At 38.4% G+C, this 57,110-nt stretch carries 66 protein-coding genes, 3 rRNA genes and 1 other annotated feature (1 of these 70 only partly in view); of the genes, 4 read left to right on the top strand and 65 right to left on the bottom strand.

The window, feature by feature from the left end; all coding sequences use genetic code 11:
• Window positions 1–96: 96 nt before the first annotated feature.
• From NQ499_RS03445 to NQ499_RS03240, 42 genes are all read right to left on the bottom strand, one after another.
• Window positions 97–975: a PHP domain-containing protein gene (locus tag NQ499_RS03445; protein WP_006505659.1), complete on the bottom strand. Its 879-nt coding sequence runs from the start codon at window positions 973–975 to the stop codon at window positions 97–99.
• Complete coding sequence (gene truA / locus NQ499_RS03440) at window positions 959–1,696, bottom strand: tRNA pseudouridine(38-40) synthase TruA (protein WP_006505658.1); 738 nt, start codon at window positions 1,694–1,696, stop codon at window positions 959–961. Before truA ends, NQ499_RS03445 begins: the two co-directional genes overlap by 17 nt.
• Window positions 1,693–2,493 (bottom strand): energy-coupling factor transporter transmembrane component T family protein, encoded by an 801-nt coding sequence (locus NQ499_RS03435; RefSeq protein ID WP_006505657.1) that lies wholly within the window; start codon window positions 2,491–2,493, stop codon window positions 1,693–1,695. Before NQ499_RS03435 ends, truA begins: the two co-directional genes overlap by 4 nt.
• Window positions 2,486–3,337, bottom strand: coding sequence for an energy-coupling factor transporter ATPase (locus NQ499_RS03430; RefSeq protein ID WP_006505656.1), 852 nt, complete (start codon window positions 3,335–3,337; stop codon window positions 2,486–2,488). The genes NQ499_RS03435 and NQ499_RS03430 overlap by 8 nt, the downstream gene beginning before the upstream one ends.
• Entirely contained in the window at window positions 3,313–4,143 is an 831-nt protein-coding gene (locus NQ499_RS03425; protein WP_006505655.1) for an energy-coupling factor transporter ATPase, read from the bottom strand. The genes NQ499_RS03430 and NQ499_RS03425 overlap by 25 nt, the downstream gene beginning before the upstream one ends.
• A 40-nt stretch (window positions 4,144–4,183) precedes the next feature.
• Window positions 4,184–5,062, bottom strand: coding sequence for a MurR/RpiR family transcriptional regulator (locus tag NQ499_RS03420; RefSeq protein ID WP_006505654.1), 879 nt, complete (start codon window positions 5,060–5,062; stop codon window positions 4,184–4,186).
• Between the two features lie 62 nt (window positions 5,063–5,124).
• Window positions 5,125–5,649 carry a hypothetical protein gene (locus tag NQ499_RS03415; RefSeq protein WP_006505653.1) on the bottom strand — a complete coding sequence of 175 codons (525 nt, stop codon included), beginning with the start codon at window positions 5,647–5,649 and terminating at the stop codon, window positions 5,125–5,127.
• A 167-nt stretch (window positions 5,650–5,816) separates the two neighbouring features.
• Window positions 5,817–6,161: a hypothetical protein gene (locus NQ499_RS03410; RefSeq protein WP_040389862.1), complete on the bottom strand. Its 345-nt coding sequence runs from the start codon at window positions 6,159–6,161 to the stop codon at window positions 5,817–5,819.
• 14 nt (window positions 6,162–6,175) lie between these two features.
• Window positions 6,176–6,526, bottom strand: a complete 351-nt coding sequence (locus NQ499_RS03405) for a hypothetical protein (protein WP_006505651.1) — start codon at window positions 6,524–6,526, stop codon at window positions 6,176–6,178.
• A gap of 183 nt (window positions 6,527–6,709) precedes the next feature.
• A complete protein-coding gene (rplQ, locus tag NQ499_RS03400) occupies window positions 6,710–7,072 on the bottom strand; it encodes a 50S ribosomal protein L17 (protein WP_006505650.1) in 363 nt (120 codons plus the stop codon).
• Between the two features lie 21 nt (window positions 7,073–7,093).
• Window positions 7,094–8,038, bottom strand: a complete 945-nt coding sequence (locus NQ499_RS03395) for a DNA-directed RNA polymerase subunit alpha (protein ID WP_006505649.1) — start codon at window positions 8,036–8,038, stop codon at window positions 7,094–7,096.
• Between the two features lie 53 nt (window positions 8,039–8,091).
• Window positions 8,092–8,481 carry a 30S ribosomal protein S11 gene (gene rpsK / locus NQ499_RS03390; protein ID WP_006505648.1) on the bottom strand — a complete coding sequence of 130 codons (390 nt, stop codon included), beginning with the start codon at window positions 8,479–8,481 and terminating at the stop codon, window positions 8,092–8,094.
• Between the two features lie 15 nt (window positions 8,482–8,496).
• Window positions 8,497–8,862, bottom strand: a complete 366-nt coding sequence (gene rpsM, locus NQ499_RS03385; RefSeq protein WP_006505647.1) for a 30S ribosomal protein S13 — start codon at window positions 8,860–8,862, stop codon at window positions 8,497–8,499.
• Window positions 8,863–8,887: 25 nt separating this feature from the next.
• A complete protein-coding gene (gene rpmJ / locus NQ499_RS03380; protein ID WP_006505646.1) occupies window positions 8,888–9,001 on the bottom strand; it encodes a 50S ribosomal protein L36 in 114 nt (37 codons plus the stop codon).
• A 26-nt stretch (window positions 9,002–9,027) separates the two neighbouring features.
• The gene (infA, locus tag NQ499_RS03375; RefSeq protein WP_006505645.1) at window positions 9,028–9,252 is read right to left on the bottom strand and encodes a translation initiation factor IF-1; all 225 of its coding nucleotides are present in this window, start codon (window positions 9,250–9,252) and stop codon (window positions 9,028–9,030) included.
• Window positions 9,233–10,015, bottom strand: coding sequence for a type I methionyl aminopeptidase (gene map / locus NQ499_RS03370; RefSeq protein ID WP_006505644.1), 783 nt, complete (start codon window positions 10,013–10,015; stop codon window positions 9,233–9,235). The genes infA and map overlap by 20 nt, the downstream gene beginning before the upstream one ends.
• Window positions 10,015–10,668 carry an adenylate kinase gene (locus NQ499_RS03365; protein ID WP_040389861.1) on the bottom strand — a complete coding sequence of 218 codons (654 nt, stop codon included), beginning with the start codon at window positions 10,666–10,668 and terminating at the stop codon, window positions 10,015–10,017. Before NQ499_RS03365 ends, map begins: the two co-directional genes overlap by 1 nt.
• 22 nt (window positions 10,669–10,690) lie before the next feature.
• The gene (secY, locus tag NQ499_RS03360; RefSeq protein WP_006505642.1) at window positions 10,691–11,989 is read right to left on the bottom strand and encodes a preprotein translocase subunit SecY; all 1,299 of its coding nucleotides are present in this window, start codon (window positions 11,987–11,989) and stop codon (window positions 10,691–10,693) included.
• A 1-nt stretch (window position 11,990) separates the two neighbouring features.
• Complete coding sequence (gene rplO / locus NQ499_RS03355; RefSeq protein WP_006505641.1) at window positions 11,991–12,431, bottom strand: 50S ribosomal protein L15; 441 nt, start codon at window positions 12,429–12,431, stop codon at window positions 11,991–11,993.
• A 12-nt stretch (window positions 12,432–12,443) separates the two neighbouring features.
• Window positions 12,444–12,632 carry a 50S ribosomal protein L30 gene (rpmD, locus tag NQ499_RS03350; protein WP_040389860.1) on the bottom strand — a complete coding sequence of 63 codons (189 nt, stop codon included), beginning with the start codon at window positions 12,630–12,632 and terminating at the stop codon, window positions 12,444–12,446.
• Window positions 12,633–12,645: 13 nt separating this feature from the next.
• A complete protein-coding gene (rpsE, locus tag NQ499_RS03345; RefSeq protein ID WP_006505639.1) occupies window positions 12,646–13,221 on the bottom strand; it encodes a 30S ribosomal protein S5 in 576 nt (191 codons plus the stop codon).
• A gap of 15 nt (window positions 13,222–13,236) precedes the next feature.
• Window positions 13,237–13,593: a 50S ribosomal protein L18 gene (rplR, locus tag NQ499_RS03340; RefSeq protein WP_006505638.1), complete on the bottom strand. Its 357-nt coding sequence runs from the start codon at window positions 13,591–13,593 to the stop codon at window positions 13,237–13,239.
• Between the two features lie 27 nt (window positions 13,594–13,620).
• Window positions 13,621–14,166, bottom strand: coding sequence for a 50S ribosomal protein L6 (rplF, locus tag NQ499_RS03335; protein WP_006505637.1), 546 nt, complete (start codon window positions 14,164–14,166; stop codon window positions 13,621–13,623).
• Window positions 14,167–14,190: 24 nt separating this feature from the next.
• Window positions 14,191–14,586, bottom strand: a complete 396-nt coding sequence (gene rpsH / locus NQ499_RS03330) for a 30S ribosomal protein S8 (protein ID WP_006505636.1) — start codon at window positions 14,584–14,586, stop codon at window positions 14,191–14,193.
• A 33-nt stretch (window positions 14,587–14,619) separates the two neighbouring features.
• Entirely contained in the window at window positions 14,620–14,805 is a 186-nt protein-coding gene (locus tag NQ499_RS03325) for a type Z 30S ribosomal protein S14 (RefSeq protein WP_003536834.1), read from the bottom strand.
• A 16-nt stretch (window positions 14,806–14,821) separates the two neighbouring features.
• On the bottom strand, window positions 14,822–15,361 hold the full coding sequence (rplE, locus tag NQ499_RS03320) for a 50S ribosomal protein L5 (RefSeq protein WP_006505635.1): 540 nt from the start codon (window positions 15,359–15,361) through the stop codon (window positions 14,822–14,824).
• Window positions 15,362–15,379: 18 nt separating this feature from the next.
• On the bottom strand, window positions 15,380–15,694 hold the full coding sequence (gene rplX / locus NQ499_RS03315; protein ID WP_006505634.1) for a 50S ribosomal protein L24: 315 nt from the start codon (window positions 15,692–15,694) through the stop codon (window positions 15,380–15,382).
• 14 nt (window positions 15,695–15,708) lie between these two features.
• Window positions 15,709–16,077 carry a 50S ribosomal protein L14 gene (gene rplN / locus NQ499_RS03310; protein WP_006505633.1) on the bottom strand — a complete coding sequence of 123 codons (369 nt, stop codon included), beginning with the start codon at window positions 16,075–16,077 and terminating at the stop codon, window positions 15,709–15,711.
• 25 nt (window positions 16,078–16,102) lie between these two features.
• On the bottom strand, window positions 16,103–16,363 hold the full coding sequence (gene rpsQ, locus NQ499_RS03305; RefSeq protein ID WP_006505632.1) for a 30S ribosomal protein S17: 261 nt from the start codon (window positions 16,361–16,363) through the stop codon (window positions 16,103–16,105).
• 10 nt (window positions 16,364–16,373) lie between these two features.
• Window positions 16,374–16,568, bottom strand: coding sequence for a 50S ribosomal protein L29 (gene rpmC, locus NQ499_RS03300; RefSeq protein WP_006505631.1), 195 nt, complete (start codon window positions 16,566–16,568; stop codon window positions 16,374–16,376).
• Window positions 16,569–16,571: 3 nt separating this feature from the next.
• Window positions 16,572–16,982, bottom strand: coding sequence for a 50S ribosomal protein L16 (gene rplP / locus NQ499_RS03295; protein ID WP_006505630.1), 411 nt, complete (start codon window positions 16,980–16,982; stop codon window positions 16,572–16,574).
• Window positions 16,983–16,984: 2 nt separating this feature from the next.
• A complete protein-coding gene (rpsC, locus tag NQ499_RS03290) occupies window positions 16,985–17,638 on the bottom strand; it encodes a 30S ribosomal protein S3 (RefSeq protein ID WP_006505629.1) in 654 nt (217 codons plus the stop codon).
• Between the two features lie 11 nt (window positions 17,639–17,649).
• On the bottom strand, window positions 17,650–17,982 hold the full coding sequence (gene rplV, locus NQ499_RS03285) for a 50S ribosomal protein L22 (protein ID WP_006505628.1): 333 nt from the start codon (window positions 17,980–17,982) through the stop codon (window positions 17,650–17,652).
• Between the two features lie 19 nt (window positions 17,983–18,001).
• Window positions 18,002–18,274, bottom strand: coding sequence for a 30S ribosomal protein S19 (gene rpsS, locus NQ499_RS03280; protein ID WP_006505627.1), 273 nt, complete (start codon window positions 18,272–18,274; stop codon window positions 18,002–18,004).
• An 18-nt stretch (window positions 18,275–18,292) separates the two neighbouring features.
• The gene (rplB, locus tag NQ499_RS03275) at window positions 18,293–19,126 is read right to left on the bottom strand and encodes a 50S ribosomal protein L2 (protein WP_006505626.1); all 834 of its coding nucleotides are present in this window, start codon (window positions 19,124–19,126) and stop codon (window positions 18,293–18,295) included.
• A 62-nt stretch (window positions 19,127–19,188) separates the two neighbouring features.
• On the bottom strand, window positions 19,189–19,482 hold the full coding sequence (gene rplW / locus NQ499_RS03270) for a 50S ribosomal protein L23 (protein WP_006505625.1): 294 nt from the start codon (window positions 19,480–19,482) through the stop codon (window positions 19,189–19,191).
• Window positions 19,482–20,105 carry a 50S ribosomal protein L4 gene (gene rplD / locus NQ499_RS03265; protein WP_040389859.1) on the bottom strand — a complete coding sequence of 208 codons (624 nt, stop codon included), beginning with the start codon at window positions 20,103–20,105 and terminating at the stop codon, window positions 19,482–19,484. Before rplD ends, rplW begins: the two co-directional genes overlap by 1 nt.
• Window positions 20,106–20,128: 23 nt before the next feature.
• The gene (gene rplC, locus NQ499_RS03260; protein ID WP_006505623.1) at window positions 20,129–20,812 is read right to left on the bottom strand and encodes a 50S ribosomal protein L3; all 684 of its coding nucleotides are present in this window, start codon (window positions 20,810–20,812) and stop codon (window positions 20,129–20,131) included.
• 21 nt (window positions 20,813–20,833) lie between these two features.
• Complete coding sequence (gene rpsJ / locus NQ499_RS03255; RefSeq protein WP_006505622.1) at window positions 20,834–21,142, bottom strand: 30S ribosomal protein S10; 309 nt, start codon at window positions 21,140–21,142, stop codon at window positions 20,834–20,836.
• A 562-nt stretch (window positions 21,143–21,704) separates the two neighbouring features.
• Window positions 21,705–21,813: ribosomal RNA gene (gene rrf, locus NQ499_RS03250) — 5S ribosomal RNA — on the bottom strand.
• 61 nt (window positions 21,814–21,874) lie between these two features.
• Window positions 21,875–24,752, bottom strand: a 23S ribosomal RNA gene (locus NQ499_RS03245).
• A gap of 234 nt (window positions 24,753–24,986) precedes the next feature.
• A 16S ribosomal RNA gene (locus tag NQ499_RS03240) occupies window positions 24,987–26,513 on the bottom strand.
• Together the 16S, 23S and 5S rRNA genes form the textbook arrangement of a ribosomal RNA operon.
• A 404-nt stretch (window positions 26,514–26,917) precedes the next feature.
• On the opposite strand from NQ499_RS03240, the gene NQ499_RS03235 reads away from it, so the two are divergent.
• From NQ499_RS03235 to NQ499_RS03220, 4 genes are read left to right on the top strand one after another with little or no spacing between them, the layout of a single operon-like run.
• Window positions 26,918–27,814, top strand: coding sequence for a hypothetical protein (locus NQ499_RS03235; RefSeq protein WP_259848600.1), 897 nt, complete (start codon window positions 26,918–26,920; stop codon window positions 27,812–27,814).
• A complete protein-coding gene (locus tag NQ499_RS03230) occupies window positions 27,805–28,857 on the top strand; it encodes an IS3 family transposase (RefSeq protein WP_326924434.1) in 1,053 nt (350 codons plus the stop codon). The genes NQ499_RS03235 and NQ499_RS03230 overlap by 10 nt, the downstream gene beginning before the upstream one ends.
• A complete protein-coding gene (locus NQ499_RS03225; RefSeq protein ID WP_006507209.1) occupies window positions 28,796–29,272 on the top strand; it encodes a hypothetical protein in 477 nt (158 codons plus the stop codon). Before NQ499_RS03230 ends, NQ499_RS03225 begins: the two co-directional genes overlap by 62 nt.
• A 17-nt stretch (window positions 29,273–29,289) precedes the next feature.
• Complete coding sequence (locus NQ499_RS03220; RefSeq protein WP_259848599.1) at window positions 29,290–30,603, top strand: IS3 family transposase; 1,314 nt, start codon at window positions 29,290–29,292, stop codon at window positions 30,601–30,603.
• 194 nt (window positions 30,604–30,797) lie between these two features.
• Here the strand turns inward: NQ499_RS03220 and NQ499_RS03215 are convergent, their stop codons facing one another.
• From NQ499_RS03215 to NQ499_RS03105, 23 genes are all read right to left on the bottom strand, one after another.
• Window positions 30,798–31,106: a PTS lactose/cellobiose transporter subunit IIA gene (locus NQ499_RS03215; protein WP_006505715.1), complete on the bottom strand. Its 309-nt coding sequence runs from the start codon at window positions 31,104–31,106 to the stop codon at window positions 30,798–30,800.
• Window positions 31,107–31,203: 97 nt separating this feature from the next.
• A complete protein-coding gene (locus NQ499_RS03210) occupies window positions 31,204–32,001 on the bottom strand; it encodes a Cof-type HAD-IIB family hydrolase (protein ID WP_040389878.1) in 798 nt (265 codons plus the stop codon).
• Window positions 32,002–32,128: 127 nt separating this feature from the next.
• A complete protein-coding gene (locus tag NQ499_RS03205; protein WP_006505717.1) occupies window positions 32,129–34,510 on the bottom strand; it encodes a YhgE/Pip domain-containing protein in 2,382 nt (793 codons plus the stop codon).
• Between the two features lie 181 nt (window positions 34,511–34,691).
• The gene (tuf, locus tag NQ499_RS03200) at window positions 34,692–35,876 is read right to left on the bottom strand and encodes an elongation factor Tu (RefSeq protein WP_006505718.1); all 1,185 of its coding nucleotides are present in this window, start codon (window positions 35,874–35,876) and stop codon (window positions 34,692–34,694) included.
• An 89-nt stretch (window positions 35,877–35,965) separates the two neighbouring features.
• Window positions 35,966–38,038, bottom strand: a complete 2,073-nt coding sequence (gene fusA / locus NQ499_RS03195) for an elongation factor G (protein WP_006505719.1) — start codon at window positions 38,036–38,038, stop codon at window positions 35,966–35,968.
• A 51-nt stretch (window positions 38,039–38,089) separates the two neighbouring features.
• Window positions 38,090–38,560 carry a 30S ribosomal protein S7 gene (rpsG, locus tag NQ499_RS03190; RefSeq protein ID WP_006505720.1) on the bottom strand — a complete coding sequence of 157 codons (471 nt, stop codon included), beginning with the start codon at window positions 38,558–38,560 and terminating at the stop codon, window positions 38,090–38,092.
• A 39-nt stretch (window positions 38,561–38,599) separates the two neighbouring features.
• Window positions 38,600–39,013, bottom strand: coding sequence for a 30S ribosomal protein S12 (rpsL, locus tag NQ499_RS03185; RefSeq protein ID WP_040389879.1), 414 nt, complete (start codon window positions 39,011–39,013; stop codon window positions 38,600–38,602).
• Window positions 39,014–39,159: 146 nt separating this feature from the next.
• On the bottom strand, window positions 39,160–39,852 hold the full coding sequence (locus NQ499_RS03180; RefSeq protein WP_006505722.1) for an SDR family oxidoreductase: 693 nt from the start codon (window positions 39,850–39,852) through the stop codon (window positions 39,160–39,162).
• Window positions 39,853–39,928: 76 nt separating this feature from the next.
• Window positions 39,929–43,642 carry a DNA-directed RNA polymerase subunit beta' gene (gene rpoC / locus NQ499_RS03175; protein WP_006505723.1) on the bottom strand — a complete coding sequence of 1,238 codons (3,714 nt, stop codon included), beginning with the start codon at window positions 43,640–43,642 and terminating at the stop codon, window positions 39,929–39,931.
• Window positions 43,642–47,421, bottom strand: a complete 3,780-nt coding sequence (gene rpoB, locus NQ499_RS03170) for a DNA-directed RNA polymerase subunit beta (protein ID WP_050772172.1) — start codon at window positions 47,419–47,421, stop codon at window positions 43,642–43,644. The genes rpoC and rpoB overlap by 1 nt, the downstream gene beginning before the upstream one ends.
• Before the next feature lie 155 nt (window positions 47,422–47,576).
• The gene (locus NQ499_RS03165; protein WP_040389880.1) at window positions 47,577–48,164 is read right to left on the bottom strand and encodes a class I SAM-dependent methyltransferase; all 588 of its coding nucleotides are present in this window, start codon (window positions 48,162–48,164) and stop codon (window positions 47,577–47,579) included.
• Between the two features lie 61 nt (window positions 48,165–48,225).
• Window positions 48,226–48,591, bottom strand: a complete 366-nt coding sequence (gene rplL, locus NQ499_RS03160) for a 50S ribosomal protein L7/L12 (protein WP_006505726.1) — start codon at window positions 48,589–48,591, stop codon at window positions 48,226–48,228.
• Between the two features lie 25 nt (window positions 48,592–48,616).
• The gene (gene rplJ, locus NQ499_RS03155; protein ID WP_006505727.1) at window positions 48,617–49,159 is read right to left on the bottom strand and encodes a 50S ribosomal protein L10; all 543 of its coding nucleotides are present in this window, start codon (window positions 49,157–49,159) and stop codon (window positions 48,617–48,619) included.
• Window positions 49,160–49,196: 37 nt separating this feature from the next.
• Window positions 49,197–49,315, bottom strand: a sequence feature (ribosomal protein L10 leader region).
• Window positions 49,316–49,320: 5 nt separating this feature from the next.
• Window positions 49,321–50,001, bottom strand: coding sequence for a 50S ribosomal protein L1 (rplA, locus tag NQ499_RS03150; protein ID WP_006505728.1), 681 nt, complete (start codon window positions 49,999–50,001; stop codon window positions 49,321–49,323).
• Between the two features lie 81 nt (window positions 50,002–50,082).
• A complete protein-coding gene (rplK, locus tag NQ499_RS03145; protein WP_040389881.1) occupies window positions 50,083–50,526 on the bottom strand; it encodes a 50S ribosomal protein L11 in 444 nt (147 codons plus the stop codon).
• A gap of 128 nt (window positions 50,527–50,654) precedes the next feature.
• Window positions 50,655–53,699 carry an FtsX-like permease family protein gene (locus tag NQ499_RS03140; RefSeq protein ID WP_006505730.1) on the bottom strand — a complete coding sequence of 1,015 codons (3,045 nt, stop codon included), beginning with the start codon at window positions 53,697–53,699 and terminating at the stop codon, window positions 50,655–50,657.
• Window positions 53,693–54,397: an ABC transporter ATP-binding protein gene (locus NQ499_RS03135; RefSeq protein ID WP_006505731.1), complete on the bottom strand. Its 705-nt coding sequence runs from the start codon at window positions 54,395–54,397 to the stop codon at window positions 53,693–53,695. Before NQ499_RS03135 ends, NQ499_RS03140 begins: the two co-directional genes overlap by 7 nt.
• A gap of 80 nt (window positions 54,398–54,477) precedes the next feature.
• Complete coding sequence (gene nusG / locus NQ499_RS03130; protein ID WP_006505732.1) at window positions 54,478–55,077, bottom strand: transcription termination/antitermination protein NusG; 600 nt, start codon at window positions 55,075–55,077, stop codon at window positions 54,478–54,480.
• 1 nt (window position 55,078) lies between these two features.
• Window positions 55,079–55,381, bottom strand: coding sequence for a preprotein translocase subunit SecE (secE, locus tag NQ499_RS03125; protein WP_006505733.1), 303 nt, complete (start codon window positions 55,379–55,381; stop codon window positions 55,079–55,081).
• A 13-nt stretch (window positions 55,382–55,394) separates the two neighbouring features.
• Window positions 55,395–55,544, bottom strand: coding sequence for a 50S ribosomal protein L33 (gene rpmG, locus NQ499_RS03120; RefSeq protein WP_006505734.1), 150 nt, complete (start codon window positions 55,542–55,544; stop codon window positions 55,395–55,397).
• A gap of 48 nt (window positions 55,545–55,592) precedes the next feature.
• Window positions 55,593–56,219, bottom strand: a complete 627-nt coding sequence (locus NQ499_RS03115; RefSeq protein ID WP_006505735.1) for a sigma-70 family RNA polymerase sigma factor — start codon at window positions 56,217–56,219, stop codon at window positions 55,593–55,595.
• Between the two features lie 14 nt (window positions 56,220–56,233).
• Entirely contained in the window at window positions 56,234–56,959 is a 726-nt protein-coding gene (gene rlmB, locus NQ499_RS03110) for a 23S rRNA (guanosine(2251)-2'-O)-methyltransferase RlmB (RefSeq protein ID WP_006505736.1), read from the bottom strand.
• On the bottom strand, window positions 56,956–57,110 hold the 3' end of the coding sequence (locus NQ499_RS03105) for a Mini-ribonuclease 3 (RefSeq protein ID WP_006505737.1). Its footprint extends 244 nt past the window's final position; only the last 155 of its 399 coding nucleotides appear in the window; its start codon lies beyond the right edge, outside the window; it ends in the stop codon at window positions 56,956–56,958. Before NQ499_RS03105 ends, rlmB begins: the two co-directional genes overlap by 4 nt.

Here is a 57,110-nt window from a genome sequence, read left to right as displayed (position 1 = left end):
TGTATCAAGGTATAATACCCCTTGAACAGAACAATCTTATTATAGCAACACACGCACTTTTGTCAATGATTAAAAGAAAAATTCTCTTGAATTTTTCTATTGTTTTCCTTTCTTGAATTCAATGTGATTAAGAACGTGAAGATGATATTCTTCAGCCAACTTTTCTAGATAATGATACATCTCGTAGCTGAGCTGATCTGGTGAATGAGCATCTAATCCAAGAATAATATCATTGCCTATCATTGAGGCAATCTGGAAGAAATAGGCATTGGCATAAGGATAGACGTCCTTCCCATTCATCTTCACTTTACCCTTACGTACGCCTCCTGCATTAAGTTCTAGAGGTGTGTTAGTTGCTTTGGCCTTCTTACATATACGTAAGATGACTTCTTTGCTGACATCATCTATTTTTCCATATCCCATTAAAAAGAGATCTGGATGTGCTACATAGGAAAAAAGTCCTGTATCCATTGCTTTTTCTAATTCTTCAGCATAATGCAGCAGATCTTTCTTCTTAAGATTCTTTCTACCATAGTAACAGTCATGAATACTATGCTTATGAAAATGATGTCCTAGAATTAAATAATCGACTTCTCCGGAGTCTAATAGACTCTGATAATAATCTAGATAGTCTTCAAAGTATTCCGCCTCAAATCCCTTATATATCTTTATATAATGGAAATGCTTCTGACAGTAATCAAGTGCATTTAGATAATCTTGTTTTTCATTATAAGGCATACGCATCTTAGGACCATTTCTTAAGAAGGCACCTATACATGATTTTAATCCCTGTAATGAACGAATAGAAGTCAGTGAATGAAGAAGATGAGAACGGTAATGAGGTAAAGCAATATGACAACTCATTCCTAATTCCTGATAACCTTCATGCAGTGCCGCTTCTACCATTTCATATTCATTACCTAATGCATGTCCACAGCGATATGTATGGGTATGATAGTTAATCATTTTCTTCATAATAAACTTCCTGTAAATAAAGGCCTTCTGGCTTTGCCTTAAATAAACATTTCTTCTTTCCCTTTGAGTTAAGCAGGTCTTCTACAAATTCCTTTGTACGCCAGTGGGATCCTACTTGTATAAGTGCGCCTGTTATAAGACGTACCATGTAACGACGGAATCCATTCCCAATAAATCGCATTGTTACAATACCGTCTTTTTCTTGTATATCAATTGTTTCTATAACACGGATTGTATCTCCTAAACCATTAAAGACACAAAATGAGGCAAAATCATGTTCTCCTAAAAAGATCTTTGCACACTCCCTCATAGCTTCTATATCTAATGAACGATTGTGCTGATAGACATAGAGTCTCTCTATTGGATTATAAGGTTTTGTAGAAACAAGATAACGATATTCTTTCTTCTTTGCACTATAGCGTGCATGAAAAGATTCATCAACTATGAATGAATCCTTGATATAGATATCATCAGGGAGGAAATTGTTTAAAGCACGGATCCATTGTTTTTCAGGTATTTCTTTATTGATATCAAAATGGAATACCTGGCCTACAGCATGGACACCTGCATCTGTTCTTCCTGATGAATGAATTGTGACTTCTTCATGAGTGATCTTATAAATGGCTTTTTGTATTTCTTCCTGTACTGTCCGTTTATCTGGCTGAATCTGCCAGCCATAGAAGTGTGTGCCATCATAAGTCACAATACATTTTATTCTCATAGTATAAAACTCAAAGCTATAACACTCGAAATGACAACAAGTGAGAAAACAAGAGAAAGTGTATCACCTAAATTCCACTTCACCTGATGGTAACGTGTTCTTGTTGCTTCTGGGTTATAGTTTCTACTTTCCATAGCGTTTGCGAGATCATCTGCACGCATAAATGCAGAGATGAATAATGGAATAATTAAAGAGACAATGGCTGATACCTTCTCTTTAAATGTACCTTCCTGGAAATCAACACCTCTAGAGGCCTGTGCTTTCATGATTCTTTGTGTTTCTTCTAATAGTGTAGGAATGAAACGTAAAGCGATAGAAATCATCATTGCGATTTCATGAGTTGGAAAACCAACCTTCTTGAGTGGACCAAAGAGTTTTTCTAAACCAAGTGTTAAGTCTAATGGCTTTGTACAGGCTGTTAGAAGAGTTGTCATAGAGATAATCAAGACTAGACGAATCAGAATGTAGGCAGTCTGCTTTAAGGCGCCAGAATAGATTTTAACGGGTCCTAGAGTACATACAACAGAACCTGTATTCAAGAATAAGAGATTGAATAGGGCAAGGAATAACATCATAACAATCATTGGTTTCATTGCCTTCATAACATCCTTAAATGAAATTTTAGAAAGAATCAGGCAGAGAATGACATAAGCAGCTAAGATACCGTAGCCGATAAAGCCTGCATCAAAGAAAACAGCTATTAAGAATAATAAAAGAAGACCTATTTTTAAACGTGGATCTCTTTTATGTATAAAAGAGTTAAGAGGAAGATAACGTCCAATAATCATACTATCCATTGTATTCTCCTCCTATTGCGTTAACTAATTCATCTATATCTTTGATAGATGGGTTGATATGGAAACCTCCCATATTGAGTTCCTGAATGAAATCAGTAATAACAGGTAAATCGATGCTCATTGATTCAAGATAGTCTCTTTCACTAAAGAGTTCATCAACCCCACAATAACGTTCTACTTCACCATGATTCATGACAACAACATGATCGCAATATTTTAAGACATGGTTCATATCATGAGAGACCATGATAACTGTCTTACCACTTTCCTGGAATTTCTTGAATAGTTCCAGCATTTCTTTAGCGCCTTGTGGATCTAAGCCCGCTGTTGGTTCATCTAGTACAAGAATATCTGGCTCCATTGCAAGTATACCTGCAATAGCCACCCTTCTTTTTTGTCCACCTGATAATTCAAATGGGGATCTTTCAAGATAACTTTCATCTAAGCCAACAAGATTCAATACCTTATGTGCACGTTCTTTGGCGTCTTCTTCAGACATACCGAAGTTCATTGGCCCGAAGATGATATCTTTTTCGATTGTTTCTTCGAATAACTGATATTCTGGAAACTGGAAGACTAATCCTGCTTTTTTTCTTAGTGGTTTTAGAACTTCAGGTTTTTCTCCAGCACGAATCACAAATTCATCAATATCTACTTCACCATTTGATGGAAGAAGTAAGGCATTGATATGCTGAATCAATGTTGATTTACCACTTCCTGTATGACCAATCAGAGCTGTAAAAGAACCCTGAGGAATTTTTAGAGAAACATCTTTTAATGCGATATATGAAAATGGCGTATTTTCTCCATATATATAATTTACTTTTTTAAATTCAATTGACATAATTCTTTCACCAGCTTTTCTTTGTTTATGATAGGTTTGATTGGATAACCTGAATCATGAAGTTTTTTAGAAATCTTATATGCAAATGGTACGTCAAGGCCAATACGTTCTAACTCTTCTTTTTGAGTTAATACTTTCTCAGGTGTACCTTCATCAATGATATGACCATTGTCTAATAGAACCACATGATCAGAAAGAGCTGCTTCTTCAATATCGTGCGTGATAGAGAGAATTGTCATATTCTGAGTTTTGTTGAGTTCATGAACAAGGTTATTGATTTCAATCTTACCACGAGGATCAAGCATACTTGTTGCTTCATCTAAAATAATAATAGATGGATGCATTGCAAGTATTCCTGCAATTGCAACACGCTGCTTCTGTCCTCCTGAAAGTTTAGTAGGTTCATGATCAAGGAATTCAATCATGTTGACTTTTTTGGCATAAGTCTGGATGATATCTTCCATATCTTCTGTAGGAACACATAGGTTCTCTAATCCAAAAGCGATATCATCTCTAACTGTTGAACCAATAAACTGGTTATCAGGATTTTGGAATACAATACCTACTTTTTCTCTGACATCATAAAGATGTTCTTCATCTAAATGAATTCCATCAACTGTGATGTCTCCTGTTTTAGGTTCGAGTAAACCAATAATTAACTTTGCAATCGTACTTTTACCAGAACCATTATGACCTAATACAACTGTATAGCTGCCTTTAGGTACAGAAAAAGAAATATGATCTATCGTTTTGGCACCTTCTTCGTACTCAAAACTCAAATTATTTATGTCTACAGCATTAACCATGGTTAGCCTCCTAATTATTAAAACACGTGTCCTAAGTGTATCATTTTATTTTCGTTTCATCAATATATTCATATTCTGAATACTGGTCATCTATTTCCCCGGCAATGCTTAATTTATAGTTAAGATTCTCTTTATAGTTGAGTGAGAAATAGCAGCCATAGAGAATATCTAAAATACAGGTAATAGATTCAGTGGATGCAAAGTCTCCAATCTTTGTATTCAGCATTTCTCTTGATGAAATTCTCAAACTGACATCGGATAAATTAACAAGTGTACTTTTAGAGATACTTGTAATCGCAATGATCGGTGTATGTTTACTCTTTAGTTTTTTCGCAAGATGTAGTATATGAGTTGTTTCTCCAGAATAAGAGATAATAATAGCACAATGGTCAGGACCGCTCATAGAAGCCTGCATCATGTCATTTCCAGAGATCATAACAGTGTCTACTCGTTTCTGGATAGAATACATCTTCTGAGCAAATGATTGGGCAAGATGCTGTTTATTAGGGCGTGTATAAATATCTATATACTTAGCGTCTCTTAAGAGTTTTAATGCGTTCATGAGATCATCATGTTTCATTAAATGTTTTGTATCTTCTATTGTTTCTTCGTGTAATTTAAAAATATTATTAGATATAACAGAAATGTCGTCACTGATAAGAAATGGAATAGACGCATCAATATCCTGAGAAGCATACATATATTCTAATTCTTCTAAGAATGCTTTTTTAAACTGATTCCAGCCTGCATAACCCATTTTCTTCGCAATACGTACTAATAGTGAAGGACTTGTGAAAGTGGCTTCAGCAATTTCTTTAGTGGTCATGTTTTTTATATCCATTCCCCTATTTAGAATAAACTGAATAATGAGCGCTTCAGAGTCACTGAAGTGTGTTTGTTCAATTTGATGAATGATCATATTATTTCACCTCTATCGCTCATTATAGAGAAAAGAGGTCTAAAACGCAAAGAAAACAGCTTTTAGGCTGTTTTCTTTAAGTCTTCTATCTTTTGTTTAAATTCTTTCAATCGTCTTTGTTCTTCTTGATAGTTGGAATAAAGATCATCGACTTCATCCATATAATATTGATTTTTCTCTTTTGAGAAGTAATGTCCTATGCTGTTTTTAGCACGTTCAGTTAGTTCTTTTTTTATTGCTTCTAGATTTTCCATATGCCCCATTAATTGATTCTTCTTTTTATCATATGTTTTCTCTAGATTTTCTACATTTATAAGTATATCGTTATTTTTATCAATGTCTTTTAAATGTTCTTGATCATTAAAATAACGATTGAATGAATCTTTTGCTCTACTAATAGCCTTCTTATAAAGCTCATCTTTATCATCACACTTCAACTGAGTGGATAATATATGCAGAGATATATTATAGTGATCGGAGGTGGGAGTTTGATTTGCTGAAGGTTTTGGACGCTTTTTGCTGACTTGTCGAAGGTCAGTGGATTTTGTATAAGAAGCTTGCTGAAGGCTTTTTATGTTTGATTTCATACTATTGACTCCCCCCTTTCCGATTACAGTTGTATAATAATCAAGAATTTAATTGAATACAACAATATTTTTTCATTTGTGAATAACATACACAAATGAATTCCCTTACAATGTGAAATTGTGTGAATGAAATTTAGGTATAAAAAAATACCAGAATTCATCTGGTATTATTTCTTAAGTGAAGCTAATTTTTTCTTTAAATCTAAAATTCTGTTATTCTCTTCTTCATAATCAGCCAACATCTGATTAACAGCTTTCTTTGCATATTCAGCAGCATCTTCAGAAAATGTCTTATTTAATTTATCAGTTGCTGTAACTTCGATTTCTTTCTTTAATTCATTGAGGTTTTCTACATGACCATCTAATTGAGCTTTCTTTTTTTCAATGACTTTTTCGATTTCTTCTGCATTACAAACTACATCTTGTTCATGATTTTCTGGAAAAACTGGTGCATCTTTAAAGTAACGATCATAAGATTCTTTTGCTTTTTCAATAATTTTGTTAGTATCCATATTTATTTCCTCCATTATTTCTTGATTTCATTGATTTTCTTTTCTAAATCATCAATTCTTTTTCTTTCTTCTTCATAATCCATTAACATCTGATTTACAGTTTTCTTAGTATATTCCTCTTTATCTTTAGGGAATGTGTTATTAAGAACCTTTGCAGATTCACCTTCAAGTTCTTTCTTAAGTGTATTTAAGTTATTGACATGTCCTTCAAGCTGATTCACTTTTTTATTGATGATTTCTTTCATCTTTTCTTTATCAAAAACTACATTCTGTCCAGGGTTTTCTGGTAATTTTGGTGCATCCTTGAAATAACGATCATATGATTCCTTTGCCTGATCTAAAATCTTTTTAACATCTATATTCATAATTGCTTCCTCCTCTTTTCTTTACGAGTTCATCATAGTCTTATGAACAATTTTAAACAATGATTTAAAGAGTACTTTAAACCCAGTTAACAAAGAAAAGCACTTACATTTTTGGAATTTGTGAATATCATTTACAAAATAGAGGAAAATAAAAACCCCTATGATTTCATAGGGGCTTAGTGATTAGAATAATCCGATGATTGCCATTGGGGCATTGTCACCTTTACGGTTATAAGTTTTGATAACTCTAGTATAACCACCGTTCTTACCTTTGAACTTAGGTGCAACATCATCAAATAGAACCTGTACAGCAGTCTTTCCAGTTGCTGGATCTACTACATTCTGAAGAATAGCAGCAGCCTGTCTTCTTGCATGAAGATCTCCTCTAATACCAAGAGTGATTAATTTATCAACTACTTTACGAACTTCTTTAGCACGAGTAGCAGTTGTTTCAATCTTACCATGCATGATTACATCAGTAGCTAAGTTACGTAACATAGCTTTTCTATGACTAGATACACGGCCTAATTTTCTATTGTTTGCCATTAGTGTACTCCTTCCACAAACTTAGTCCATTGGTTTAAAACCAAGACCTAATTCATTTAATTTTTCTTTAACTTCTTTTAAAGACTTCTTACCAAGGTTACGAACCTTGATCATATCGTCTTCAGTCTTTGAAGCTAATTCTTGAACAGTCTGAATTCCTGCTCTCTTTAAGCAGTTGTATGAACGTACAGAAAGGTCAAGTTCTTCAATAGTCATATCAAGAACCTTGTTACCTGTGTCTTGCTGTACTTCACTCATAACGTCCATATTCATTGCCTGATCAGTTAATTCAACGAACATATTTAAATGTTCAACTAATACTTTTGCAGCAATTGCAAGAACTTCATGAGGTTTGATTGAACCATCAGTTGTAATCTCCATAGTTAACTGATCATATTTTGCTGACTGACCAACACGAGTTGGTTCAACTAAATATGCCACATTTACAACAGGAGAGAAGATAGAATCAGTTGGAATTACGCCAATAGTATTAACGTATTTCTTGTTCTGATCTGCACTCATGTAACCTCTGTCTTTATGAGCATACATTTCCATATAGAAATGCTGACCTTCAGCAACATGAGCAATTACTAAATCATTAGAAATCATCTTAACTTCAGAAGGACATTGAATATCTGCACCAGTTACTGTAGCTGGACCAGTTACATCAATAACCATTGTTACATCTTCATCTGAATCTAATTCAAATACTAATTTCTTAATATTCAAGATAATAGCTGTAACGTCTTCTAAGACACCATCAACTGCTGAGAATTCATGAATAGCGCCATTGATTTTTACTGCAAATACTGCAGCACCTGGCATAGATGATAATAATACTCTTCTTAAAGAGTTACCTAAAGTAGTACCAAAACCTCTTTCTAAAGGTTCGATGATAAACTTACCATAATTTTCATCTTCATTGTATGTATCAACAGTGAAATTTGCTTTTTCAAACTTTTGCATTGTTTCCCTCCTCTTTGAGATATTTATTTTATATAAAAGTAATATATATCAAATTATCCACGAGGACGTTTTGGTGGACGACATCCGTTATGTGGGATTGGAGTAACGTCAGTGATTGCAGTTACTTCTAAACCAGCAGCTGAAAGAGCTCTAACAGCAGCTTCACGTCCTGGACCAGGACCTTTTACACATACTTCAACAGATTTCATACCATGATCCATAGATGCCTTTGCAGCAGCTTCAGCAGCCATCTGAGCAGCATATGGAGTAGATTTTCTTGAACCTTTGAATCCAAGAGCACCAGCGCTTGACCAGCTAATAACGTTACCGTGTTCATCAGCAACTGTTACGATTGTATTGTTGAATGTTGAATGAACATGAGCAATACCTTTTGCTATATTCTTCTTTACACGTTTTTTACCACGTACAACTTGTTTTGCCATTTGTTCTGCCTCCTACTACTTCTTCTTTCCAGCAATTGGAGTAGCTTTACCTTTACGCGTTCTAGCGTTAGTCTTAGTTCTCTGTCCACGTACTGGAAGTCCTCTACGATGGCGAAGCCCTCTGTAGCAACCAATTTCCATTAATCTCTTAATGTTTAACTGAGTTTCTCTACGAAGGTCACCTTCAGTTTTAATATGTTCAACTTCTTTACGAATTTTTGTTTCTTCTTCTTCTGTAAGATCCTTTACTCTAACATCTTCAGAAACGCCAGCAGCTGCTAAGATTTTCTTAGCTGTTGTTGGACCAATACCATAGATATAAGTTAAAGAAACTACCACACGCTTATCGCGTGGGATATCAATACCAGCTATACGAGCCATTGTCTATTGTTCCTCCTAAAAATAATTAACCTTGTCTCTGTTTATGCTTTGGGTTTTCACAGATTACCATTACTCTACCCTTACGCTTGATAACTCTGCACTTATCGCAGATTGGTTTTACAGATGGTCTTACTTTCATCTTGTGTCTGCCTCCTTTGGGAAGATCTATTTGTGTCTAAATGTGATTCGCCCACGTGTTAAATCATATGGAGAAATTTCTACTGTTACTTTGTCCCCTGGTAAAATGCGAATGTAATTCATACGGATTTTACCAGAAACGTGAGCTAAAATAACTACTCCATTATCCAGCTGGACTTTAAACATTGCGTTTGGTAATGTTTCTACGACCGTAGCCTGGACTTCAATTACGTCATCTTTCTTCTTTGCCAAAATCGATCAACTCCTTATGTACCTTTGTCATGATTTCATAGCCATCATCGGTGATAGCTACAGTATGTTCATAATGCGCAGCTAATGAATGATCCGCAGTCTTCACTGTCCAATCGTCACTCATTACTTTAACCTCGGCTTTGCCTAAATGCGCCATAGGTTCAACTGCTATACACATACCTTTTCTTAGTTTTGGTCCTCTGCCTGGTTCACCCCAGTTAGGAATGCTAGGATCTTCATGAACCTCTGTGCCAATGCCATGTCCTGTATAGTCTCTAGGCGTTGAGCAGCCATGACTTTCAAGGTAAGTCTGAACAGCATGTGAAATGTCAGAAACTCTATTACCTGGTTTAACTTGTTCTAAACCAGCATAAAGCGACTGTTCACATACTTCCATAAGATGTTTAGCCTGGGGAGACACATTGCCAATCGCAAATGTCCACGCAGAATCTCCATGATATCCTTTCCAGCATGCACCAACATCTACAGAGATAATATCTCCATCCTTCAATACATAACCGTTAGGAATGCCATGAACGACAACATCATTTACAGACGTGCAAACAGCACCAGGAAAATTATAAAGATTTAAGAAAGATGGTGTACAACCATTCTTTCTTATAATCTTCTCACAGAAATCAGATACCTGTTCTGTTGTTAAACCCGGTTTAAGCCATTTAGCGAGTTCCTGATGAACTAAACCTACAACATGACCAGCATGTCTCATTAGGTCAATTTCACGTTCATCCTTAATTGTAATCATTATTTGGCCTCCAGATTTTTCTTGATATCTGCATAAACAGCATCCATAGACTGGTCGCCATTAACGTTAGTTAATTCGCCCTTCATTGTGTAATAGTCAATAAGTGGTCTAGTCTGCTTTTCATAAGTATCAAGTCTAACCTGTACAGCTTCTTCGCTCTCATCAGGACGCTGATAGAGTTCTCCACCACACTTGTCGCATACGCCTTCAGTTTTTGGTGGATTGAAAACGACATGATAAGTGGTTCCACAATCCTTACAAGTTCTACGACCTGAAAGTCTCTTGATTAACTTTTCTGATGGTACGTCAATATTGATGACAGCATCAATATCAAAACCAAATTCTTTCGCGATACTTTCTAGTTCTCTAGCCTGAATGATAGTTCTTGGGAAACCATCAAGAATAAAACCGTTCTTAAAAGAATCAATATTTTCCTTTAAGAATTCCCTTACCATTTCAACTGTATATTCATCTGGAACAAGATGCCCAAACTGAATAAAATAACTAGCAATTACCCCGAACTTTGTTCTTTCCTTTAAAGCTTTTCTAAAAAGGTCACCAGTTGAGATCTGGTACAAGCCGTACTCCTCCACTAATTTTTTAGCCTGAGTTCCTTTGCCTGCCCCAGGAGGGCCCATAAGAATAATATTCAAATCCTATTCCTCCTTCTAATTGCTACTTTCTTATATAACCATGATATTCTCTTCTTGTCAACATACTTTTTATTGCTCTTACAGTTTCTAACGCAACTCCTGTTACGATAATCAATCCTGTACCCCCTAGAGACAATGCATTATTTGATGTCATCTTCCAGATTTCTGGAGCAATGATAGGAATAGATGCAATGATTGCTAGGAATAGAGATCCTACCACAGTTACACGATTTAAGACAGTTCCGATATATTTCTTTGTATCATCACCAGTACGAACACCAGGAATTGCGCCACCACTCTTCTTTAAATCTTCACTGATCTTCTTAGCGTCGATCTGTAAATTAGAATAGAAGAATGTGAATAGAATAATCATAACGATATAGAGAACGAATCCTATAGGTTTCTGATAATTCAAGATATTGTCAATCATCTGAGTTGTAGAAGTAGACTTCATGAAACTAATGATTGTTCTTGGTGCTGCTAAAACTGATGCAGCAAAGATAACTGGAATAACTGAAGAACTATTAATCTTAATTGGTAGATTAGTAGATTCTTTAGTATGCATGACTGTCTGTGTATTTGTTGCATAGATAATAGGAATTTTTCTAATTGCTCCCTCTTCAAATACAACAAACACAACAATGGCTAAATATACAAGAACAAATAAGATGTACCAAGCTAAGCTTGTTGCAGTCTTATAAGTGCTGCCAAATGTAACCATTGATTTAAAAGACGAGATAAAACTATTTGGAAGGTTAGCTACGATACCAGTGAAGATCAATAGTGAAGTACCATTACCTACACCTTTAATAGTAATCTGATCACCTAACCACATTGTGAACATAGAACCTGCAGCCATAACTACAACTACATAGACGTATGTCCAAATAGAACTACTCGCTAGAATACTATAACCCTTATCGAATGCATATGTCAATGACCCACCTTGAATTATTGCTAATGCAAGCGTTAACACACGAGTTACTTTATCCTTTTTCTTTTTACCTGTATTACCTTCTTTATTCCACTGAGTTAATGCTGGGACAACGTCCATAGATAATAACTCAATAATAATAGAAGATGTAATATAAGGAGAAACCCCCAAAGAAAATAATGAGAATTTCTCCAATGTTCCTCCACCAAGCATATTCATAATTCCGAAAATTCCTGAAGAGGTAGCAGCACTTGTGATTGCACTTGTATCAATATAAGGAATCACAATGCCTGCTCCTAATCGGAATACGAATAGTATGCCGAGTGTAAAGACGACCTTACGACGCAATTCACCTTTTTTAAATACTTCTTTAAAAAAGTTTAGCATCTTAGATCACCTCAGTTTTTCCACCTGCAGCTTCAATTGCCTTTACAGCTGATTTTGAGAATTTGCTAGCCTTTACTGTTAAAGCAACATTTAATTCGCCTCTGCCTAAGACTTTTAAACCGTCTAATGCTTTTTTAACTAGCTTAGCTTCCATAACTGCTTCTAAGTCAACAACAGCACCGTTTTCGAACTTATTTAAGTCTTCAACGTTGATGATTGCATATTCCTTAGCATTATGATTAGTGAAGCCACGCTTTGGTAAGCGCATGAATAATGGAGTCTGTCCACCTTCAAATCCTGGTTTCTTACCTCCACCAGATCTAGCGCCCTGACCTTTCTGACCTCTACCAGATGTCTTACCATTACCAGAGCTTGTACCACGACCTACACGATTTCTGTTACGACGTGCGCCATCATTGTATTTGAGTTCATGTAATTTCATTGTTCACACCTCCTACTTGTATTCAACTTTTACTAGGTGTCTTACTGCGTTGATCATGCCTTTGATTGTTTCTGTTTCATACTTTTCAACAGAAGCATGCATTTTATTTAATCCTAACGCTTTAAGAGTAGCCTTCTGGTTTTCTTTACCACCAATAGGGCTTTTTACAAGCGTAATCACAACTTTTTTATTTTCTGCCATTTTTACGCTCCTCCTATCCATAAATCTTTTCGACTGTGATGTCTCTTAATTCTGCTACCTGTTCAGCAGTCTTTAATGATGCTAAACCTTCGATTGTTGCTCTTACCATGTTGATTGGAGTTCTTGATCCAAGACACTTAGATAAGATATCAGAGTAACCTGCTAATTCAACTACTGCACGGACAGGTCCACCAGCGATGATACCAGTACCTTTAGCAGCTGGTCTTAAGAATACTGAACCAGACTTAAAGTTACCAGTAATTTCATGAGGGATTGTACCGTTGATGTTTGGAACTGTGATAAGGTTTCTCTTAGCAGCTTCTTCAGCTTTTCTGATTGCATCAGGTACTTCGTTAGCCTTACCTGTACCGAAACCAACACGACCTTTTCTATCACCGATTACAACTAAAGCAGCGAAACGCATCTTACGTCCACCCTTAACAACTTTAGTAACACGGTTGATAGTAACAACTCTTGTTTCGAATTCCTTAGGAGCTCTCTGTCTTCTGTTGTTTTTTCTGTTTCTTCTAGGGTTATTGCCTCTTCTAGAGTTTTCTCTAGAATTTTCTCTAGGTTTACGTTCTTCCATTATTTGACCTCCCTCTTAGAATTTTAATCCAGCTTCTCTTGCAGCTTCTGCAAGTGCTTTTACTCTACCATGATAGATATAACCACCACGGTCGAATACTACTACATCAATATTTTTAGCAATTGCTCTCTTAGCGATTTCAGCACCAACAGCAGCAGCTGCTTCAATGTTTGAACCATTTTCTAACTTCATGTCTACAGAAGATGCTGATACAAGAGTTACACCCTTAGTGTCATCGATGATCTGTGCATGAATATGAGAGTTTGAACGGAACACATTAAGACGTGGTCTTTCTGGAGTTCCAGAAATCTTATTACGAACTCTAGCATGACGTCTTAAACGGATAACGTTGCGTGATTCATTCTTTGCCATGATTCGATTTTCCTCCTTAGTTTATAACTACTTCTTACCAGCAGTTTTACCTTCTTTTCTGATGATATGTTCATCAGAATATTTAATACCTTTACCCTTATATGGTTCAGGCTTCTTCCAAGCTCTGATTACTGAAGCGACATGTCCAACTCTTTCTTTTGAGATACCAGATACTGTGATTTCAGTAGCTGATGGACATTCAACTTTCACACCTTCTTCGATTTCAACTTCTACTGGGTGTGAATAACCAATATTCATTACTAATTTATTACCCTGCATCTGAGCTCTATAACCGATACCAACGATTTCAAGTTTCTTACTGAAACCATCTTTAACGCCTTCGATCATGTTTGCAATTAAAGCTCTAGTTGTACCATGTAACTGCTTGTTTGTTTTTTCTTCACTGTGTCTCTTACATTCGATTTCATTACCATTTACTTCGATAGTAATTAAATCAGAGAACTTTCTTGTTAGAGTTCCCTTAGGACCTGTAACAGTGACAGTGTTATCAGCAGCAACGTCTACGTTTACACCTTCAGGTACGATAATAATCTTTTTACCAATACGAGACATTGTTTGACCTCCTAAATAATTTTATTACCAGATATAAGCTAATACTTCTCCACCGATATTCTTAGCTCTTGCTTCTTTATCAGTCATAAGTCCTTGAGAAGTAGATAATACTACGATACCTAAACCATTTAATACTTTAGGAATTTCGTTTACTTTAGCATACTGACGTAAACCTGGTTTAGAAACTCTCTTTAAACCAGTGATAACTCTTTCGTTACCTTTATATTTTAATGTGATAACAATATTCTTGTGATTTCCTTCTTCATTTACTACGAAGTCAGTAACAAAACCTTCATTCTTTAAGATGTTTGCTAAATCATTCTTTAGGTTTGAGTAAGGGATAGAAACAGTTTCATGTTTCTGCTGATTCGCATTACGAATTCTAGTTAACATATCTGCAATTGGATCTGTTGTAACCATTTATATGTCCTCCTTCCGTATGTGACTTATAAATTACCAGCTTGCCTTCTTAACACCAGGAATTTCACCTTTATAAGCTAATTCTCTGAAGCAAATACGGCATAACTTGAATTTTCTAATAACTGAATGTGGGCGTCCACAACGTTCGCATCTAGTATATTCACGAACTTTGTATTTCTGAGGACGTTGCTGTTTAACTTTCATTGATGTTTTTGCCATAATTCTGTCCTCCTAATTATTTAGCAAAAGGCATGCCAAGTTCTGTTAATAAAGCGCGACCTTCTTCGTCAGTCTTTGCAGTAGTAACAAATACGATATCCATACCTCTTAACTTTGCAACCTTATCGAAATCAATTTCAGGGAAGATTAACTGTTCTTTAACACCTAAAGTGTAGTTACCTCTTCCATCAAATGAATTCTTAGGTACTCCTCTGAAGTCTCTTACACGAGGAAGTGAAATACTTACTAACTTATCTAAGAATTCATACATTCTTTCACCACGTAAAGTGACTTTACATCCGATAGCCTGACCTTCACGTACCTTGAAACCAGCGATAGATTTCTTAGCAGTAGTAACGATTGGCTTCTGACCTGAGATTAATGTCAATTCTTCTACAGCTTCTTCTAAGAATTTAGAATTGTTGACTGCATCACCAACACCGATATTAATAACGATCTTTTCCATTTTAGGAATCTGCATTGTAGATTCATAACCGAACTTCTTCATTAAGTTCTTTGTGATTTCGTTTGTATAACGTTCCTGTAAACGGTTCATGTATTATCCTCCTTCCCCTTATTTCTTCTTATTTTCGATTACAGCACCTGTTTTCTTATTAACACGTACTTTTTTACCATCTTCAAATTTATAGCCAAGTTTTACGATTTCCTTAGCTTTTGTATCATAGTAAGCAACATTAGAAGCATCGATTGGAGCTTCTACAGTAATGATTCCGCCTTCAGGATCTGCCTGAGAAGGTTTAACATGCTTTGTTACCTTCTTGACACCTTCAACGACAACTCTATTACCTTTAATTGCAAGAATTTCGCCAGTCTTGCCTTTTTCGCTGCCTGCAATGACCTGTACTGTATCACCTACACGTAATTTCATATCTTTCGTTCCTCCTATAATACTTCAGGAGCTAATGACACGATTTTCATGAAATCAGCATCTCTTAACTCTCTAGCGACTGGGCCAAAGATACGTGTACCCTTAGGTGTATTGTCATCTTTAATGATTACGCATGCGTTATCATCGAAACGGATTACTGAACCGTTTTCACGCTGAACACCGTATCTTGTTCTAACGATAACAGCTTTAACGACTTCACCCTTCTTTACAGTTCCGCCTGGAGCCGCTTGCTTTACAGTAGCAACAACGATATCACCGATGCTACTTGTCTTTCTATTTGAACCACCAAGGTTTCTGATAACTAAAACTTCTTTAGCGCCTGTATTGTCAGCAACTTTTAATCTACTTTCGTTCTGGATCATAGTAGTGACCTCCTTTCAGACTGTATTAGATAATTTCTGCTTTCTTTACGATTTCTACTAAACGGAAACGCTTTGTTGCAGATAATGGTCTTGTTGCCATAATCTTTACTGTATCTCCAACACGTGCTTCATTATTTTCATCATGTGCATGGAATTTCTTAGATGAATTCATACGTTTACCGTATAATTTATGTTTTACATGTGTTTCAACAAGTACAGTTATAGTTTTGTCCATCTTAGTAGAGATGACTGTGCCAGTATAGACTTTTCTGTTATTTCTTTCCATAATCTCTCTCCTACTTTTCAAGTTCTCTTTCTCTAATAACTGTTTTGATCTTTGCGATTGATTTTCTTACTTCTTTGATACGAGCAGTATTTTCAAGCTGACCAGTTGCCTGCTGAAATCTTAAACTAAATAACTCTTTTTTGAATTCTTCTACTTTTACAAGTAGATCTTTTGTTTCAATACTTCTAATATCTTGTACTTTCATGAGTTACTCACCTCTTCCAATAATCTTGCATCTGACAGGTAACTTATGAGAAGCAAGTCTTAATGCTTCACGAGCAGTTGCTTCATCAATCTGACCAACTTCGAACATAACGCGGCCTTTCTTAACTACAGCTACCCACTGTTCTGGAGCACCTTTACCTGAACCCATACGTACTTCCAAAGGCTTTTTAGTCTTTGCTAAGTGTGGGAAGATTCTAATCCAAACCTTACCACCACGGTTCATATGACGGTTGATTGCGATACGGGCTGCTTCAATCTGTCTTGAAGTAATCCAAGCACCATCAAGAGCTACTAAGCCAAAGTCACCGAAAGCAACTGTCTTACCGCCCTTAGCCTTACCTTCATATTTAACTCTATGAGGTCTTCTATATTTTGTTCTCTTAGGCATCAACATGATTATTTATCCCCTTTCTTCTTTGCAGGAAGAATTTCTCCCTTACAAATCCAGACTTTAACTCCTAGCTTACCATAAGTAGTAGCAGCTTCTGCAGTGGCATAATCAATGTCAGCTCTGATTGTATGTAGTGGAACTACACCTTCAGAATAACCTTCGCTTCTAGCGATATCAGCACCGCCTAAACGACCTGAAACTGAAGTCTTAATACCTTTAGCACCGTTTCTCATTGCATTCTGAATAGCTCTCTTCTGAACTGTTCTGAATGAAGCACGGTTTTCAAGCTGTTCTGCGATTCTATCAGCTACTAACTGAGCGTTAGTATCAGCATTCTTAATTTCTACTACGTTGATAAATACTTTCTTATCACTGATAAGACCCATTAATTCTTTTCTTAAAGCATCAATGGCTTCTCCGTCTTTACCAATCACTACACCAGGTCTTGATGTGTGAACAAAGATATTGACGCGTTTCTTTGATCTTTCAATATCGATCTTTGCTACGTATGCTTTCTTTAACTTAGCCATTAAGAATTCACGAATCTTAACGTCTTCTAATAAGTAATTAGCAAAGTCTTTCTTATCAGCATACCATCTTGAACTCCATTCACGGTTAACACCAACACGGAATCCAACTGGACTTACTTTCTGACCCATTGTTCGTCCTCCTATCTTTCTTCAACCACACAAGTGATGTGGCATGTTCTCTTTAAAATTTGAGTTCCAGAACCTTTAGCTCTTGCGCGGAATCTCTTTAATGTTGGACCTTCGTCAACATAAATCTTTTTGATATATAACTTATCTTCGTCTGCACCTTCATTATTAACAGCGTTAGCCTTAGCAGAGTTAACAACCTTGATAATAGCAGGAGTAGCACTCTTGTTTGTGAATTCAAGAATTCCGAGTGCTTCCTTAACTGACTTACCACGGACTAAGTCAACGACTAATCTAGCTTTCTGAGGTGATACACGAATAGTTTTTGCTGTTGCTCTTGCTTCCATGTTCAAATCCTCCTATTTATTAAGCAGCCTTATCATTGGCTGTGTGGCCTTTGAATGTTCTTGTTGGAGCAAATTCTCCTAACTTATGACCAACCATATCTTCTGTTACATAAACTGGAATATGTTCTTTACCATTGTATACTGCGAAAGTATGCTCAATAAACTGAGGGAAAATAGTAGAACGTCTTGACCAAGTTTTGATAACTTCTTTTTTACCAGCAGCATTTAATGCTTCAACCTTTTTCATCAAATGTTCATCGACGAAAGGTCCCTTTTTTAAACTTCTTGCCATGATTACTTATCCTCCTTCTTATTTAGCATTACGACGACGTACGATCAATCTGTTAGAATGTTTCTTGCTGTTTCTAGTCTTAACACCAAGAGCCTTCTTACCCCAAGGTGTAAGTGGAGCTTTACGACCGATTGAAGTTTTACCTTCACCACCACCATGAGGATGGTCATTAGGGTTCATAACAGAACCACGAACAGTAGGTCTAACACCTTTCCATCTCATACGTCCAGCTTTACCGTAATTAACAAGACCATGGTCTTCGTTACCTACAGCACCAACTGTAGCACGGCACTTCTTTAAGAATTTTCTTACTTCACCAGACTGAAGTCTAACAATTACATATTTTTCTTCAGAACCAAGGATCTGAGCTGAAACACCAGCAGAACGAGCTAACTGTCCGCCCTTACCAGGATGCATTTCAATATTGTGGATAGTAGTACCTTCAGGCATGTTACCCATTTCCATACAGTTACCAACTTTAACGTCAGTAGTTTCACCAGAAACAATTACAGTTCCTACTTCTAGTCCCTTAGGAGCTAGGATATATCTCTTTTCACCATCAGCGTAATTGATTAAAGCGATGTTTGCAGATCTATTTGGATCGTATTCGATAGAAGCAACCTTACCAGGTACTCCATCCTTGTTACGCTTAAAATCAATAACTCTGTATTTTCTCTTATGTCCACCACCATGATGTCTAGTAGTGATCTGACCCATATTGTTACGGCCACCCTTTTTCTTATAAGGAGCAAGTAATGACTTCTCTGGAGTAGAAGTAGTGATTTCTTCCTTAGTCAAAGCAGTCATGTTTCTACGACCGTTACTTGTAGGCTTATATGCTTTAATTGGCATGTTTAATCCTCCTATTTAAATATCTGAAATGGAGTGCATTTCAATAGTTTATAATTAGTTAATTATTCTTCTTCACCAAATAAATTGATGCTGTTGCCTTCTGCTAAAGTTACGATTGCTTTCTTTCTTCTAGCAGTCTTACCAACATAACGACCAACTCTCTTAGTCTTAGCTCTAACGTTGATTGTGTTAACGCTAGTAACCTTAACATTGAACATAGCTTCTACAGCCTGTTTGATTTCAGTCTTGTTTGATGATAAAGCAACATCGAAAGTATATTTGTTTTCTTCCTGCATTAACTTCATAGTCTTTTCAGTTAAAACAGGTTTTCTTAGTACGTCAGTAATGTGAGCCATTATTTTAGTACCTCCTCAACTGCCTTGATAGCTTTTTCAGTCATCATTAACTTAGTGCAATCCATAACGTCATAAACGTTTACGTTGCTAGCTTCGATAACTTTAACACCAGGAACGTTTCTAGCAGATAATACTAAGTTTTCTTCTAACTTATCAACAACGATTAATGTCTTTCTTGGGTTTTCGAAGTTACCTAAGAAATTAACAACATTCTTAGTCTTGATAGTTTCGAAAGCAATAGCATCTAATGCAACTAATTCCTGATCGATTACTTTCTGTGATAATACAGATCTTAATGCAAGATTCTTAACTTTCTTGTTAATCTTGAAGTCATAGCTTCTTGGAGTAGGACCAAAGACAATTCCTCCACCGCGCCACTGTGGTGCACGGATAGAACCCTGTCTAGCACGTCCTGTACCCTTCTGTCTCCAAGGTTTCTTTCCACCGCCTGAAACTTCGTGACGATTCTTCACCTTGTGAGTACCCTGTCTTAATGAAGCTCTCTGTAGTAAGACTACATCAAAGATTGCCTGGTTATTTGGTTCGATTCCGAATACGTTTTCGTTAAGTTCTAAATCGTTTAATTTTTCACCATTCTGATTAAATAATGCAATATTCAACATTAGTTTTTCCTCCTTCCACTTCATTATTCTGCAACTGCTTCAGTAGCATAATTTACTAATTCAGCAGCTTCGTTTGTTTTTCCGTTTGCCTTGATACCAGACTTAACGACTACTAAGCCTTTCTTAGGACCAGGTACTGATCCGCTAACTAGTAATACGTTCTTTTCTACATCAACTGCAACAATTTCAAGATTCTGAACTGTTCTTGTGTTTCCACCCATCTGTCCTGGAAGATTCTTACCAGGAGCAATTCTGTTTGGAGCGATTGGACCCATAGAACCTACAATTCTGTGAGCTCCTGAACCATGTCCCTTTGGACCGATGTGCTGTCCGTGTCTCTTGATAACACCCTGATAGCCTTTACCTTTACTTGTACCTGTTACGTCAACTACTTCACCAGCTACAAAGCTATCAACAGAAACTGTCTGTCCAACTTCATAACTCATCATTTCGTCAAAACGAAATTCTTTAATGAAGCGCTTAGGAGCTGTGTTTGCTTTAGCAACCACACCTTTTTCTGGCTTGTTTGCAAGCTTTTCTCTCTTGTCTTCGAAACCAACCTGGATTGCGTTGTATCCATCAGTTTCAACAGTCTTCTTCTGAAGAACTACGTTTGGAGTTGCTTCGATAACTGTTACTGGGATTAACTTACCATCAGTAGCGAAAACTTGAGTCATTCCGATCTTACGACCTAAGATTCCTTTCATGAGTTACACCTTTTACCTTTCTTATAACTTAATTTCAATATCTACACCACTTGGTACTTCTAATCTAGTTAAAACATCAACTGTTTCTGGTGTAGGGTTCACTACGTCGATTAAACGTTTGTGAGTTCTGATTTCGAACTGTTCACGAGAATCCTTATATTTGTGAACTGCTCTTAAGATCGTATAAATTTCCTTTTCTGTAGGTAATGGTACAGGACCAACTACCTGAGCACCAGACTTCTTAGCTGCAGCTACGATCTTTTCTGCAGAAGCATCTAGGATCTTGTGATCAAAAGACTTAAGTCTGATTCTGATTTTGTTGTTTGCCATGATTATTCCTCCTTGTCTATTTGTTAGACAACGCTCAATGCGAATTCCCTGAGCACTCTTCCGTTCATGACAACGGCTGTCAGCGTTTCAGCAACCTCGCACATCTTCGCGTTTCACAACGCTCATATAATACCGTAATAAAACAGATAAATCAAGCCCTTTTTAAACTTTTTTTTGATTTTTTTAATAAATTTTTTATTGAATAATTCAACACTTTTTCAACAATAAATGTATGCGCTATCATATCGATAATAGCGTTAATTTATGCAATTATTTCTTTTTTATGGTTGGTTTTTACCAAATTTATGGATTATGCAAGTCTCATCCTATCAATATCCAAACTATTAATAGAAATGATAATGTTTTAACTATTGGTCAGTTTATCATTACTTTGAGGATCATCTTATATATATAGAATAATAATTAATGTTATGTATATTAGAAAATAGAAAAAAAAAAACATCAGGAGATGTGTTACAGAAAAAAATTAAGTTTAGGTATGTATAATAGAGTCACTAGTGAATACAAAAAAAGCCCTCCTGACGGAAGGCATAAAAAAAGGACCTGGCAGCTTGCTATTGTCGCGTCTTCACACTATCGTCGCCGTTATGATGCTTAACTTCCGTGTTCGGGATGGGAACGGGTGTGTCCATCATGCTATCGCCGCCAGATCCTCGAGGGATCCCTCAAAACCAGATACGTCATCTCTACTAGTCTCTACTCTTTCCAATCTTGGCCAAGTCCTCGGCCTATTAGTACCGCCCCGCTAAGCACATCGCTGCGCTTGCACTCGCGGCCTATCAACCTCGTCGTCTTCGAGGGGCCTTACTTGTCGCCAATGGGAGGTCTCATCTTGGAGGGGGCTTCACGCTTAGATGCCTTCAGCGCTTATCCCGTCCGGACTTGGCTGCCCAGCTGTGCCACTGGCGTGACAACTGGTGCACCATCGGTCCGTCCACCCCGGTCCTCTCGTACTAGGGGCAGCTCTCCTCAAACCTCCTGCGCCCACGACAGATAGGGACCGAACTGTCTCACGACGTTCTGAACCCAGCTCGCGTACCGCTTTAATGGGCGAACAGCCCAACCCTTGGAACCGACTTCAGCTCCAGGATGCGATGAGCCGACATCGAGGTCCAAACCTCCCCGTCGATGTGAACTCTTGGGGAGATCAGCCTGTTATCCCCAGGGTAGCTTTTATCCGTTGAGCGACGGCCCTTCCATTCGGATCCGCCGGATCACTAAGCCCGACTTTCGTCCCTGCTCGACCTGTATGTCTCGCAGTCAGACACCCTTATGCCTTTGCACTCTATGCATGGTTTCCATCCATGCTGAGGGTATCTTTGGGCGCCTCCGTTACTCTTTGGGAGGCGACCGCCCCAGTCAAACTGCCCGACTGACACTGTCCCGTGGCCCGTTGCCTCCGGTTAGGACCTAGATGCATGAAGGGTGGTATCCCAACAGCGGCTCCCGTACGCTGGCGCGCACGGCTCACAGCCTCCCACCTATCCTGTACATCATGCATCCAAGCCCAATGTCAACCTGCAGTGAAGCTCCATGGGGTCTTTCCGTCTAGTCGCGGGCAACCTGCATCTTCACAGGTACTAAGACTTCACCGAGTCTACAGCTGAGACAGCGCCCAAATCGTTACGCCTTTCGTGCGGGTCGGAACTTGCCCGACAAGGAATTTCGCTACCTTAGGACCGTTATAGTTACGGCCGCCGTTTACTGGGGCTTCGGCTCGCTGCTTCGCTTGCGCTGACAGCTCCCCTTGACCTTCCAGCACCGGGCAGGCGTCACCCCTATACTTCGGCTTGCGCCTTCGCAGAGAGCTGTGTTTTTGGTAAACAGTCGCTTGGGCCGTTTTACTGCGGCTCATTTCTGGAGCACCCCTTCTCCCTAAGTTACGGGGTCATTTTGCAGAGTTCCTTAGCTATAGTTCTCTCGCTCACCTCAGGATTCTCTCCTTGCCCATGTGTGTCCATTTTCGGTACGGGCCGATGCGTGTTGTGCTAGAAGCTTTTCCTGAAGCCTGCTCTCAGCTTTTCCGTACTTGCCGCAGCTTTCCGTATGCTTCGCGCCTTCCCCCTGCGCGCACCGGATTTCCCTGGTGCGCAGGTATCTCGCTTGCCCCAGCTATTCCAGCAGCTGGTTGCCTGAGCCTTCTCCGTCACTCCATCGCCACACATCGGGTACGGGAATATCCACCCGTCGTCCATCGGCTACGCCTTTCGGCCTCGCCTTAGGTCCCGACTATCCCAGAGAGGACGAGCCTTCCTCTGGAGACCTTGGGCCATCGGTGCGTGGGATTCTCACCCACGTGCCGCTACTCACGCCGGCATTCTCTCTTCCATGCGCTCCACATGCCCTCTCGGTCATGCTTCTCCGCTGCATGCAATGCTCCCCTACCACATTCCTGTCCATAGCTTCGGTGTCATGCTTAGCCCCGGTAAATTATCGGCGCAGAGTCATTCGACTAGTGAGCTGTTACGCACTCTTTGAAGGATGGCTGCTTCTGAGCCAACCTCCTAGTTGTCTGCACGTCTCCACTTCCTTTTCCACTTAGCATGCACTTTGGGACCTTAGCTGATGGTCTGGGCTGTTTCCCTCTTGACGACGGACCTTATCACTCGCCGTCTGACTGCCGCAGATGACACCGTGACATTCGGAGTTTGATTATGCTCAGTACCGCGGGATGCGGCCATCGCATATTCAGTGCTCTACCTTCACGGCTCTCTCGCTGCGACGCTAGCCCTAAAGCTATTTCGGGGAGAACCAGCTATCTCCGGGTTCGATTGGAATTTCACCCCTAGCCACAAGTCATCCGCCAACGTTTCAACGGGGGTCGGTTCGGTCCTCCATCGGGTCTCACCCCGACTTCAACCTGCTCATGGCTAGATCACCCGGTTTCGGGTCCACGACCTCAGACTATGTCGCCCTCTTAAGACTCGCTTTCGCTGCGGCTCGCATCTCCTGCTTAACCTCGCCTGCTGATCGTGACTCGCCGGCTCATTCTACAAAGGCACGCCATCACCCTTTGACGGGCTCTGACTTCTTGTGGGCATGCGGTTTCAGGTTCTCTTTCACTCCCCTCCCGGGGTTCTTTTCACCTTTCCCTCACGGTACTGGTTCGCTATCGGTCACAGAGTAGTGTTTAGCCTTTCGGGATGGTCACGATGATTCCGGCAGGATTCCACGTGCCCCGCCGTACTCAGGTGCCGCCTCGATCCATGTCGAGCCTTCGGATACGGGTCTCTCACCCTCTGCGGATCCCTTCCCATGGGATTCTCCTGACTCTTCATGTCATCTTTCTCGGCGGTCCTACAACCCCGGACTATGTCCGGTTTGGGCTCCTCCGCTTTCGCTCGCCGCTACTTACGGAATCGACTTCTCTTTCTCTTCCTGCAGGTACTTAGATGTTTCAGTTCCCTGCGTATTGCCCCGTCATGACGGTCGTCATGCGGTCTCCGCTTCGAAAGCGGAGGGGTTTCCCCATTCGGATATCGGCGGGTCATCGCGTGCTTACCGCTCGCCGCCGCATTTCGCTGTTCGCTGCGTCCTTCATCGCCTCTCTGTGCCCAGGCATTCTCCGTACGCCCTTTCTTCCTTGACCTTGTGATTGGTTCTCTTTAGTTCGCTTGAGTATTTCTGTTCTTAGTATTTTTGCCTTCAGACCAGATGTACTAGACCTTCTTATCTTTGTTTGATTTCTCGATCTCACTTACATCTTATCTTTGTGTGCAGAAAGTTTTTAAAACTTTCCATTTGATGATCATATCTGATTTTCAAGGATCTCTCCTGAGTGCCAGAGCACTCAAAACTGAACATTACACGTCTGTCTCCCTAGAAAGGAGGTGATCCATCCCCACGTTCCCGTAGGGATACCTTGTTACGACTTCACCCCAATCATCAGCCCCACCTTAGACAGCTCCCTCCCTTGCGGGTTGGGCCGCCGGCTTCGGGTGTTGCCAACTCTCATGGTGTGACGGGCGGTGTGTACAAGGCCCGAGAACGTATTCACCGCGGCATGCTGATCCGCGATTACTAGCGATTCCGGCTTCGTGCAGTCGAGTTGCAGACTGCAGTCCGAACTGGGAACGGGTTTCTGGGTCCGCTCCGGCTCGCGCCTTCGCTTCCCTCTGTCCCGTCCATTGTAGCACGTGTGTGGCCCAGGTCATAAGGGGCATGATGATTTGACGTCATCCCCGCCTTCCTCCTCCTTGCAGAGGCAGTCTCGCCAGAGTCCCCAACTCAATGATGGTAACTGGCGACAGGGGTTGCGCTCGTTGCGGGACTTAACCCAACATCTCACGACACGAGCTGACGACAACCATGCACCACCTGTCTTCTCTATAGCTATGAGGATGTCTCCATCCCTTTTAGATCGATGTCAAGACCTGGTAAGGTTCTTCGCGTTGCTTCGAATTAAACCACATGCTCCACCGCTTGTGCGGGCCCCGTCAATTCCTTTGAGTTTCATTCTTGCGAACGTACTACTCAGGCGGGTCACTTATTGCGTTGACTGCAGCACCGGGGTTTGACCCCCGACACTTAGTGACCATCGTTTACGGCGTGGACTACTAGGGTATCTAATCCTATTTGCTCCCCACGCTTTCGGGAATGAGCGTCAGTTGCGGCCCAGACCGTCGCCTTCGCCACTGGTGTTCCTCCATATATCTACGCATTTCACCGCTACACATGGAATTCCACGATCCTCTTCCGCACTCTAGCCGCCCGGTTTCCATGGCTTACCGAAGTTTAGCTTCGGTCTTTCACCACAGACCCTTGCGGCCGCCTGCTCCCTCTTTACGCCCAATGATTCCGGATAACGCTCGCCACCTACGTATTACCGCGGCTGCTGGCACGTAGTTAGCCGTGGCTTTCTGGTAAAGTACCGTCACTCGCACACCATTTCCTGTGTCCGACGTTCTTCCTTTACAACAGAGCTTTACGACCCGAAGGCCTTCTTCGCTCACGCGGCGTTGCTCGGTCAGGGTTTCCCCATTGCCGAAAATTCCCTACTGCTGCCTCCCGTAGGAGTCTGGGCCGTGTCTCAGTCCCAATGTGGCCGTCCGCCCTCTCAGGCCGGCTACGCATCGTTGCCTTGGTGGGCCGTTGCCCCGCCAACTAGCTAATGCGCCATAGGTCCATCCCTGCGCTATCCCGTAAAGGATATTTGGCATGAGCTCCATGCGGTGCTCATGGCTATGCGGTATTAGCAGGAGTTTCCTCCTGTTATCCCCCGCACAGGGGCAGGTTACCTATGTATTACTCACCCGTTCGCCACTCATCTTCCGAAGAAGATTCGTTCGACTTGCATGTATTAGGCACGCCGCCAGCGTTCATCCTGAGCCAGGATCAAACTCTCCACGAAAATATGTGAAGAGCTGATGTTCAGCTCATCAATTAAATGTTTTCAAATAAATCTGACGTGTATCTGTTCAGTTTTCAATGTTCTGTCTCAGCCCGTCTCCCGGACTGCCTGTCTATAATACCTAAAATATCGGAACTTGTAAAGTGTTTTTTGAATATTTTTTGATTTTTTGTTATATATCGCATTTTAAGCCCTTATACGCTTCATAAATTCAATTCAATTTATTTTTACCCTGATTTCTAAATCGCTTTTATATGCCATCCAGTGTGTCTTATTTGATAATTTAAGTATAAAAAAGCATCCCATTGAAGGTAAAATGGTACCCATAAGGAGGACAACAACCTGACAGTTGTGATACCCACCTTGTGGGTATCTTTTTTTCGTTTCGTTGTTGAAATTATGCTATGCCAAAAAAGTTCACTAATGAAGAAATTGAGTTATTATCTAAATCACCCTATGTCAAAGCCATAAGACAAGACAGACTTGTATTAACACATGAATTCAGATGCATCTTATATGATGAATGGATTAAGCAGCCATCTACCTTACAGATAAGAGAAACACTTAAATCATACGGCTTTGATTGTTCGATGTTAGGGAAAATTATAATAAATAACATCAACATTAACTTTAAGCGCTATGGTCGTCCTACTAACGGAAAAAATAAGGTATTTGGACAGAGTATATATTCAGTTGAATTATATGATAATTCATTTCTAGTTGACTCCGGGGTATTCGTCAAAGGACGTAGAGGAATTACATTTAGTTCTGAGTTCATTAATAAAGCCTATAAAGAATATCCTTCTGTGTCCATTGAAAATCAGCTTGAATCCTGTGGTCTTGATCCCGAAAAAGTCGGATATCATAGAATATATGAATTAAAAAGAAAACTTGAAGATGGAGAAAAAACTAAAGAAAAGATAAGTGCTGATGCAGCAGAGAAATACTTTGGTCATCCATATGTAAAGAGATGCAATACAGATCATTTTACACTTAATAAACAGTTCTATGATGAAGCTTCAATATTCTATAGTTATCCCGTTGATGAGATCCTTGGAATATTTGAGATTGATGGTTCTGATTTTCCTATCAGAGTGCGAAATAAAATAAAGAAACAGCTCATATCCTGGAATGGTGATTCTGATGATATGGTGGTGGAATGTGACCAGGAGTTCAGATGCCGCATCCAGCACAACAGGATGAGAGCACTAGAAAAACTGTCAATGATGCATTTTGATACTATCAGGAAAATTCTTCCTTCCCTTACCCCGAGCAGAAGAAGGCATTATGCATATGGATAAGAGACCTCCCACACGACAGATATGATTATTCTATCCGTTCCATACTAAAGAGAATCGGCATATCCAAGTCATCCTATTATTCAATACTCTCAGATGATAATTACGGTATGAAAGAAAGGCAGGATGAGATTGATTTTGAATACATAAGGAAGGTCATGGATTATAAGGGATTCAGAAAAGGAACGCGCACCATCTATATGATGCTTCCCGATATATGTGGTGTTCATTTTGGGAGAAACAAGATTCTCAGGCTGATGAGAAAATACAACTGCATATGCGCCATCCGCAGGGAGCGTACTGAATTGAAAACGTACAGAGAAAACTTAAAAAGCAACAGGAAGCCAAACCTTCTTAAGAGAATGTTCCGTCTGGCAAGGCCGGGTGACATACTGCTCACAGATGTGAGCTATCTAAAATACGGGCTGAACAGAACTGAATACCTGTCTTGCATAAAGGATGCAGTAAGCGGACGTGTTGTAAGTCATATCACTTCTTCAGGTAACGATCTTAATTTAGTTATGGATACAATAGATACTCTTGATCCTTCTGAGGATGCCATCTTCCATTCTGACCAGGGCTCCCTCTATTTTAATGATTTATTCCAGGGCAGGCTTAAGGAACTAGGATACAGACAGTCCATGTCACGCAGGGGAAACTGCTGGGATAATGCAAGCCAGGAATCCTTCTTTGGACATATGAAGGATGAGTGCGACCTGTCTGGCTGTTCCACTCCGGAAGAAGTGAAGGAAATGATAGATAATTATGTATACTACTATAATAATGAGCGTCCTCAGTGGACACGTAATAAGATGACACCAACTGAATATGAAGACTATCTTAATTCATTATCTGATAATGAATATTCAGATTATCTTCAAAACGAACAGGAAAAGTATGATAAAATGATGAAAAAAGCGAGAGAAAAGGCGCTCAAGCGTGCAGTTGAGCTTGGCGCTCTGACAGAGGAGGATATGGAATTATATGGCTCAGGAAAGAAAGAAGAACAGGCAACAGCAGACAGAGGCGCAGAGACTTGCACATAGAGATGCAGTTATTGAACATTCAGATAATAAGTTCGTTGCAGAACTTACAAAGAATATGGATGCATTCATCTATACAAAGGACTTCTATGTTGCACTGTATAAGCAGCTTGAAAGTGGAATGACATCAATCGAGGCTTATGAATCATTAGGGTTCGATACTAAGAAACTAGGAAAGAACTGCGCTCAGGCAGCAGCCAAGCGTGCAAGACAGAAAGCGAAGAACGGGGAGTTTGAACCAAAGGCTGAGAACTATGATGGAAGCATCCCTATTGAGGAAATGCCTGAAATGACTCTCGAAGAGAAGGTTGCATACCAGGAGGCACGTATCAGATATCTTGAGGATTACGTAGAATTTCAAAAAAAAATGCCTTCCATACTGGAGGAGATATACTCATCCTACAGCGACAAGAAGTAAAGGAGGACAAGCTCTTCATGGCTTATGACTACATAAGCAGGGGAAAGGCAAAAGAGAATGGTTATACTAACACCAAAGTGTTCAAATTATTTGGTGTAAGCAGCACCGGCTATTATAATTATGTGGCACGCAGGGAGGATAGAGACGGGAAGCAGGCAGCTAGAAAACAGGATGAAAGCCATGTGATGCAGTGCTTCAAGAAGATCATTAAAACACTAGGATTCGTTCCCGGAAAGCGAACTTTCCGCCGACATATGTTCAGAAGGTTCAATTACAATATCAGCGTATCAAGAGCTTCAGCCATCATGAAAAAGATGCAGATTACTGCACAGCTTCCCAAGAAGGATGCATACAAGGGACAGGCAACCCACCATCATGAGTGCATGGCAAAGCCTAATCTCGTTAACCGTAACTTCAAGTTAGGTGTAAGACAGGTCATCCTTACTGATATCACTTATATTCATTACGGCTATAGCCGTACTCCAGCCTATATGTGTGCGTTCAAGGATGCCTATACAACTGAAATACTAGGTCATTATGTATCAGGCAGAATGGATGTGTCTCTTGTTCAGAAGGCATTCAATAATATGATGGAGAATCATAAGGACGAGTTCCCCAAGAATCTGGAGGTATACTGCCACAGTGACCAGGGCTCACAGTATCTGTCAACATCTTTCAAACAGCTTCTTAATGAGAATGATTTCATCCAGTCAATGTCCAGAAGAGGAAACAGTCAGGACAACGCTCCTATGGAATCATTCTTTGGGCGTATGAAGACTGAGGTCATTGACATCATCGCAAGATGTGGGGATATAGCTACTGTAAGAAGGCTCATTAATGGATATATCAATATGCATAATAATGAAAGATATCAGGATACCCTTGCAGCACTGTCTCCAAGTGAATTCTATACATATAAGGTGACAGGTCAGTATCCACTGGACAGCTATTATGGGGTGAAGGCATCAGAGCTTATGCCTCTTGAAAAGATCATTGAGGCTAAGCTTGAAATGCAGGAAAAAAAGAAGGAGCTCCGTAAGGAACGTCAGAAGATCGATGAGCAGCAGTCCAGATTATTAAGGAATGCGGGCGAAATCATCATGCGTGATATGAAGAAGATGGAGGATGAAAACAGGAAATGGGTAAAACAGCAGGAACTAGTAGAGAATCAGCTGAAGAAGATTTCGGAAATCATTGAGAAGATTAGTAAGGCTTTAAAATTCTATTATCATGAAGCAACAGCTGAAATCAAGAAACTGCTTAAGGATCCATTGAACTGGAAGAACTATACAGAACTGGACTATTATAAGGATCTTGATGCATTATACTAATTAGACAAATCATAAATAATATATCGGGAAAAGTCCATAAAATCAGGACTTCTTTTCGTCGTGGAAAAAGGCTGGGGAACAGGCGCAAAAAAATGAGCATCACCTTACGGTGATGCTCATTTAGCAGGGACTGTCAACTTTCTGTCCTTGACTTTTGAACCAGTTTAAGGGATGCTGTATTGGTATTTATGAAATTAAGCTAATTTCTTATAAACATCAATAAATTCCTGAGCTAAATCGATAACTACTAATGCGCACATTAAGTGATCCTGTGCATGTACCATTAATAAGTTAAGTGGAGTTTTTTCTCCTCTGATTTCAGCCTGGATTAATTCAGTCTGAGCATGATGAGCTTCGTTAACTGTTTCTTTAGCAGTCTGAATTGATTCATCTGCCTTTTCGATATCTCCTGCTTTTGCATACTGAATAGCTTCAATTGCTGAGCTTCTTGCGCTACCAGCATTAACGATTAAGTTAATGACTGTCTGTTCCTGTTCGTCCATTTTAATTCTCCTTTAACAACAATTCCAGATTTCATCTGTGCTTATATTATATCAATTCTTGTAAGCAATTTCAACACTATTTCGTAATATAACAAAATTAGTCTGAAATATAATTAAAATGCTTACAAGCAGCTGTGATTCCTTCTTCTTCAATATTTGCAGTAACATATTTTGCAACAGATTTTAATTCAGGTACTGCATTTCCCATCGCAATGCCTAATCCTGTTTCCTCAATCATTTCGATATCATTACGCCCATCACCAAAGGCGATTGTATCATTGATATCTCTCCCTAATTCTTTTATAAATTCCTTAATCCCTACTGCTTTTGATGATCCCTTTAAGGTCAAATCAAAAGAACGGTCACTTTGATGTCTCTGAACATCAAAATAAGGACTTAAAGTTTCTACCATGACTGGAATATCATCTTTTGAATTAACGACAATCATTCCGATATAAGTTTCTATATTCTTATAATCAAATGAATCAATGATAGTTTCTTCTTTCATACCCCAGTTATTCGCAAATGCCTGATGAACAGGATCTTTTGAATCTCTCACATAAATATAATCATTACCTTCAAAATAATAATTGAAATGGTATTTTTCACAAAGATCCATAGTTGCTTTAATCGCTTCTGCAGGAACTACATTCTTATAAACACACTTGCCTTTATACTCTACATAAGCCCCATTACATGTTACATAACCAGAAAATGGGTATTTCATAACACCATCTACTATAAAACACTTACATCTACCTGTTGATAAGAACACATCATGTCCAGCCTCCTTTAATTTATCTAAAGTGCGAACTGTTTCAGGTGTGATTTCATAAATATCCTGATTACAATCTATTAATGTACCATCTATATCAAAAAAGAATAATTTACTCATTATATAATCTCCTTTTCTAGTAAGTATTTCCATTATATCAAATGGTTATAAAAATGAAACCAATTTAGAAAAGTCTCACAAAATCCTTATAGAACATTTAAAAAGATGGGTATTTCTACCCATCTCATTAACATTCTCCATTAAATACTTCTGGAAGGAATACTTTATGTGTTTTACTTCTATGTCTTACAATTAAGTAAGTAAGAAGTGCAGATACAACAAGTAAACCAACAAAGAAGAAGATTTCTGTTGTAGGAACTGCAGTAGCATTCGCAATCACTGATCTAAATCCATTAACACTATATGTGAATGGAACGAATGGATGTAATACTGTATACCAATGTGGTGCAGTTTCAAGTGGATAAGTACCAGCTGAAGCACCAAGGTTGAATACCATGAAGATCAATGCAATGAATTCACCAATACGGCCAAATGCGATTGCAAGGAATGCGATGAATGCCATAAAGGCAAGTGATAATAAGAGCATAAATGCGAGACATAATCCTGGTCTTGCAGGAGTAAATCCGCAGAATCCTTTTAAACTGAAGTATAAGATTAATGCCTGTACAATTGATAATGGAACCATAACTGTTGCTTTCGCAAGCAAGAACTTAACTGGGCTATCAGTTGTAGTCATACCTTTACCAAATGGATACATTAAACTTAATGCCATACATGCAACATATAATGCAACACTCATCATATAAGGTGCCATCGCATGTCCGTTATTTGGCATATTTGTTAATTCTTTCTTTTCTGTATCTACTGGAGTAGACATCTGTTTATATGTCTTGCTTGTAGATTTGATATTGCTCTTCTTAGAAGCATCTTTTAGACTGCTTGTAAGAGTACCAGTACCTTCACCGATTGTATTTAATCCTTCACCTAAAGTTGCAGATCCTGCTGCTAATTGGTTAGATCCAGAACTGATCTTTAATGCGCCTTCAGCTAACTGTGAAGCACCACTATTTAATGTGGCGTTATTTGAAGCAAGTGTGCCTAAACCATTATTAACCTGTTTAACACCACCTGTGTAAGTCTTTAAACCACTCTGTAATGTGCTTAAGCCATTATCAATCTGACTTACTGCACCAACCATACCAACGGAAGTAGAAGTACCCTTCATACTAGCCTGTACAGTCTTTAGGTTAGTTACTAATGAACCAACTGCTGTGTTATTGGCAGTTGCTAACTGCTGTGAACTTGCTAATAACTGCTGAGTCTTAGCATTGGCTGCAGTCTGATTCTTTAATACAGCTGCATTACCATTTAACAATGTAGATAACTGTTTTAAATCATCTGTATTGATACTAGATGATAACTGAGATGCAACCTGCTGTAATGTAGCAGCCTGAGTTGCATGACTTGTAGCCTTCAACATTAATTCTTGAGCGGCCTGTGGCTGGGTTGCCTGTAATTGTTCAGCCTGTTTCTTTTCCGCTGCAGCTAACTGATTTAACTGAGCTGCATTGTTATTCATTGTTGAGATAGTAGTAGATAATGTAGAAATCATACCGTCAACTTTCTTAGCTGCCTGGGCATCATTTTCTACTAAGTTATTACTATTAATAGCGCCCTGGATCTTAGTTAATGCTGCAGATAACTGTTTAGAACTTTCTGCCATCTGTTTATTGCTAGAAGTTAATGTATTTAACTGACCAGCACTTGCATTAATTCCATCACCTAACTGCTTTTCGGCTGCCTGAACAGCGCTTAATAATTGTGAACTACCAGCTTTTAACTGAGCAGCACCATTGTTTAAAGTGGCACTATTGTTGTCTAACTGCTGTGCACCAGCTTTCGCAGTAGAGACGCCTTCAGTATAAGCACTTAATCCCTTCACTAAAGAATCAGCACCATCATTGAATACTAATGCACTTGAAGCAAGTGTATTCAAATTTTCTGTAATAGTAGCATTACCATCTTTGGCTGTATTGACACCATCACTTAATTTCTGTGAACCATCTGCGGCTGTTTTAAATCCTTTGCTTAATGTTTTTACATTCTTAAATAAGATCTTTGAATAAGTCTTAGTCACTGTTGATGAAATTTCAGCTTTTACTTTAGCCATTGCTGAATCATCCATCTTAGTTGCAACGTAGTTTGTCTGTGGATTTGTTGTATATGTGAGCATCATTGTCTGTGGATCATCATCCAATAATGTCGTCGCATTTTTAGAGAAGTTTTCAGGAATAGTAATTATCATGTAATACTTTCCATCTTTTAAACCTTTCTGCGCTTTACTAGAAGAAACAATATTGAAATCCATTGAATCATTCTTCGCAAGTTTATCACTTAACTGTTTACCAATATCCATAGTAGAATCATTATATTCAACTTCTTTATCGTTATTAACAACGGCTACTGGAAGCTGATCTGTGTTACCATATGGATCCCACATAGAACCTAAGAAAACACAAGCATAAATCATTGGAATGATCATAATTGCACAAAGTACGATTTTAAGCCAAGTACTTTTCGCAATGTTTTTCCATTCTGCTTTAATCATATTACCCTTTCCTTTCTGTCATCTACCTAATGACTAGTAGTCATTTTAGTTGACCGTTAGTCATTTATCAATTTACAAATGAGGTGATTTGATAAAAAAGCACAATGTAAGCGCAAATCATTTTTAATAAAAAAATAAAAAAAAGACCGCTGACATAAGTCAACAGTCTAATGAACTAAAATTATTCAATGATTTCAGTTACGTTACCAGCACCTACAGTACGTCCACCTTCACGGATAGAGAACTTAGTACCGTTTTCGATAGCGATTGGGTGAATTAATTCTACAGTGAATTCTACGTTATCGCCTGGCATAACCATTTCAGTTCCTTCTGGTAATTCGATAACACCAGTGATATCAGTAGTTCTGAAATAGAACTGTGGTCTATAGTTACCGAAGAATGGAGTATGACGTCCACCTTCATCCTTAGTTAATACATAAACATGAGCGTTGAATTTCTTATGTGGATGTACTGAACCAGGTTTAGCTAATACCTGACCTCTTTCAATCTGGTCTCTGTTGATACCTCTTAAAAGAACACCAATGTTATCACCAGCTAAAGCGTAGTCAAGTAACTTTCTGAACATTTCGATACCTGTAGCAACAGTCTTCTGAGTTTCATGGATACCAATGATTTCAAGTTCATCGTTAAGGTTTAACTGACCACGTTCAACTCTACCAGTAGCAACTGTACCACGACCAGTGATTGTGAATACGTCTTCAACTGGCATTAAGAATGGCTTATCAGTTTCACGAGCTGGATCTGGGATATAAGAATCCATAGTGTCTAATAATTCATGGATTGCAGGAGTCCACTGTGGATCACCTTCAAGAGCCTTTAATGCAGAACCACGGATGATTGGAGTGTCATCTCCTGGATAGTCGTATTCAGATAATAAATCACGAACTTCCATTTCTACTAAGTCGATTAATTCTTCGTCATCAACCATATCGCACTTATTTAAGAATACGATGATGTATGGAACACCAACCTGACGAGATAATAAGATATGTTCTCTTGTCTGAGGCATAGGTCCATCAGTTGCAGCTACTACTAAGATAGCACCATCCATCTGAGCAGCACCAGTAATCATGTTCTTGATGTAGTCAGCATGGCCTGGACAGTCAACGTGTGCATAGTGACGATGAGCAGTTTCATATTCAACGTGTGCAGTGTTGATTGTGATACCACGTTCTTTTTCTTCTGGAGCAGCATCGATTGCAGCATAGTCCATAGCTTTAGCCTGACCTTCACTAGCTAATACAGTAGTGATAGCAGCTGTTAAAGTAGTTTTACCATGGTCAACGTGACCGATAGTACCAATATTTACGTGAGTTTTCTCACGGTTAAATTTTTCCTTAGCCATTTAAGGTTATCCTCCTATATAATTCTAAAATTTTACATAACTATTTTAATAGATTTTATTGATAATTGCAATAAAAATCATAGTTATTCTTATTTTACGCCGTTCTTTTTAATGATTTCTTCCTTGATTGATTTAGGAACAGGTTCATAACGGTCGAACTGCATTGTATAGTTACCACGACCCTGTGTGAATGATCTTAAGTCTGTTGCATAACCGAACATTTCAGCTAGAGGTACAGAAGCTTCAACCATTACAGCGTTACCTCTTTCTTCCTGACCATCGATCATACCACGTCTAGATGAAATATCACCCATAACGCTTCCTAAGTATTCAGAAGGTGCAGTTACTTCTACCTTCATGATTGGTTCAAGGATTACTGGAGCACACTTCTTACCAGCAGCTTTTAATGCCATAGAAGCAGCTACCTTATATGCCATTTCTGATGAATCGACATCATGGTAAGAACCGTCGAATAATGTAGCCTTAACGTCAAGTACTGGGTAACCAGCGATCATACCAGTTTCTAAAGCGTCTTCAAGACCAACTTTTACAGAACCGATATATTCTCTTGGAACTGATCCACCAACAACAGCGTCAACGAATTCAAATCCTTTACCTTCATTAGGTTCGAACTTGATCCAAACGTGACCGTACTGACCACGACCACCAGACTGTTTGATGTATTTACCTTCACATTCAGCAGCCTGAGTAATAGTTTCTCTATAAGCAACCTGAGGAGCACCTACGTTTGCTTCTACATGGAATTCTCTCTTTAATCTGTCAACAATGACATCAAGGTGTAATTCACCCATACCAGCGATGATAGTATCACCAGTTTCAGGGTTTGTAGATGTTCTGAAAGTTGGGTCTTCTTCAGCTAATTTAACTAAAGCTTCACCAAGTTTGTTCTGGTCAGCTTTTGTCTTAGGTTCAATTGCTAATTCGATAACTGGTTCTGGGAATTCCATCTTTTCAAGGATAACGAAATCGTTTTCCGCACAAAGAGTATCACCAGTTGTAGTGTTCTTGAAACCTACTGCAGCAGCGATATCACCAGCATAAACTTCATCAATTTCTTTACGTGTATTAGCATGCATTAATAAGATACGACCAAGTCTTTCTTTCTTATCTTTTGTTGAGTTCAATACATATGAACCAGCAGTTGCAGTACCAGAGTATACACGGAAGAAAGTTAACTTACCTACGAATGGGTCAGTCATAACTTTGAATGCTAAAGCTGAGAATGGTTCTTCATCAGATGCATGACGGTCAACTTCGTTACCATCAGCATCAACACCCTTGATTGCAGGGATGTCAGTTGGAGCTGGTAAGTAGTCAACTACAGCATCAAGCATTGGCTGTACACCCTTATCTTTGTAAGCAGAACCACAAAGAACTGGGAATAATTCTACAGCTAGTGTACCCTTACGGATAGCAGCTTTAACATCTTCGATTGCAGGTTCTTCACCTTCAAGAATCTGCATCATTAAATCATCATCAAATGAAGCAGCAGCTTCTAATAAATTCTGATGATATTCTTCAGCCTGATCAACATATTCAGCTGGGATTTCTTTTTCGATTACATCGATACCTTCAGCACCATCGAAATAGATAGCTTTCATAGTTAACAAGTCGATGACACCTTCGAATGTATCTTCAGCACCGATAGGTAACTGTAATGCAACGGCATTAGCACCTAATCTTGAATTTAATGAGTTAAGTGACATGATGAAATCAGCACCAGTAGCGTCCATCTTGTTTGAGAAAACAATTCTTGGTACGCCATAAGTAGTAGCCTGTCTCCAAACTGTTTCAGTCTGAGGTTCTACACCTGCTTTAGAGTCAAGTACTGTAACGGCACCATCAAGTACACGTAATGAACGTTCAACTTCTACAGTGAAGTCTACGTGGCCTGGTGTATCGATGATGTTAATACGATATCCTTTCCAGTGAGCTGTAGTAGCAGCAGAAGTGATAGTGATACCACGTTCTTTTTCCTGTACCATCCAGTCCATCTGAGATCCACCGTCATGAGTTTCACCGATTTTATGGATTTTACCTGTATAGTAAAGAACACGTTCAGTAGTAGTAGTTTTACCAGCATCGATGTGAGCCATGATACCGATATTACGTGTTTTTTCTAATGGAAATTCACGAGCCATAATTTTCTCCTTTCAAATACTTTTTCTTTTAATTTATATGTAATAAAGATATTACCAACGGAAATGTGCGAAAGCTTTGTTAGCTTCTGCCATTTTATGAGTATCTTCTTTCTTCTTAACAGCAGCACCTGTACCGTTAGAAGCATCGATAATTTCGTTAGCTAAACGATCAACCATTGTATTTTCGTTTCTTAAACGAGAATAGTTAGTTAACCATCTTAAACCTAAAGTCATTCTTCTTTCAGGTGTTACTTCAACTGGTACCTGGTAGTTAGCACCACCAACACGTCTTACCTTTAATTCAAGTACTGGCATGATGTTGTTGATAGCTGCGTCGAATACTTCCATAGCTGGCTTTCCAGTCTTTTCTTCAACTTTTTTGAATGCTTCATATAAGATGTTCTGAGCAACACCTTTTTTACCATCTAACATGATGTTGTTAATAAGCTTAGTGATTGTTTTACTATTGTAAATTGGATCAGGTAAAACATCTCTTTTAGCAATACGTCCTTTTCTAGACATCGGCAAATTCTCCTCTCTCTATTTTATTAATTTAACAATTTATTTCTTAGGCTTTTTAGCTCCGTATAATGAGCGGCTCTGCATACGATCTTTAACACCAGCACAGTCCATAGTACCACGGATAATATGGTAACGAACCCCTGGTAAGTCCTTAACACGACCACCACGAATTAATACAACAGAGTGTTCCTGTAGGTTATGACCGATACCAGGAATGTAAGCTGTAACTTCTAATCCATTTGATAATCTAACACGGGCATACTTACGTAAAGCTGAGTTAGGCTTCTTTGGTGTCATTGTAGCAACACGGGTACAAACGCCACGCTTCTGAGGTGAATTATCATTAGTTGTTTTTTTAGCTAATGAGTTGAAACCTCTATTTAAAGCTGGAGACTTACCCTTTTTAGTCTTTTCGCTACGTCCTTTTCTTACTAATTGGTTAATTGTAGGCATGATTTTCTCCTTTCTAATTCTAACACACAATTCCGGGTGTTTCACAAATTTGTTTTTATATATGTGCCCTCAACGGACACCTTTGTCAGTATATGACAAATAAAAGTCCTCGTCAACAACTTTTTTTGATTTTTTCTTGATTTTTACTACTTATCTTCTAAATACCATCCTGCATCTTCATGATAAATCATCTGTTTGGTCATTCCTCCATCAATACAGATATTCTCACCGTTGATAAATGATGCTTGAGGTGAACATAAGAATAAAACCATAGATGATATATCCTGGGGATTTCCTACTCTTCCAGTTGGCTGTTGATATGCATCAGGACCGGTGTATGTATTACCATGAGTATTAATCCATCCTGGTGAAATAGAATTGACTCTTACATGACCTCTTAGGCTCATCATGAGAGCGTGTGTAAGGGCCGCTATGCCTCCTTTTGCAGCAGTATAACTTTCTGTATTGTCTTGACTCATACGGTCTCTAGAAGACGAAATATTAACAATAACAGCACCTTTATTAAATGAGTCCTTGAATAGCTTTGTAAGATAGAATGGAGCAGTGACTCCAACAGATAAAGCGTATTGAAATTCTTCATAACTACATTCATCAATACCTTTCATTATAAGTAAAGCATTATTAATGAGATAATCAATATGACTATGCTTCTCTAACACATAAGAACTAAATGCTTCTAATGTTTCTTTATTACCTATATCCCCCACAAAGTAAGTACCTGGTGTCTTGTCGATCACCTCAACGACTGCTCCTTCTTTTCTAAAATCTTCTACTATGGCTTGTCCTATACCGTGAGCCCCACCAGTAACAACTACCACCTTGTTTTAAATTTCATAACGTTTCTCCTTATATGTGAAAACACTATGGACACAGGTCCATAGTGTTTCTTATAAATTAAGCGTCATGATGAGAAGTTACAAATTCTTCTTCTTCATCAAACATTGCAGAGTCAGGAGTGAAATTTTCAGCTTCTTCTCTTGATTTTTCAAGTTCAGCCTGCTGAAGAGCTTCTTCTTCCTCTTTCTTGATTGTTTCTTCAGATTTTAAAGGTCCTCTTAAGCCAGTACCTGCTGGTAATAGCTTACCAATAATAACGTTTTCCTTTAGACCCTTAAGATGATCTACTTTACCTCTGATTGCAGCATCAGTAAGAATTCTCGTAGTTTCCTGGAATGATGCAGCTGATAACCATGAATCTGTTTCTAATGAAGCCTTAGTGATACCAAGTAAGATTGGTCTACCAACAGCTGGATGTTTACCTTCCTTAAGAACCTGTCTATTTAATTCAGTGAAGTTCTTAACTGAAACATGTGATCCAGGTAATGCAGTTGTATCGCCGCCTTCTACAATCTTCATTCTTCTCATCATCTGCTGAATGATGATTTCGATATGCTTATCAGAAATTTCGATACCCTGTAATCTATATACCTGCTGTACTTCTTTTAATATATACTTTTCTACTGCTTCTGCAGATGCAACAGATAATAATTCTTTTGGAGAGATAGAACCTTCTGTGATCTTATCACCTGGTTCAACAATATCTCCTTCTGAAACAGCTAATTTTGCACCAATTGGTGTTAAGTAAGTCTTAGTTTCAAGATCATTTGCGACAGTAACTTCTGAACGCTGGTTGTTATGATCACCCTGTGTAGTAATTGATGAAATGTGCCCATTGATTTCAGAAATAATTGATTTAGCCTTTGGAACACGTGCTTCAAACAATTCCTGGATACGAGGAAGACCCTGAGTGATATCGGCGTCACCGGCAACACCACCCATGTGGAATGTACGCATTGTAAGCTGAGTACCTGGTTCACCGATTGACTGTGCAGCCATGATACCGATTGTTTCACCAAGTAATACTTCCTGACCAGTTGCTAAGTTTAGACCATAACACTTACGGCAGATACCTGTCTTAGATTTACATCCGAAGATGTTTCTAATTTCAACTGTCTTAATACCAGCATCAGCAACAGCTTTTGCTGATTTTTCAGTCATTAATTCATTTGCATGGACAATGATTTCACCAGTTGCTGGATCACAAATATCCTTTAATGAAGTACGACCAACAAGTCTATCTACTAATGGTACGATGACGTTACCATCAGCTGTATTAATTAATTCAGATACTTCGAATCCCTTATCAGTATGACAATCGTCTTCTGTGATAATAACTTCCTGTGCTACATCGACAAGACGTCTTGTTAAGTAACCTGAATCGGCAGTCTTTAAGGCTGTATCTGTAGAACCTTTACGAGCACCATGTGTAGAAATGAAGAATTCTGATGCAGTTAAACCTTCACGAAGGGCAGACTTGATAGGAAGTTCGATAGTTTCCCCCTTAGGGTTACTCATCAATCCACGCATACCTACAAGCTGAGTGAAGTTAGAGATGTTACCACGGGCACCTGAATCTGACATGATGAAGATTGGGTTATCACGGTCAGCTTCGAACTCTTCTTTAACGATACCAGTAACTTTTTCTTTAACGTCATTCCATAATTTGATTACGGCTGTATAACGTTCATGTTCTGTTAATTTACCTTTGTTGTATAACTTCTTAATTACTTCAAGATGTTCATCAGCATCATCGAATAAATGATATTTATCCTGAGGAATCTGAATATCATAAGCAGATACTGTAATACCAGCGATAGTTGAATAATAGAATCCCTGATTCTTTAGTCTATCAAGCATGACATGGATTTCATCAATTGGACAAATCTTGAAGTATTCATCGATGATAGCTCCAAGAGTCTTCTTAGTGAACTGCTTGATTAAAGGCTGAGCTTTGATGTGAGCCTTGATATCTGTACCATAAGGTAAGAAGTACTTCATTGGAGTAGCCTTTAAGCTTGCCTTATCTGGGTCATTTAAGTATGGGAATTCACCTTCAAAGATCTGGTTGAAGATGATCTTACCAACTGTAGTGACTAAGTACATGTTATTCTGTTCTTCAGTGAATGTCTTATTCTTTAAAGCAGCAGCACGAATCGCAATTCTTGTATGTAAGTTAACAGTCTTATTGTAGTAAGCCATTAATACTTCGTTCACATCAGCGAATACTGTACCTTCACCAATCTGATCTGCTTTTTCTGTTGTTAAGTAATAGTTACCAAGCACCATATCCTGTGATGGAGTAACGATAGGTTTACCATCTTTTGGACCAAGGATATTTCTAGAACCAAGCATTAACTGTCTTGCTTCCTGAATTGCTTCTTCACCTAGTGGTGCATGGATGGCCATCTGGTCACCATCGAAGTCGGCATTGAACGCTGGACAAGCTAATGGATGAAGACGGATTGCACGACCTTCTACTAGTTTAGGTTCGAAAGCCTGGATACCTAATCTATGTAATGTAGGGGCACGGTTAAGTAATACTGGATGATGTTTGATAACATCTTCAACGATTGGCCAGATCTTATCATCCATCTTATCAATCATACGTTCAGCAGCTTTGATATTAGTTGCTAATTCGTTTCTTACTAATCCAGAGATAACGAATGGCTTGAATAAGTTAACAGCCATTTCTCTTGGAATACCACACTGGTACATCTTTAATGTAGGTCCTACGGCGATAACTGAACGTCCAGAGTAGTCTACACGCTTACCAAGTAAGTTCTGTCTGAAACGTCCCTGCTTACCTTTAAGTGTGTGTGAAAGAGATTTTAATGCTCTTCCTCCAGCACCTGTAATAGGTTTAGAACGTCTACCATTATCGATTAAAGCATCTACAGATTCCTGAAGCATACGCTTTTCGTTCTGTACGATGATGCTAGGTGTACCTAATTCTAATAATTTCTTTAAACGGTTGTTACGAGTGATAACACGTCTATATAAGTCGTTTAAGTCACTTGTCGCAAAACGACCACCGTCAAGCTGAAGCATTGGTCTTAAATCAGGTGGAATAACTGGAAGAACATCCATAATCATCCATTCTGGCTGGTTATTAGAGCTTCTGAATGCATCAATTGCTTCAAGTCTCTTTAATAACTTCTGTCTCTTCTGACCCTGAGCTTCTTTTAACTGATTTTCTACATCTTCAAGTTCAGCATCTAAGTCAACCTTCTGTAATAATACTTTGATGGCTTCTGCACCGATCTTAGCCTGGAACTGACCACCGAACTTTTCAACACAGTTACGATAATCTCTTTCAGATAATACCTGCTTGTATTCAAGTGGTGTAGAACCTTTATCAGTAACAACATAAGATACGAAATAGATGATTTCTTCTAACTGTTTAGGAGACATATCAAGGATGAGTCCCATACGAGATGGAACTCCCTTTAAATACCAGATATGTGCAACTGGAGTTGCTAATTCGATATGACCCATTCTTTCTCTTCTTACTGAAGAACGAGTAACTTCGACACCACAACGGTCGCAGACAACACCTTTATATCTTACTTTCTTATATTTACCACAAGCACATTCCCAGTCCTTTGTTGGACCAAAGATTCTTTCACAAAATAAACCATCTTTTTCAGGCTTCTGTGAACGATAGTTGATTGTTTCAGGTTTTTTGACTTCGCCATATGACCATTCACGAATCTTCTCAGGAGAGGCTAAACCGATCTGAATTGCTGAAAAATTATTATTCTCTGCCATTATTCTTCCTCCTCACCGCTTTTTCCAAATAATCCCTCGATAATATCATCGACTGATTCTGGAGCTTCATCATCATCGAAGCTGTCTTCTACGATATCATCTTCACCTTCGGCAACGAATTCTTCGTGAGTGTCAGCTTCTTCATCTTCTTTTTCTTCTTTTTCATCATTTTCTTCATCTTCTTTTGGCTTCTTAGGCGCATCGAATGAACGAGGGAAACGACGATCTTCATCTTCAATATTACCTACATTGATTTCATTACCTTCATCATCTAATAGACGAATATCTAATGCCAATGCCTGTAATTCTTTCTTTAATACTCTGAATGATTCAGGTAATCCTGGTTCAGGTAACTTCTGTCCCTTAACGATTGCTTCATAAGTCTTAACACGTCCTACAACGTCATCTGACTTAACTGTTAAGATTTCACGTAATGTATATGCTGCACCATAAGCTTCAAGTGCCCATACTTCCATTTCCCCGAATCTCTGACCACCGTTCTGAGCTTTACCACCAAGTGGCTGCTGAGTAACAAGTGAGTAAGGACCAACTGATCTTGCATGTAACTTATCATCAACCATGTGACATAACTTGATCATGTACATGATACCAACTGATACTTCGTTATCGAAATATTCACCAGTTTTACCAGAAATAACTTTCTGTTTACCATTTTCTGGCATACCAGCTTCCTTCATGATATTTTCTAAGTCCTTAGAATTGATACCATCAAAGGCTGGAGTTGCGAAATACTGACCGCCTAACTGTCTAGCAGCATAACCTAAGTGTAATTCTAATACCTGACCGATGTTCATACGAGATGGTACACCTAATGGGTTAAGCATGATATCAAGTGGAGTACCGTCCTGTAAGTGAGGCATATCTTCTGTTGGTAAAATCTTAGAGATGACACCCTTGTTACCGTGTCTACCTGACATCTTATCCCCTTCAGAAATCTTACGCTTCTGAACGATATATACTTTGATAACTTTATTTACACCTGGCTGTAAATCGTCTCTTTCAACTTCCTTATAAGCAAGTGAGTTTGCTTCACCATACTTATTTTCAGTTTTTCTATCTTTACCTCTACGAGTAAATACTCTGATACGATGAACGATACCAGAACCACCATGTGGTACTCTTAATGAGTTATCTTTAACTTCTCTCGATTTTTCACCAAAGATAGCTAATAATAGTTTTTCTTCTGCAGATAATTCTGCCTGTCCCTTAGGAGTTACTTTACCAACTAAGATGTCGCCTTCCTTAACTTCAGCACCAACGCGGATAATACCGTTTTCGTCTAAGTTAGAACGTGCATCTTCACCTACGTTAGGAATATCTCTAGTAATTTCTTCAGGGCCTAACTTAGTATCACGACATTCAATTGTATATTCCTGAATGTGGATAGAAGTATAGTAATCTTCTTTAACAAGCTTTTCATTCATGATGACAGCATCTTCGTAGTTATAACCATTCCATGTCATGAAACCTACAAGAACGTTCTGTCCTAATGCTAATTCACCCTGTTCCATAGCTGGTCCATCAGCAAGAACCTGACCCTTAAGAACATGATCACCAGCCATAACAATTGGACGATGGTTGATACATGTACCAGCATTAGATACAGTGAACTTTAATAACTTATATGTCTTTTCGCCGCTTTCACCTTCAACGATGATCTTCTTAGCGTCAACATATTTAACAGTTCCTTCTTCTTTCGCAACAACTGCAGCACCTGAGTCTCTTGCAGCCTGGAACTCCATACCTGTTCCTACATAAGGAGCATGTGGATTTAATAGAGGTACAGCCTGTCTCTGCATGTTACATCCCATAAGGGCACGAGTCGCATCATCGTTTTCCAAGAATGGGATACATGAAGATGCTACTGATACGATCTGTTTAGGTGAAATATCAATGAAGTCGATTTCTTCTGGCTTAGCCATGATGTTTTCACCTAAATGACGTGAAATAACCTGTTCATCAATGATACGGTCATTTTCATCAGTCTTAACTTTTGCCTGGGCAATAATATAGTTCTTTTCTTCATCGGCTGTTAAATAACGAATATCATCTTCATCAATAACGCAGTTATTTACTTTACGATATGGAGTTTCAATAAATCCATATTCATTTACTTTTGCATAAGATGCAAGTGTAGAAATCAACCCGATGTTAGGACCTTCTGGTGTTTCGATTGGACAGATTCTACCATAGTGTGATGGATGGACGTCTCGTACTTCATAACCTGCACGATCTCTTGATAAACCACCAGGACCTAAGGCAGAAAGACGTCTCTTATTTGTTAATTCGGCAAGTGGGTTAATCTGGTCCATGAACTGAGATAACTGTGAACTTGCAAAGAATTCTTTGATTGCAGCAGTTAATGGACGAATGTTTGTTAATGACTGTGGAGTCATAGAATCATCTTCAGCTAAAGACATTCTTTCCTTAACTACTCTTTCCATACGTGATAAACCGATACGGAACTGGTTCTGAACTAATTCCCCAACAGTTCTAACACGTCTATTACCTAAATGGTCGATATCATCTAATAAACCAATGCGGCTCATTAAAGACACTCTGTCTTCAGCTGCTAAGTCCTGAGAATCATAGATATCAACAAGGTTAAGCATATAAGAATATGCAGCAATAAAGTCTGAAATAGTGACAAACTTACTATCTAGTGAAAGATCAGTACCGATTACTCTCATCTTGATAGATTTTGATTCATCTGTATATACATCTAAAACCTGAATAGTGTGGTTAGAATGCATATTTTCATTTGTTTTGATTTCTCTTGTATGTGCACCTGCTTCAAATACAGGCTTTAAGATTTCTAGTTTATCTTTAGTGATCTTAGTACCTTCTGTCATTACAACGTTACCATCAACGTCAACAACATCTTCAGCAAGAACACGATCAGCAATACGATCTAATAAGCTTAATTTCTTACGAAGCTTAAAACGACCTGCTTTTGCTAAATCATAACGCTTTGGATCGAAGAAACGCGCAAATAGTAAAGAGTTAGCACCATCTAAAGTAGCTGGTTCACCTGGTCTCAATTTACTATAAATTTCCATCAACGCATCATCAGTGTTATGTGTTGGATCCTTTTCAAATGTATTGTAGAGGAACTGGTGTTCTCCGAAAACTTCAATAATATCTTCATTTGAAGAAAGTCCTAGAGCACGTAAAAGAATAGTACCTGGAATCTTCTTCTGACGGTCAATACGAACATTTAGAACATCCTTGGCATCATTTTCAAATTCAAGCCAAGTACCACGAGATGGGATAACCTGTCCATTGAAGACAGTCTTACCAATCTTGTCTGTTCCATTACCAAAATAAGCTCCTGGAGAACGAACTAACTGTGAAACGATAACACGTTCTGCACCATTAACAACAAATGTACCTGAATCTGTCATTAATGGGAAATCACCCATAAATACTTCACTTGTCTTGATTTCTCCAGTTTTCTTGTTTACAAGACGTAAAGTAGCACGCAAAGGAGCTGCATAGACTGCATCTCTTTCTTTACTTTCATCTGCATCATATTTAGGCTCATCAAAACGACAGTCAACAAACTCCAATGATAAAGTGTCGTTAAAATTTGTGATAGGATAAATATCCTCAAATACTTCTCTTATACCTTTTTCCTGAAACCACTTAAATGAATCTGTCTGAATTTCGACAAGGTTAGGTAGTTTCAAAGAACCACTAATACGAGAATAATTGCGTCGCTTAATGCGGCTTTCTGCAGTTCTTACATTCTTTTCCAAAATCCGTTCCACTCCTTTTTTAATCTCTATCTGCAAGCTAAAAAGGGTCAAAAATGACCTGCTTTTATACATGAGTAGGCATTTTAGTATACTAGCACAAGGGTACTTTTGTGTCAACCCAAAAAGGGAAATTTGTACAATTTCCCTAATTATCATTATTTAATTGATTGAATTATATAATAGCCTTTATTTCGCTTCAATATTTCCGCATTTCCAAAAACTTCTTCCATGCATTTCTTAGCGCTTGGTGCACCCTGTTTCTTTTGAATTACAATCACAAGGCGACCATTCTTATTTAAGTGTGAATAACTTTCTTTAAGAATAGTTGTCACAACATTCTTGCCTGCACGAATTGGCGGATTAGAGATGATCATATCAAATGTCTTCTCTACTTGATCATATGCATTACTTTCATAAACATGCATATCTTCAAGATGATAATCTTCAATTGTGCGTTTAGCAAGATCCATTGCACGTCTGTTAACATCTACCATATCAAATGTCACATCTGGATAAACCATCTTCAGGCTGATACTTAATGCACCATATCCACACCCAACATCTAATACTGATTTTACACCTTCTAGATTAACGGTGTCAAGTAGAGTTCTTGAACCGAAATCTACACTATCCTTAGAGAAAACACCACGGTCACTATGAAAGTCAATAGAATGTCCTTGAAAATCAAAATGAATCATTGAAGGTCTGCTTTCTATTTCATCATTTGTATAATAGTGTGACATTCTCATTCCTCATAAGAAAAAAGCCCTAAGATAGGGCTTTTATAATTGTGTTTGTATTAAATTACTTTAATTCAACAACAGCACCAGCAGCTTCTAAAGTTTCCTTTAACTTAGCACCTTCTTCAGCTGGTACGTCTTTCTTGATTTCAGATGGAACCTTGTCAACTAAGCCCTTAGCATCAACTAGTCCTAAACCAGTGATTTCTCTAACAGCCTTGATAACTTTAACCTTTGTAGGTCCAACTTCTTTAAGGATTACTGTTACGTTAGCAGCAGGTCCTTCTTCTTCAGCAGCAGCAGCAACTGCAACTGGAGCAGCAGCTGTAACGTCGAATTTTTCTTCGATTGCTTTTACTAATTCATTTAATTCTAAGATTGTAGCTTCTTCTAAGTAAGCTAAGATTTCATCAGTTGTTAACTTTGCCATTTTAATATTCTCCTTTATTTCGATATTAAGCAGCTGCTTCTGCTTCTGCAGGAGCTGCTTCTTCTGCAGATCCTTCTGCTTCTTTGTCAGCTACAGCCTTAACAGCTCTAGCAACTTTTGATACTGGTGCCTTTAAGCAAGCCAATAACATTGATAACATACCTTCTTTGTTTGGTAACTTTGAAAGTTCCATAACTTCTTCTTTGCTCAATAATTTGCCTTCAACGATTGCAGTCTTGATTACAAGAGCTTCGTGATCCTTAGCAAATTTTGCTAGTACTCTAGCTGGAGCAACAGCGTCATCATGACCAAATGCAATAGCGTTTGGACCAGTTAAGAATTCATCTAATTCCTGCTTACCACAAGCTTCTGTAGCACGAAGAGCTAATTTGTTCTTATAAACTTTAAGTTCAACGTTTTCAGCTCTTAAAGCACGACGAAGTTCAGTAACTTCATCAACAGTTAAGCCACGGTATTCAGCAACTACTACTGACTGAGCGTTAGTTAACTTATCAGCGATTTCGTCGATGACTGCCTGTTTAGCGACTAATACTTTTTCGTTAGCCATTGTTACACCTCCATAAAAATTTTATTGCAACAATATACTCGTTATATAAAAACTCCTAGATTACCTAGGAGTTTGTCATTCATACATGACAATATCCCTCGGTAACAAATTGAGACTTGCGTCAGTTACTGTCTACGGTATATTGATTGCGGCATTAATAATTAAGCAGCAACTTTTACTGCTGGACCCATTGTAGATGAAACTACGCAGTTCTTAACGTAAGTTCCCTTAACTACTGAAGGTCTCATTCTTAATAATAAAGCATGGATAGCTTCATAGTTTTCAACTAGCTTAGCGCTGTCGAATGATACACGACCGATTGGAAGATGTACGTTACCATCTTTATCAGTTCTATAATTAACTTTACCGCCTTTAGATTCATTAACTGCTTTAGCAACATCCATAGTTACTGTACCAGTCTTAGGGTTAGGCATTAATCCCTTAGGACCTAAAATACGTCCTAATCTACCAAGCTTAGGCATCTGATCAGGAGTAGCGATCATAACATCGAACTCTAACCATCCCTTAGCGATTTCATCTAAGATATCCTGGCCGCCAACTACGTCAGCACCAGCGTTTTTAGCTTCTTCAGCCTTTGGACCTTCAGCGATAACACAAACTCTCTTTGTTTTACCAGTTCCGTTAGGAAGCACGATAGCTCCACGTAACTGCTGATCTGCATGTCTAGTATCAAGATTTAACTTGAACACAACATCAACACTTGCATCGAATTTAGCAGTAGTAGTCTTCTTAACTAATTCAATTGCTTCTTCGATTGAATATAGCTTGCCAGCTTCAATCTGCTTAGCAACTTCTACATATTTCTTTCCTTTTTTTGACATTTTCTTTCCTCCTTAAGTGGTCTTAACGGATAGACCTCCCACTGTAATGACGGAATTCAACTCCATCAGATTGCTAATTAATTAAGCGTCTAAGCCTTCTACTTTGACACCCATGTTACGTGCTGTTCCAGCAACGATTTTCATTGCTGCTTCTAAATCATTAGCGTTAAGGTCTGGCATTTTGTATTCTGCGATTTCCTTTAACTTGTCAGCACTTAGAGTAGCAACAGTCTGCTTTGAATCACTTGCAGCTTTCTTGATACCACAAGCCTTCTTGATCATTTCAGCAGCTGGAGCTGTCTTTAATACGAAATCAAAGCTCTTGTCTTCATAAACAGTCAAAACTACTGGTACAGTTTCACCATGACGATCTTTAGTCTGATCGTTGAATGCTGTACAGAATTTTGGCATCTGAATTCCTGCACCTGCTAAAGCTGGTCCTGGTTTAGCACCACCTGCTGGGAACTGGATCTTCATAATTCTTACTACTTTTTTACCATTATTTGCCACGGTACACACCTCCATTAAAATATTGTCCGTGCTGTGGTTCGTTTGGGCCGAAGCCCTCCCACGCATTTGACGCCATGCGTCGATTAACAATTATACATAATACAAAGCAAAAATCAATGCTTTTTTAATTTTTTTTAACTTTTTTATTCAATTGATTTTAAAGACTCAACCATATCCACCTGATCAAGTATATGACGCATAGCTAAATTGATGATAATCGTAAAGCCTACTGTCATGCCAAATGCAATTAAATAGATATAAGGCGGCATTGTACGGATAAATAACATATTGTCCATTTCTACCGTTAATACTACAAAACGATGAAGGAAATAGCCAAAGAACATACCCAATGATGCTCCAATAAGAGAAAGAATGATATTTTCTCTAAAGATATAGTCACAATATTCTTTTCGACGGAATCCTAATACCTTAATTGTCGCAATTTCACCTTTACGTTCACCAATATTAATATTAGTCAAGTTATAAAGAACGATGAAACATAATAATGCAGCACATCCTGATAATATTGCAACAATAATATTGAGCGAAGACATTCTCTGCTGGAATTCATCGAGTGAAGCTGTAAGTCGCTCCATACTGCCAATATTATGATGATCTAGGTAGTTCTTTAATGTCTTGATATTGGACTTCTTCGTATTCATATCAACATAAAGAATAGAGGCAGATGATTTCATACCAGTCAGATTTTCATAGAATGTCTTACTCATATAAACTTGATGACTGACGTACTGCTGTACTATGTTAGAGACCTTCACTGTATATTTTGTATTGTCATAAGAGAATGTCATATTCTCTCCTTTTTTCACGCCTAGCTTTTCAGCCAGCTTCTGGGAAATGACAACACCATCATCACTTAAAATAATCTTCTTTTTTGTCTTATAATCGTTGAAGTTGATGAAGTTCTTGATTTCATCCGCATTATCATAAACAATCATCGTACTATAGTAATCTTCACTATTACCAAGTACTGTAACATTCTGACGATAAGCACCCGTTAAATTATGTACACCTTCAATACGCTTAATCTTGTTTTCTACTTTCTTTGTATCTTCCACATCACTATTAAGTTTGATTAATGCATCATATTTATAGACTTCTTCATATTGTGAAGGAATAATGTCAGAAACACTATTCTTTACACCAAACCCTAGCATAATGAGTGCTGTACATCCCGCAATACCAATCACAGACATCCAGAAACGTTTCTTATAACGGAATAAGTTTCTCATTGTCACCTTCTGATTGAAGTTCAGACGTTTCCAGATAAAAGGCATACGTTCCATTAGAATTCTCTTACCTGCCTTAGGTGCTTTAGGACGCATTAAAACAGATGGTGTAGACACAAGTTCCTGAAGACAGACACTTAATGTTGCAAGTAGTGTGACACCTACAGAAATAAGAACAGTCATAAGTGAGATAGACCATTTCTGTACAAGAACAGTTGATTGATTCATTCCATACATTAGATACGTGAACAAAAAATAGATAATACGAGGGAAAACCTGATTTCCTGCAAGGATACCTAAAATGCAGGCAAAGAATGTTGCTAGGAATGCATAAACTATATATTGCATAATGACATCCTGCTTGCTGTAGCCAAGTGCTCTTAATGTTCCACAATAGCTTCTCTGTTCTTCTATCATACGTGTCATAGTAGTCAATGATACTAAAGCGGCAACTAGGAAGAAGATCAATGGGAATACTTCTGCAATTGAGGCAATCGCCTGCTTATAAGATTCATAAGAGGCAATACCCACATTTTCATTTTTAGTGAGTGAATAAAGAACACCTTTTGGAATCTGGTTTAGTTGCTGCTGTGCTTGGTCAATCTGTGCTTTTGCAGCATCTAATTGCTCCTTAGCAGCATTAAGCTGTACTTTCGCATTATTTTCTGTCACTTCAAGCCTGCTTTGCTGGATATTAAGTTCTGCTTCCGCTTCATCTAATTGAGATTGTGCTTTTTCTAACTGAATTCGTCCTTCTAATAACTGACCTACACCTTGAAGCTTATTATTGAAGTTATTCAAGTTTTCATTCAAGTCATTCAAGATCTTTGTGAAAGCATCCTGAGCAGAATCCTTATCCTTGATATTTCCTAAAGTATCTTTAATAGAATCATGAAGTGCCTTGATTTCCTGATCTATTTTCTTAGTTTCATTATAAGCCTGCTGTGTCGCATTGCTGACCTGAGCTGCTTTCTTCAGATAAACTTTCTTTTGTTCATAAAACTGAATACGTGCTTCAGCTAACTTGATCTTGCCTTGAGAAATCTGACTATTAAAAGAATCAAGATTGCGTTTATATTCCTGATATCCTTCTTCATACTGTTTCTTTGCGTCATCAAGCTGCGACTGCATATCACCTGTTAATTGGTCATATTGATCACTCATTTCTTCAGATAACATACTCTTAACACGTGTGTTCACTGTTTCAATTAGATTATCATAATCAGATGTAAACATATTGTACTTCTCTGTACCTTCTACATCTACAAGTAAAGAAGTATAAAGATGATCATTATTTCTTAACTCAGCCACCTTCTTATTTAAGCCAAGTTCTCTTGCCCCTTCATTTAATACTTCGACAAACCCACTGTTGGTACCATCACCTAGTGTATTAGTCCCACGGTCAACATTACTAATATAACGAGGATCATTCACAATACCTACAATCTTATACGTCTTTGTACCATTATCATTAGAAAGTTCAATTGTATGTCCCAGCTTGTAATTATATTTACCAAGATTAACATCAATAATACATTCATTCTCTTTTTTAGGATAACGTCCCTTTAATAGTTCAGGACGATCCAGCATCGATTTTTCATATTTTTCCTGTGAGTACACAGTAACGCCTGATTTACCATCTTTATGCGCAAATAAAGCATCAAACTGGTAGCATGGCACTACTTTCTTTATACCCTTAAGTTTTCTTACCTTTGCGACATCTTCATCAGAAAAGCCAAGTGTCGCAATATAAGTGAGATCCGCATAGTTATGACTATTTAAATAAGCGTCAGCACTTGCAGCCATTGTATAAGGGGTATTTCTAAGTCCTGAAAAGACAGCTGCCCCTAAGAAGATAATCATAAAGATGGAGAAAAAACGTCCTTTTGACTGACTGATGTTCTTAAAGACGGTTTTCCAATAAAATCTCTTCTTTACCATTCAATATTATCGATGGATTCAGGATGTTCATTATATTCCTGTTTTTCCACTTTTCCATTCTTAAGATGAATGACTTGATCAGCCATTGGGGCAAGAGCTGAGTTATGTGTAATAACGATTACAGTCATTCCATAGTTATCACACATGCTTCTTAACAAGCCAAGAATTGATTTACCTGTCTGATAATCCAGTGCACCTGTTGGTTCATCACAGAGTAATAATTTAGGATTCTTAGCGATAGCACGAGCAATTGCCACACGCTGCTGTTCACCGCCTGATAACTGTGCTGGGAAGTTATCTTTACGTCCTCCAAGTCCTACACGTTCTAGAATATCTACTGAATTGAGCGGATCCTTAGAAATCTGAGAAGCAAGTTCTACATTTTCTAATGCTGTTAAGTTCTGAACAAGATTATAGAACTGGAATACAAATCCAATATCATCTCTTCTATAATCTGTTAATTGTTTATCATCATATGTTGCAATATTATGTCCATCTACAAGAATAGTCCCACTTGTAGGTGTATCCATACCACCTAGCATATTTAATATTGTTGTTTTACCTGCACCTGAGGCACCTACTATGACTGTGAATTCACCTTTATTTACCTTAAAGTTTACACCATTATTTGCATAAATAGTGACATCACCCATAGTATAGCTTTTTACAACATTCTTTAGTTCAATAAATGCATCCATACATACAACCTCCTAATATTATTGTAAGTGATACCATTTTTATCTTCAAGCACAAAAAAAGACATGCTTTATGCATGCCTCTATTCTTCAATCTTCTTAAGCTGAATTAATTCCATATCAATAGGAGTAAGGTTACCTAAGAAATCAACAAGTACTGTTGCAGTTTCTTTTTCTTTATCAATAGATTCTACCTTACCACTCTTAGATGCGAATGGACCAGCAAGAACTTCTACATAATCACCTTCAACAAAATCAACTTCTACAGCTGTAGTCTGGATACCCATTGACTTTAAGATTGGATCTAATTCTCTCTTATTTACTGGGAAAGGTTTAGCCCCTCCACCTGATGAACCGATGAATCCTGTAACACCTGGTGTATTACGGACAATATACCAAGCTTCATCAGTCATAATCATTTCTACAAGAACATAACCAGGGAACATATTGACTGTCTTGTTCACTTTCTTACCGTTCTTGATTTCAGTTTCAACATGTTCTGGAATGACAATGTTGAAAAGGATATTCTGAAGTCCCATTGATTCAACACGTTTTTCAAGGTTTTCTTTTACTTTATTTTCATGACCTGAATATGTATTAACTACATACCACTGTCTACCTTCATTATTGGAATCATGTGTTTCTTCATTATTTTCTACTTTAGTTTCTAATTCTTCTGCCATATTAACTTAACCCCAATGTCTTTAAAATTAATGCAATTAATGCATCTGCGCCATAGAAATAAACTCCAAGAACTACTGTAAATGCAAGTACTACAAATGCATCACGAGCCAATTCTTTCTTTGTGAGCCAATGAACATTCTTGATTTCCTGACGAATTCCTTTAAGTGAAAACCATTCTTTGAATTTTAATGGATTCTTATCTTCTTGCTCTTCTAAACGTCTCTGACGTTCTAACTTCTTTGCTTTTCTAAGCTCTTTACGTTCCTGCTTAAGCTTTTCTTTTCTAGCTTGCTTTTCATCCATGGAAGCAGCCTCCTTATTTTGATTCTCTATGTATCGTATGCTTACCGCATTTCTTGCAGTACTTACGTAATTCTAAACGTTTTACATTTGTTCTGTTATTCTTATAAACTGAATAATTACGTGATAAGCATTCCGTGCATACTAAGATTACTTTTTCTCTCATCTTATCACTCCTTAACCTAAATTAATTTATCATAAATACACAATATCGTCAATTGATAATTAAGAACTCCCCTAAGGGATGCGCTCTTAATTTACTCATCACACGATAAACACTGTTATAAACACACTTTATTGAAATATTGAGCATCAATGCGACCTCTTTTTCAGGATAGCCTAACAAAACAAGATGAAAAATCTTCTGATCTCTTTCTGAGGTCTCATTCTGGATAATCGCATACACAAGTTCCCAGACTTTTTCTAAATCCTGTGCTTTTTGTGGAGAATACTCCACTCTTTGATCTGCAATCAATTCACCATAAGTACGCGAATCGTCATAATTCACAATCCTATCAAGAGAGATGGCTTTCTTTTCATAACGTGTGAAGAAAGTATATTGCTTCTTAAGTAATGACTGCATCTTCTTAATAATACAGCTTCTCGCATATACTTCAAACGTTGTATCCAAGTCTTCACGATAACTCCAAAAGACTTTGTCAAAAGTAATCAACCCTACCTGCAATAAATCCTGTGCTTCTAAAGACATAGATGAGATATACTTCATCTTTCTCATCACTGTATTTACTAAAGCATCATAATAGGCATACAAGCTTCGAAGTGCGACAGGATCATTGGATCTTGCTAAATAAATTAATTCCCTTAATATACGATCATCCATAGATCATCCTCCTCTTAGAGAGGATGACGTGAGTTATATACCTGATAAAGTAATACGGCTGTTGCAACAGACGCATTGAGTGAATTGACATGACCTACCATTGGTAGAATGACATTCATATCACAATGTTCTTTTACTAAGCGAGAAATGCCAAATCCTTCTGATCCAATCACAAGAACAAGTGGCATATTGTAATCTACAGCACGATAATCTGTAGAATTATCTAATTCACATCCTACAACCCAGAAGCCTTCTTTCTTTAGAGAATCAAGGGTACGAGATAAGTTAGTTACCTGTGCAACAGGAACATGGTCAATAGCGCCTGTAGATACCTTTGCAACTGTTGCATTCAAGCCTACAGAACGCTTCTTGCCAATAATGACACCATCTACACCAATTGCATCACATGTACGAATAATAGCCCCTAGGTTGTGAGGATCTTCCATACCATCAAGCATTAATAATAATGGCTGCTTTCCTTCTGGAATGTTACGTACGATATCTTCTAAAGGTGTATAGTCATACCCATCAATCAAAGCCATAACTCCTTGATGGTTTACATTCCCTACAAGTTTAATAAAGCCATTTTTATCCGTCATCCTCATTTTTATATTATTCTTGCGACACAACTTCACAATGTCATCATTCTTTGACTGGTTCTGAATCATTACTTCATGAACCTGTCTTGGTCCTGTTAATAGTTCTCTGACGGTGTTTTTACCATAAATCCATTCTTTCACTTTGTCACTTCCTCTTCTTCCACATATTTTTTAAATAATTCAAATATTTCATCTAATCTTTCTGTCTGCTTAGTGAGATAAAGATGTCCAACCATTGATTCAAAACCAGAAGACTGATTATGAACAACAACTGATTTATTTTTTACTGAAT

The sequence above is a fragment of the Catenibacterium mitsuokai genome, from assembly GCF_025148785.1.
Taxonomy (GTDB): domain Bacteria; phylum Bacillota_I; class Bacilli_A; order Erysipelotrichales; family Coprobacillaceae; genus Catenibacterium; species Catenibacterium mitsuoka.
Note: the sequence above shows the minus strand (reverse complement) of the source record. Positions and strands in the feature narration are given on the sequence as shown.

What these genes read in the sequence shown, in the direction of transcription:
- rpsH (WP_006505636.1), bottom strand. Translation starts at nt 14,586, where the DNA reads ATGGTTACAACAGATCCAATTGCAGATATGTTAACTAGAATTCGTAAT.
- nusG (WP_006505732.1), bottom strand. Translation starts at nt 55,077, where the DNA reads ATGGCAGAAGAATTAGAAACTAAAGTAGAAAATAATGAAGAAACACAT.
- rpsG (WP_006505720.1), bottom strand. Translation starts at nt 38,560, where the DNA reads ATGTCTAGAAAAGGACGTATTGCTAAAAGAGATGTTTTACCTGATCCA.
- NQ499_RS03415 (WP_006505653.1), bottom strand. Translation starts at nt 5,649, where the DNA reads ATGAAATCAAACATAAAAAGCCTTCAGCAAGCTTCTTATACAAAATCC.
- rplC (WP_006505623.1), bottom strand. Translation starts at nt 20,812, where the DNA reads ATGAAAGGAATCTTAGGTCGTAAGATCGGAATGACTCAAGTTTTCGCT.
- NQ499_RS03410 (WP_040389862.1), bottom strand. Translation starts at nt 6,161, where the DNA reads ATGGATACTAACAAAATTATTGAAAAAGCAAAAGAATCTTATGATCGT.
- rplQ (WP_006505650.1), bottom strand. Translation starts at nt 7,072, where the DNA reads ATGGCAAACAATAGAAAATTAGGCCGTGTATCTAGTCATAGAAAAGCT.
- rpmJ (WP_006505646.1), bottom strand. Translation starts at nt 9,001, where the DNA reads ATGAAAGTAAGACCATCTGTAAAACCAATCTGCGATAAGTGCAGAGTT.
- rplL (WP_006505726.1), bottom strand. Translation starts at nt 48,591, where the DNA reads ATGGCAAAGTTAACAACTGATGAAATCTTAGCTTACTTAGAAGAAGCT.
- secY (WP_006505642.1), bottom strand. Translation starts at nt 11,989, where the DNA reads ATGCTAAACTTTTTTAAAGAAGTATTTAAAAAAGGTGAATTGCGTCGT.
- rplF (WP_006505637.1), bottom strand. Translation starts at nt 14,166, where the DNA reads ATGTCTCGTATTGGTAAAAAGATTATTATCGTACCTGAAGGTGTAAAC.
- rplW (WP_006505625.1), bottom strand. Translation starts at nt 19,482, where the DNA reads ATGGCTCACATTACTGACGTACTAAGAAAACCTGTTTTAACTGAAAAG.
- rplB (WP_006505626.1), bottom strand. Translation starts at nt 19,126, where the DNA reads ATGCCAATTAAAGCATATAAGCCTACAAGTAACGGTCGTAGAAACATG.
- NQ499_RS03420 (WP_006505654.1), bottom strand. Translation starts at nt 5,062, where the DNA reads ATGATCATTCATCAAATTGAACAAACACACTTCAGTGACTCTGAAGCG.
- rplP (WP_006505630.1), bottom strand. Translation starts at nt 16,982, where the DNA reads ATGTTGATGCCTAAGAGAACAAAATATAGAAGACCTCATAGAGTTAAA.
- rplA (WP_006505728.1), bottom strand. Translation starts at nt 50,001, where the DNA reads ATGTCAAAAAAAGGAAAGAAATATGTAGAAGTTGCTAAGCAGATTGAA.
- rpsE (WP_006505639.1), bottom strand. Translation starts at nt 13,221, where the DNA reads ATGGAAGAACGTAAACCTAGAGAAAATTCTAGAGAAAACTCTAGAAGA.
- tuf (WP_006505718.1), bottom strand. Translation starts at nt 35,876, where the DNA reads ATGGCTAAGGAAAAATTTAACCGTGAGAAAACTCACGTAAATATTGGT.
- NQ499_RS03445 (WP_006505659.1), bottom strand. Translation starts at nt 975, where the DNA reads ATGAAGAAAATGATTAACTATCATACCCATACATATCGCTGTGGACAT.
- NQ499_RS03395 (WP_006505649.1), bottom strand. Translation starts at nt 8,038, where the DNA reads ATGCAAAAGTTTGAAAAAGCAAATTTCACTGTTGATACATACAATGAA.
- rpmC (WP_006505631.1), bottom strand. Translation starts at nt 16,568, where the DNA reads ATGAAAGTACAAGATATTAGAAGTATTGAAACAAAAGATCTACTTGTA.
- NQ499_RS03115 (WP_006505735.1), bottom strand. Translation starts at nt 56,219, where the DNA reads ATGGATGATCGTATATTAAGGGAATTAATTTATTTAGCAAGATCCAAT.
- NQ499_RS03235 (WP_259848600.1), top strand. Translation starts at nt 26,918, where the DNA reads ATGCCAAAAAAGTTCACTAATGAAGAAATTGAGTTATTATCTAAATCA.
- rpmD (WP_040389860.1), bottom strand. Translation starts at nt 12,632, where the DNA reads ATGGCAGAAAATAAAAAAGTTGTGATTACGCTTGTAAAAAGCCCTATT.
- rplR (WP_006505638.1), bottom strand. Translation starts at nt 13,593, where the DNA reads ATGGCAAAGAATGAATCACGCAACGTTATCCGTTTAAGACGTCATGCT.
- NQ499_RS03435 (WP_006505657.1), bottom strand. Translation starts at nt 2,493, where the DNA reads ATGGATAGTATGATTATTGGACGTTATCTTCCTCTTAACTCTTTTATA.
- rpmG (WP_006505734.1), bottom strand. Translation starts at nt 55,544, where the DNA reads ATGAGAGAAAAAGTAATCTTAGTATGCACGGAATGCTTATCACGTAAT.
- rpsJ (WP_006505622.1), bottom strand. Translation starts at nt 21,142, where the DNA reads ATGGCAAACAACAAAATCAGAATCAGACTTAAGTCTTTTGATCACAAG.
- rplN (WP_006505633.1), bottom strand. Translation starts at nt 16,077, where the DNA reads ATGATCCAGAACGAAAGTAGATTAAAAGTTGCTGACAATACAGGCGCT.
- NQ499_RS03405 (WP_006505651.1), bottom strand. Translation starts at nt 6,526, where the DNA reads ATGAATATAGATGTTAAAAAGATTTTAGATCAGGCAAAGGAATCATAT.
- rplV (WP_006505628.1), bottom strand. Translation starts at nt 17,982, where the DNA reads ATGGAAGCAAGAGCAACAGCAAAAACTATTCGTGTATCACCTCAGAAA.
- NQ499_RS03205 (WP_006505717.1), bottom strand. Translation starts at nt 34,510, where the DNA reads ATGATTAAAGCAGAATGGAAAAACATTGCGAAAAGTACTTGGCTTAAA.
- rplJ (WP_006505727.1), bottom strand. Translation starts at nt 49,159, where the DNA reads ATGGCTAACGAAAAAGTATTAGTCGCTAAACAGGCAGTCATCGACGAA.
- NQ499_RS03220 (WP_259848599.1), top strand. Translation starts at nt 29,290, where the DNA reads ATGGCTTATGACTACATAAGCAGGGGAAAGGCAAAAGAGAATGGTTAT.
- NQ499_RS03135 (WP_006505731.1), bottom strand. Translation starts at nt 54,397, where the DNA reads ATGGATGCATTTATTGAACTAAAGAATGTTGTAAAAAGCTATACTATG.
- NQ499_RS03425 (WP_006505655.1), bottom strand. Translation starts at nt 4,143, where the DNA reads ATGGTTAATGCTGTAGACATAAATAATTTGAGTTTTGAGTACGAAGAA.
- rplE (WP_006505635.1), bottom strand. Translation starts at nt 15,361, where the DNA reads ATGAACCGTTTACAGGAACGTTATACAAACGAAATCACAAAGAACTTA.
- rpsL (WP_040389879.1), bottom strand. Translation starts at nt 39,013, where the DNA reads ATGCCTACAATTAACCAATTAGTAAGAAAAGGACGTAGCGAAAAGACT.
- rpsK (WP_006505648.1), bottom strand. Translation starts at nt 8,481, where the DNA reads ATGGCAAAACAAGTTGTACGTGGTAAAAAACGTGTAAAGAAGAATATA.
- rpoC (WP_006505723.1), bottom strand. Translation starts at nt 43,642, where the DNA reads ATGGCAGAGAATAATAATTTTTCAGCAATTCAGATCGGTTTAGCCTCT.
- rpsQ (WP_006505632.1), bottom strand. Translation starts at nt 16,363, where the DNA reads ATGGAAAGAAATAACAGAAAAGTCTATACTGGCACAGTCATCTCTACT.
- rplD (WP_040389859.1), bottom strand. Translation starts at nt 20,105, where the DNA reads ATGTTGAATATTGCATTATTTAATCAGAATGGTGAAAAATTAAACGAT.
- NQ499_RS03225 (WP_006507209.1), top strand. Translation starts at nt 28,796, where the DNA reads ATGGCTCAGGAAAGAAAGAAGAACAGGCAACAGCAGACAGAGGCGCAG.
- rpsM (WP_006505647.1), bottom strand. Translation starts at nt 8,862, where the DNA reads ATGGCTCGTATAGCTGGTATTGATATCCCACGCGATAAGCGTGTGGTA.
- rpsS (WP_006505627.1), bottom strand. Translation starts at nt 18,274, where the DNA reads ATGGCAAGAAGTTTAAAAAAGGGACCTTTCGTCGATGAACATTTGATG.
- NQ499_RS03210 (WP_040389878.1), bottom strand. Translation starts at nt 32,001, where the DNA reads ATGAGTAAATTATTCTTTTTTGATATAGATGGTACATTAATAGATTGT.
- NQ499_RS03325 (WP_003536834.1), bottom strand. Translation starts at nt 14,805, where the DNA reads ATGGCAAAAACATCAATGAAAGTTAAACAGCAACGTCCTCAGAAATAC.
- NQ499_RS03430 (WP_006505656.1), bottom strand. Translation starts at nt 3,337, where the DNA reads ATGTCAATTGAATTTAAAAAAGTAAATTATATATATGGAGAAAATACG.
- NQ499_RS03215 (WP_006505715.1), bottom strand. Translation starts at nt 31,106, where the DNA reads ATGGACGAACAGGAACAGACAGTCATTAACTTAATCGTTAATGCTGGT.
- fusA (WP_006505719.1), bottom strand. Translation starts at nt 38,038, where the DNA reads ATGGCTCGTGAATTTCCATTAGAAAAAACACGTAATATCGGTATCATG.
- rplX (WP_006505634.1), bottom strand. Translation starts at nt 15,694, where the DNA reads ATGAAATTACGTGTAGGTGATACAGTACAGGTCATTGCAGGCAGCGAA.
- NQ499_RS03165 (WP_040389880.1), bottom strand. Translation starts at nt 48,164, where the DNA reads ATGTCACACTATTATACAAATGATGAAATAGAAAGCAGACCTTCAATG.
- secE (WP_006505733.1), bottom strand. Translation starts at nt 55,381, where the DNA reads ATGGATGAAAAGCAAGCTAGAAAAGAAAAGCTTAAGCAGGAACGTAAA.
- NQ499_RS03140 (WP_006505730.1), bottom strand. Translation starts at nt 53,699, where the DNA reads ATGGTAAAGAAGAGATTTTATTGGAAAACCGTCTTTAAGAACATCAGT.
- rplO (WP_006505641.1), bottom strand. Translation starts at nt 12,431, where the DNA reads ATGAAATTACATGAACTCAAATACAATGATGGCGCACGTCGTAACAGA.
- rplK (WP_040389881.1), bottom strand. Translation starts at nt 50,526, where the DNA reads ATGGAGGTGTGTACCGTGGCAAATAATGGTAAAAAAGTAGTAAGAATT.
- truA (WP_006505658.1), bottom strand. Translation starts at nt 1,696, where the DNA reads ATGAGAATAAAATGTATTGTGACTTATGATGGCACACACTTCTATGGC.
- map (WP_006505644.1), bottom strand. Translation starts at nt 10,015, where the DNA reads ATGATTACAATTAAGGATGAACGTGAAATTGACCTAATGAGACATGCT.
- rpsC (WP_006505629.1), bottom strand. Translation starts at nt 17,638, where the DNA reads ATGGGTCAGAAAGTAAGTCCAGTTGGATTCCGTGTTGGTGTTAACCGT.